Genomic DNA, 57,671 nt, shown 5'->3' on the forward strand with positions numbered 1-57,671 from the left:
TGGCCGCGGCCCCAACAGCGACTCCCTGTTTCCGCCACTGGCGGCGGTCGTCGTTGTTGCTCCTAACGAGGGGAGGCTTTGGCATTTCGTAAAGCTTTCTCTCTTCGCCAGAGGCTCCCCTCGGTAGGGAAGCTGTCGAGCGGAGCGAGACTGAGAGGTTGAGGTTTCGTAAAACTTACCCAAGGAGGACATCCTAATGTCTCAGCATGACCGTTATATCAGCCCTTTTTCCACCCGTTATGCCTCCGATGAGATGCAGTACATCTTCTCGGACGACAACAAGTTCCGCACCTGGCGCCGCCTGTGGGTGGCGCTGGCCCGGGCCGAGATGAAGCAGGGACTGACCAATATCACCCCCGAGATGGTGGCCGAGCTGGAAACTCATGTGGACGACATCAACTATGAAGTCGCCATCGAGCGGGAGAAGCTGGTGCGCCACGACGTCATGAGCCATGTCTACGCCTACGGCCAGCAGTGTCCCAAGGCAGCAGGCATCATCCATCTGGGTGCCACCAGCTGCTATGTCGGCGACAACACCGACATCATCGTGATGCGTCAGGGCCTCGAGCTGGTGCGCAAGAAGCTCATCGGCGTGCTGGCAAAGCTGGCAAAGTTCGCCGAGGAGTATAAGGATATGCCCTGCATGGCCTACACCCACTGCCAGCCCGCCCAGCCCACCACCGTGGGCAAGCGCGCTACCCTGTGGGCCAACGAGCTGGTGATGGACCTCAACGAGATCGACCACCGTCTGGCTACCCTGCAGCTGCGTGGCGTCAAGGGTACCACCGGCACCCAGGCTTCCTTTATGGAGCTGTTCAAGGGCGACGCCGACAAGATCCGCGCCGTGGATGCTTCCATCGCTGAGGAGATGGGCTTCGACAGCGAGGCCGTCATCCCGGTGTCCGGCCAGACCTACAGCCGCAAGGTGGATGCCTTCATCCTCAACGCCCTGGCCGGCATCGGCCAGAGCTGCATGAAGTTCGCCACCGACCTGCGCCTGCTGGCCAACTTCAAGGAGATGGAAGAGCCGTTTGAGAAGAACCAGATCGGTTCCTCCGCCATGCCCTACAAGCGCAACCCCATGCGCTGCGAGCGCATCTGCGCTTTGAGCCGCTACCTGATGGTGGATGTGCTCAACCCCAGCTTCACCACCGGTACGCAGTGGTTCGAGCGCACGCTGGACGACAGCGCCAACAAGCGCGTTGCCATGGCTGAGGGCTTCCTCGCCACCGACGCCATCCTGAACATCATGCTCAACGTCACCGACGGCCTCGTGGTCTACCCGAAGGTCGTGCGCAGCCGCCTGATGGCCGAGCTGCCCTTCATGGCCAGCGAGAACATCATGATGCAGGCCGTGGAGAAGGGAGGCAACCGTCAGGAGCTCCACGAGCGTCTGCGCCAGCACGCCATCGCCGCCGGCAAGCAGGTCAAGGAAGAAGGTCTGCCCAACGACATGGTGGACCGCATCGCCGCCGACCCGGCCTTTGGTCTGACCAAGGAAGAGATCACGGCGGGCCTTGTGCCGGAGAACTTTGTGGGCCGCGCTCCCCAGCAGGTGGAGGAGTTCATTGCTCACATCCTCAAGCCCATCTTTGACGCCAACCCGGATGCTGTGGAACAGCACGCAAACCTGAGCGTCTAAACGTGATTTTACAGGAAAAGAGGCTGTTGCCGCAGGCAACGGCCTCTTTTCTGCACACAGAAGGAGTTTTCATGAGACTCGATAAATATTTAGCCGAGACGGCCCAATGCACCCGGAGCGAGGCGAAGGCACTGCTGGCGAAAGGCCGCGTCACGGTCAACGGCGCGGTCTGCAAGAAAGGGGACACCCAGCTGAAAGAGGCTGACGCCGTGGCGGTGGACGGCAAGGCGCTGGCCTACCGGCAGTTCGTCTACCTTATGCTCAACAAGCCCGAGGGCGTCGTCAGCGCCTCCACCGACAAGCGGGACACGACGGTCGTGGATCTGGTGGGGGATGCCTATCCCCGGCGGGAGCTGTTCCCGGCCGGGCGGCTGGACAAGACCAGCACCGGTTTTGTCCTGCTGACGGACGACGGCGGCTTTGCCCACGACATCCTCGCGCCCAGGCGCCATGTCTCCAAGACCTACACCGTCGTCATCGACACCCCGCTGACAGAAGAGATGAAGGCCGGCTTTGCCTCAGGCGTCACCCTTGCCGACGGCACGGCCCTTTCGCCGGCGGAAGTGTCCGCCCTCACCCCCGACGGGCTGACGGTCCGCGTCCTGCTCAGGCAGGGCGTGTATCATCAAATCAAGCGGATGTTCGGCGTCTACGGTGCGGGCGTCAACGCCCTGCACCGGGACGCCATCGGCGGACTTGCGCTGGACGAGAGCCTTGCCCCGGGCCAGTGGCGGGAGCTGACAGCTGACGAGGTGGCGAAAATTACCACGGGATAAAGGACTGCTTTTCACCCGTTTTTCAAAAAAGTATCACATTTTACCGGTAAAATAGCTCTCAGAACCACGCAGAAAGGCCCTTTTTGGCCCGAAAATGACCCCGAAAGATAATTTCAACAAGAAAGAAGAATTTTTTTTGGTGAAATATGTTGCAAAAGTAAATTCTTTTGTGTAAAATATAAAATGTAATGCGGCGAAATTGTTAAAAATCACAATCCCGCCCACCTGCGGTTTGCACAAGAGAGGAAAAGGGGTATCCATTTATGGCCAATAGAGTATTTCAGAGCGTGATCTACCAGATGAAGGACGCGATCGACCGCGTGGTCGGCGTGGTGGATGAGACCGGCGCTGTCATCTCCTGCTCGGAGCTGAATCTGATCGGCGAGGTGCGCGAGGGCTTTATGGCAGAGCGTCTGACGGCCGGTGACCGCTTCGTGCGGGATGGCTACACCTACCAGCAGTTCTCCAGCGCAAAGCATAACGATTATGCCGTTTTTGTGGAAGGTGCGGACGAGACTGCGGGCCAGTTTGCCGCTGTGCTGTCCATCAGCCTGCAAAGCATCAAGCAGTATCACGACGAGAAGTTCGACAAAGCCAACTTTATCAAGAACGTGGTGCTGGACAACATCCTGCCCGGCGACATCTACGCCAAGGCCCGTGAGCTCCACTTTGCCACCGACGTCTCCCGCGTGGTGTTCATCGTCCGCGTCACCAGCGGCGGCGACATTTCCGCTTACGACGTGGTGAGCAGCCTGTTCCCCGACAAGCAGAAGGACTTCGTCTTCAACATCAGCGAGACGGACACCGTCCTGGTCAAGGAAATCCGCAAGGGCATCGACCGCACCGATATGGAGAAGCTGGCCGCCAGCATCGTGGACACCCTGTCCGGCGAGCATTACATCAAGGCTGTCGTGGGCATCGGCACCCCCATCGCCAACGTGAAGGACCTGGCTACTTCCTTTAAGGAAGCACAGATCGCCATGGAGGTCAGCAAGGTGTTCGACACCGAGAAGCAGATCATCCGCTACGACAATCTGGGCATCGCACGTCTTATTTACCAGCTGCCCACCACGGTCTGCGAGATGTTCCTGCGCGAAGTGTTCAAGCAGGGCAGCATCGAGAGCCTGGACCAGGAGACCCTGTTCACCATCCAGCGCTTCTTCGAGAACAACCTGAACGTCTCCGAGACCAGCCGCGGCCTGTTCGTCCACCGCAACACGCTGGTGTATCGTCTGGAAAAGATCAAAAAGCTGACCGGTCTGGATCTGCGTGAGTTCGACGACGCTATCGTGTTCAAGGTAGCGCTCATGGTCAAGAAGTACCTGTCCAACAACCCGGCCAAATATTGATATTTCGTCTCAGCCGCTCCGGCTGCGGACGCCGAAACCGGCCGCTCGACCCCGATGCTGGCCGGTTTCTTTTGTAATGGTCTGGAACTTCTGTGCCAAATAACTTTTCAGGAGCAAGATACTCATGATAGATTTTGAACATGTCACCAAGATATACAAACGGAGTGATACTCCCGCTCTGGAGGACATCGACTTCCATGTAGACGACGGCGAGTTCGTCTTTCTGGTGGGCCACTCCGGCGCCGGCAAGTCCACTCTGCTCAAGCTCATCCTCCGCGAAGAGCTGCCCACCGAGGGCCGCGTCATGGTGGACGGCAAGGACGTCGCCCGGCTGCGCCGGGGCAAAGTGCCTTTCCTTCGCCGCCAGATGGGCATCATCTTCCAGGATTTCCGCCTCATCCCCACCATGACGGTCTACGAGAATGTGGCGTTTGCCATGCATGTCACCAACATCGGCAAAAAAGACATCAAAGAGCGCGTCAACTACATGCTGGAGCTGGTGCATCTGGAAGATAAGGCAAAGGTCTACCCCGAGTTCCTCTCCGGCGGTGAGCAGCAGCGCGTGGCCGTGGCCCGCGCTCTGGCCCACAGCCCCCGCCTCGTCATTGCGGACGAGCCCACCGGCAACATCGACCCCGAGATGAGCCTTGAGATGATGGAACTGCTGGAACGCGTCAGCGAGATGGGCATCACGGTGCTTGTCGTCACCCACGAGCATGAACTGGTGCGCCGCTTCAACCGCCGCACCATCACCCTGAAGCAGGGCCGCATCATCTCCGATGTTCCGGCCAGCTTCGGCGAGGAGGTACACGCATGAAAATCTCTACGTTTGGGTTCCTCACCCGGCGCGGCGTGCGCAACCTCGGCAAGCACTGGGCCATGACCATCGCCTGCATCGCCTCCCTCAGCGTCTGCATGACCCTGAACATCTTCGCCAGCCTCATTGAAGTCAATGTGGACAGCATGGTGAGTTATCTGGGCAGCCAGAACGAGATGGTGGTCTACGTGGACCCCGAGGCCGATGACGCCACCATCCAGTCTGTGGGCAATGCCCTCAGCGGCACCGCAGGTGTGAGCCGGGTGCAGTATATGTCCAAAGAAGACGTCCTCAACCAGTACAAGGGGTATATGTCCGACTATGCCGCCCTGCTGAACGAGTTCGAGAACGACAACCCTTTCAAGGCTAATTACCGCGTCTCCCTGTCTGATCTGAACCAGATGGAGACTATCAGCAAGCAGTTCGAGAACATCAGCGGCGTCTACAGCGTCACGGCTCCCATCGAGATGACCAAGACCTTCGTGGAGATCCAGCAGGCCGTCACCAAGGTCGGGCGCGGTGTGGTGCTGGTGCTGATGGCTGTCAGCATCATCACGGTGGGTACTACCATCCGGCTGAGCGTCTTTGCCCGCCGCCGTGAAATCGAGATCATGAAGTATGTCGGCGCTACCAACGCCCTCGTCACTCTGCCTTTCGTCATCGAGGGCCTGACCATGGGCCTGCTCTCCGGCATCCTGACGGCAGCTGCCACCATCGGCGGCTATGCCTACATTGTTCAGCTGTCGCCCACGCTGGGCGGCCTGTGGCAGATGCTCATGGGTACGGCTCTGGTGCCGCTGGAAAATGTCTGGCCCACCATCCTGACCTACAGCCTCGCGAGCGGCGCTCTGGTGGGCGGTCTGGGCAGTATGTTCTCCATCCGCAAGCACCTGAACGTGTAAGGAGGGCCTACTGTGTACCACGACAAGCATTCCGCAGGCTTTGTCCTGCACCATCCGCCCCGCCACGCAAAGCCGTCGGGCCATTCGGCCATGATGCGCGCCGCTTGCGCCTTTCTGGCCGCCGCCTGCCTCGTGCTGAGCGTGACGGTCTATCCGGCCAGTGCGGCCACCAGCATGAGCTCGCTGCAGAACAAGCTGGACAAGATCTCTGCGTCCATCAAGCAGCATAAGACGGAGCTGAACGACGCCAAAAAGAAGGAAGCTGCTGCCAAGGCCCTCGAGTCTGAGCTGAAGGAAAAAGTCTCGGTGCTCCAGAGCCAGATCAGCGTCCTCAAGAGCCAGATCTCCGAGGTGCAGAACAACATCGGCGTCAAAGAGCAGGAGATCACCGCCAAGCAGAATGAGATCGCCCGGAAAGAGCAGGAGATCGCCGACCAGTGGGACGATTTCAAGAGCCATATGGCCGCGATGCAGGAGCTGCGGGATGGCGGCAGCGTCGCCATGCTCCGGTCCGTGAACGATCTGTACGAGCTTCTGACCTTCAATGAGGTCATGCAGGACATTTCGGTGAAGGATACCGAGATACTCGACAACATGAAGGCTGCGAAGGAAGCCCTCGTGGCCGACCGCACCCAGCTCGTGGAGGAGCGCACCCAGCTGCAGAACAAAAAGGCTGAGCTGGACGCCCAGAACAAGCAGATGCAGTCCAAGCAGAACGAGCTCAACAACAGCGTCAAGGAGGCCCGTCTGAGCGCCGCTGAGGCCCAGCAGGCCCAGAAGAACGCCCAGGCGGCCATCGAGTCGGACGAGATGAACTACGAGGCCGTCAAGAAGGAGATCCAGAAGCTCATCGCAGCGGCAGCGGCCAGCAAGCCCCAGCTGAGCTTCAGCGGCTTTATCTGCCCGCTCAAGAGCTATACCCGCATCTCCAGCGAGTACGGCTGGCGCAAAAACCCGGTCTCCGGCGTCAACAAACTCCACGCCGGCACCGACTTTGCCGCCCCCGCAGGCACGCCCATCTACGCAGCCGCCAGCGGCTATGTGCAGGTGGCCGGCTGGTCCAGCGGCGGCTACGGCAACTATGTCATCATCTATCACGGCAAAATGACAGACGGCAACGCCTACTCCACCCTCTACGGCCATATGCGCTCGGTGGCAACGTCGGCGGGCAAGTATGTCAACCAGGGCGACCTCATCGGCTATGTGGGCTCCACCGGCAACTCTACCGGCAACCACCTCCATCTCGAGGTGTGGAAGGGCGGCTCCAAGGCCAATGCGGTCAACCCCCGCGGTTATATTCCGATAAGATAACACAACTGTAATTGAAGTCGAGGGGTCAAAGGAGGCCACAAGGCGAAATGAACGAGCAAAAACGCAAGCGTATCCTTCGGGTGGGCTGTCTGATTCTGGCAGGAGTGTTCCTGCTGTCGGTGCTGGGCAGTGTCATCCTGATGTTTTTGGTCTGAACTGGGGAGGACACTGAATGAACCGCAAAATTTCCGTAGGGATGACCGTGACCATCGTCATTCTGGCAATGACGGTCACTTTTTCCATCACGATGCTGATGGCGATGCGGCTGTTTGACCACACCGTCACCAGCGTGAAGGAAAAGGAGAGCATGTACAACAAGGTGGCCGAGGTAGACCGCTACGTGCGCGCCAACGACTACTACGACATCGACGAGACCGTGCTGTACGACCGTCTGACTGCCGGTTATCTGCTGGGTACCGGCGACAAGTACGCCCGCTACTACACCGCCTCGGCCTACACCGACCTGCTCAACGCCCAGAGCGGCAAGCTGATGGGCATCGGCGTGGAGCTGGCCATCGACCAGTCCGGCTACGCCAAGGTCATCAAAGTGTATGACGAGTCTCCTGCCAAGGAGGCCGGCCTCCAGCGGGGCGATTACATCACCACCATCGACGGCGCAGACATCAAAAGTCTGGGCAGCGTGGAGGCTGTCCAGAACAAACTCCGGGGCGAGAGCGGCACGAGCGTCAATGTAGGCTGGCTGGACAGCGAGAACGCCCAGCACACCGCCGATCTGACCCACTCCGGCTTTACGGCCAACAGCGTCGATTCCGCGCTGGTGCAGGGCAATGTGGGCTATATCAAGATCTGGCAGTTCGACAACTCCACCCCCAGTGAGCTGGACTTTGCGCTCCGCAGCCTGACCGCCAGCGGCGCCCAGAGCTTCATCTTCGACCTGCGCGACAACGGCGGCGGCATCCTTGATGACGCCATCAGCTGCATCGAACTCGTCGCGCCGGAAGGCGTGCTGGCCTACGCTGAGGATAAGGCAGGCAACCGTACCCTGCTGGGCAGCAGCACCGGCGACTCGGTCATCAGCCAGCCCACCGTCTGCCTCGTGAACGAGAACACCGCCAGTGCGGCAGAACTCTTTGCGTCCAGCCTGCGCACCCTGTGCGGCACCCGCCTCGTGGGCAGCACCACGATGGGCAAAGGCACCATCCAGAGCAGCCCCCAGCGCCTCTCGGACGGCAGCGCTGTCGTGGTCACGGTGGCAAAGCTCATTTGCGGCGACGGCTCCTGCTTCGACGGCACCGGCCTGACCGTGGACGTGGAGCGCCCGCTGACTGCCGACGAGCAGGCCAGCTACTATGACTACACCCTCGACACGGACCCGCAGATACAGCGCGCCGTCAGCACCGCACAGCAGCTCACCGGCGTCACCACCGTGGGCGGCGTGAACGACGCTGACATCGCCGCCGACTCGGCTGCGGCCTCCGAAGAGGCTGCAGCCGAGAGCACCGCTTCCAGCGAGGCCGCAGGGGAGGCAGAGGCTTCCTCCGAGGCCGGTGCAGAAGGGGAGCAGGAGGCTGCAAGTGCGCAGTAAACACTTCTTGAAAATAACTTTAGTCGTGTAAATAGCTCAACCTCTCAGTCTGCTTCGCAGACAACTCCCCTACCGAGGGGAGCCTCTGGCGAAGAGAGTAAGCTTTGCGGAATGCCAAGGCCTCCCCTCGATAGGAGCAACGGCGACGACCGCTGCCAGTGGCGGAAACAGGGAGTCGCTGTTGGGGCCGCGGCCAGCAGGATGTGAGCGACAGCGAAGCAGACGCTGGGAGCCGCAACCCGGGCAGTGGCACGCTGCAGGCGTGACGGAGAGGTTTTGCTGTTTTAGCAAGAAACAGAAAGGAAAACCACTATGCCGGAGCTGACCGACCTCTCCGTTATCCGCACCCTGTGCGAAAAATACGATTTCGCGCTCTCCAAGGGCTTTGGACAGAACTTCATCATCAATCCCGGCCTGCCGCCCAAGATCGTGGACGCCAGCGGCGTCGATAAGAGCTGGGGCGTGCTGGAGATCGGCCCCGGCATCGGCGTGCTGACCAAAGAGCTGGCCCAGCGCGCCGCCAAGGTGGTGTCCATCGAGGTGGACGAGCGCCTGCCGCCCCTGCTGGCCGAGACCATGGCGGGCGTGGAGAACTTCAAGCTGGTATTGCAGGATGTTCTGAAAGTAGACCTCCGCGCCCTCATCGAGGAGGAGTTCCCCGGGATGCCGGTGGCTGTCTGCGCCAACCTGCCCTACTACATCACCAGCCCCATCGTCATGAAGCTGCTGGGCGACCGCCTGCCCATCCAGAACCTCACCGTCATGGTGCAGAAGGAGGCCGCCGACCGTCTGGCCGCTGCCCCCGGCACCCGGGCGTCCAGCGCCATCAGCTGTGCCGTGAGCTACTACGCCACCTCAAAGCTGATGTTCACCGCCGCGCCGGGCAGCTTCTACCCGGCCCCGAAGGTCACCAGCGCCGTTGTGCGGATGGACATCCGCCCCACTCCCGCCGTACAGGTGGAGGACGAGGACGGCTACTTCGCCCTCATCCGTGCCGCTTTCGGCCAGCGCCGTAAGACCGCCGCCAACGCCATCGCCAGCGGCCTCGGCCTGCCGAAAGATAAGGTCATCGCGGCCATCGAGGCGGCGGGCTTCGACGCCCGCATCCGCCCCGAGGCCCTGACCCTCGAGGACTTCGCTGCCGTACAGCGGGAGCTGAAGTAAGATTTTATCATAATAAAACGCCAAGGCCCTCGCAGTTTGGAACAGAACTGCGGGGGCCTTGGTCGTTATGTGGAAGGAATGGAGGATGGTGATCTGCTTACCTCAGCAGTGCGGTGTGGTCTGCGCCGCCCACGGTGAAGGTGGCGGTGGAGCCGCTGTGGCTGAGGGTGAAAGGTGTGCTGCCCGCACCGAGGGCTGCAACATCGGAGAGGGAGAGGGTAGAAGTGCAGCTTTCAGTGGAGAAGACAACGGTCTCGATGCGCTCAGAGCGGAGGTCGGTCAAATCGGAAAGGTCGCCCTGCAGGGACGCCGTCTCCTGAGCGACATGAATGTAGAGAGTATGGTTGATCTGGCTCAGCTGGACCAGCTGGACGTTCTGGATGATATTGGCCTGAGCCGGGTCGAGGACACGCAGACCGGTGGAGATGCTGCTGTCGCTGTTGTGGGAGACATCGCGGTACTCCACCTCATTGCAGACCTCGCAGATGCGGTACTCGCGGCTGCTGTCGCCTTTGACAGGCGTCCAGTCGCTCCACTGATGGCCGAGGGCGGGCAGCTCCTCCGTCTCAGTGACGACACAGCCGCTGATGGTGCAGCTGCGCTGGCGCTCGCCCTTCTCGGTGCAGGTGGGCTCTTTGGTGATGACCCATTCGCCGAAGGTGTGGGTCTTGCTGACGGGGATGACCTCAGTCTGGGTATCGTCGCCGCGGATGCAATCACGGTGCTTGGAGCCTTCCTCGACACAGGTAGCATCCCGGTCGATGACCCACTCGCCGTACTCGTGGCCGAGGGCCTTGATGGCCTCAGTCCGGGTATCGCCGCAGACGGAACAGGTGAAGGTCCGCACGCCGTCGGCAGTGCAGGTGGGCTCCTTCGTGACGACGCCTGCATCCCACTTGTGGGTGCTCTTATCCACCGGGATGCTCTCGGTCTTGGGAGCGCCGCAGACGACGCAGGTATAGGTCATGATGCCCGGCTCGGCGCAGGTCGCGGCCTTGGTCACGACGCCCGCGCCGTAGCTGTGCTGGCCGGTGGCGTTGAGCGTTTCGGTCTTCGTATCGCCGCAGACCGCGCACTTGTAGGTGACGGTGCCGTCCTGGCCGCAGGTAGCCGCTGTCGTGGAGAGGAGTTTCCACTGATGCTGGCCGGTGGCGGGGATGCTCTCGGTCTGGGTAGCGTCGCTGCGGATGCAATCACGGTGTTTGGAGCCTTCCTTGACACAGGTAGCGTCCCGGTCAATGACCCACTCGCCGTACTCGTGGCCGGGGGCCTCAATGTCCTCAGTCCGGGTATTGTGGCAGACGGTACAGGTGAAGGTGCGCACGCCCAGCTCAGTGCAGGTGGGCTCCTTCGTGACGACACCCTCGTTCCAGGTGTGCTGGCCGGTGGCGGGGAGAGTGTGACGGAACGTGGTGCCGCAGTGGTCCACCATGCAGGTGTATTCGATGTAGCCGTCCTTGCCGCAGTTCGGCTCCTGACGGTCGCTGACTTTCCAGTTGTGGACAGAAGCGATGTCGCCGTACTTGGCCTTTTCTGCCTCACTCATCTCGGGCGTTACGCGGTCGGGGGAGTGAGAAGTGGAATGGCTGTCCGCGTAGACACCGTTGTGGAAGATCCGCGAGATGCTGGTGGTGCCGCTCTTTACGAGCTTCACGAGGCCCGACCTGCCGTTTTCCATGAGGCTGATGACCTTGTCCAGCGTCTTGCCGTCGTTGCTTTGGATGGCATTGGCGGCGTCGGGGGCGGTTGCGGTGATGTCCAGCGGGGCGTCGGCATTGCTGATGGAGACGCTGCCGCCGCCGATGGCAGGGGCTTCGCCGGTGCCGTTGGCGATGATGGTGCCGCCGGTTATCGTGATACTGCTGGAGTTGTTGTTGTCGCTGCCGCCGATGCCGGCACCGGTGCCGTTGCCGGTGGCGTTGACCGTGCCGCTCTTGATAATCACGCTGCTGCGGCTATTATGGCCCGAGCCGATGCCGGCAGCGGAATCGCCGCCCGTTGCTTTGATGGTGCCGCCGTCGATCACGACGTCCACCTTGCCGGAGTCATAGCCTGAGCCGATGCCGGCAGCGAGATTGCCACCCTTGACGTCTTTGAGTTCGGCGTTACCGGAGATGTTGACCGTGGAAGAGCGACCGTAATAGCCCGAACCGATGCCGGCGCCGCCGTCCTTGCCCTCGGCCTTTTCAATGGTGCCGTCGGTGATGTTGATGGTGACAGCGCCCTTCTTGCTGTCGTTTTTGGTGTCACCGCTGCCGCTGCCGATGCCTGCGCCGCCGTATTTGCCGCCCGTGGCGCTGACGATATGGGCGTTGTCCTTGATGTTGATGGTGGTGGTGCCGGCATTCAGGCCTGCGCCGATGCCCGCGCCGCTATACCAGCGCTTAGAGCTGGGCACATACTCGCTGCCGCCCGTGGCCTCGGTGATGGTGCCGCCGGTGATGTTGATGGTGACAGCGCCCTTCTTGCTGTCGTCTTTGCTGCCACTGTAGCTGCCGCTGCCGATGCCTGCGCCGCCGTATTTGCCGCCCGAAGCGCTCTTGATGGTGCTGTCGCCGGAGATATTGATCTCGGTCTCGCCGGAGACGTTGGAGCCGGAGCCGATGCCTGCGCCGCTGAGCCACTTGTCGGAGTGATTGCGAGAGTCAAGGCTGACGCCGCCCGTGGCCGTGATTTCGCCGCCCTTGATGTTGATGGTGGTCTTATTAAGGGCGTTGCCGCCGGAGCCGATGCCGGCACCGGAAGCCTGGCAGGACCCGTTCTCTTTGCCGCCGCCCTCAGCCGTGATAGTGCCGCCCTCGATGTTGATGATGGTGCTGCCGTTGCTGCCGTTGCCGCTGCCGATGCCCGCAGCGGTGGAGCCGCCCTTGGCAGTAACTTTTGTTGCACCCTTGATGAGGATGTCGGTGTTGCCCTTGGCTCTATTGCCGCTGCCGATGCCTGCGCCGCCACCGCCGCCAAGGGAGGAATTACCGCCGCCGGTGGCCTTAACGGTCACGCCGTCGTGGAGAGTGATGTGGGTGTAGCCGGTGGAGTGACTGCCTGAACCGATGCCCGCGCTGCCGTCGTAGCCGTCGCCGCCGCCTGTGGCCTTTTCAATGGTGCCGCCGGAAATATCAATGGTGGTCTCTCCGGAAGAACTGGTACCGGAACCAATGCCTGTGCCGATGTCTGCCGAGGCTGTGACATTGCTGCCGGTGATGTAGATGCCGGTCTTGCCCTTGGCGCTATCGCCGCTGCCGATGGCAGAACCAGAATAACTCGAAGCCTCGATTTTGCCGCCGTTGATGTGGATCTCCGTGGCGTTGGTAGAATAGCTGCCGCTGCCGATGGCTGCACTTTCGCCGCTGGAGGCTGTGACATTGCTGTCGGTGATACGGATAATGGTCTTGAAGGTGTCCGGCGTATCTGTAGGAGGACTGGAGTAGTCTCCTTCACTGCCGCTGCCGATGGCTGCGCCGCTGCCGCCGACGGCATTTACTGTACTGTTGCGTTCTATCGTGATGTCGGCGTTGCTCTGAGAGCCGTAGCCGGTGCCGATGCCTGCGCCCGAGGCATTAGTGTAAGAAGCATTGGAGGACTCCAGAGTGCTCACAGACGCGTTGCTGATGGTGACGTGAGTTTCGCCCTTGGCGCTTTCGCCGCTGCCGATGCCGGCACCGACGTAGGCAAAAGCACTTTTGACACCCTTTCCGGCTGTCGTATCGTGGATGTTGATGGTCGTCTCGCCGGTGGAGGATTTGCCCGAACCGATGGCTGCGCCGCCGCTGCTACCTGCGGACACGAGCGCATCTCCGGAGATGTCGATTTTGGTTTTGCCCTTAGACTGTTTGCCGCTGCCGATGCCGGCACCGCCATTGCCGTAGCCGGTGGAAGCGTTGACCTTGCCGCCAGTGATGTTGACCTTGGTCTCGCCGGAAGAGTTTTTGCCACCGCCGATAGCTGCGCCGCCATTGCCGGAGCCGGTGGAAGCGTGGACCTCGCCGCTGGAGATGTTGACATTGGCCGCGCCGGAAGAGTTTTTGCCGCCGCCGATGCCCGCGCCGCCATCCGTACCCGTGGCATTTTTAATGGTGCCGCCGATGATGTTGATGGTGGTAGCCGTGGAGGAGTTCGAGCCGCTGCCGATGCCTGCGCCGCCGGTGGCCTCGGTGATGGTGCCGCCGGAGATGTTGATCTCGGTAGCGAAGGCGGGTTTTGCGCCCGTGCCGATGCCCGCGCCGCCGCTGTCGCCGCTGCCGCCCTTGGCAGACCCGATGGCGCCGCCCGAAATTTTCACAACTTGATCGCCGCGGATGCCGGTGCCGCCTTTGCCACTGATGCCGGTGCTGTCGCCGCCGGTAGCCTGCTGTATCTCGCCGCCGGAGATGGTGAGAGTACCGTCGCTGTGGATGCCGCTACCGCCGGTGCAGGTGTTCCCGTTGGCATTGCCGCCGATGGCTTTTTGGATGATACCGCCAAGGATCTCCATGGTCTTGCTATAGATGCCGTGGCCGCCGTTGCCGCTGCCGCTGCTCTTGCCTTCGCCGCCCTGTGCGGTTCCGATGGTGCCGCCGGAGATGGTGAGCTTGCCGTGGTTGTAGATGCCGCTGCCGCCGGTAGATTGGCTTTCGCCGCCGGTGGCTTTCTGGATGGAGGCCTGATCGGAGATGTCCAGGGTGCTGTCGCTGCGGATGCCGCTGCCGCCTTCGGTGCCGCCGTCGCCGCCCTTGGCGTTCTGGATGAAGGCCTTGCCGGAGATGTTCAGGGTGCTGTCGCTGTAGATGCCGTGGCCGCCGTAATATTTGCCGTTGCCGCCCTGCGCGTTTTCGATGGTGCCGCCGGAGATGTTCAGGGTGCTGTCGCTGTGGATGCCGTGGCCGGCGTAAAAGTTGCCTTTGCCGCCCTGCGCTTTTTTGATGGTGCCGCCCTGAATCGTGACGGTAATATTACTGCTATTGTTGCCGCCGCCGATGCCGTCGCCGGTGCTGCCACCCACGGCCTCCTCGATGGTGCCGCCAGAGATGGTGATATTGGTATTTCTGCTGTTGTCACCGCCGCCGATGCCGGCACCATAGTCGCCGCCCTGGGCTTTTACGGTGCCGCTGGTGATGTTGACGGTGGTAGTGCCGGAGGAGTTCGCGCCGCTGCCGATGCCGGCGCCGCCCTGCTCGGTCTGCGCCTCGATTTTGGCAGTGCCGCTGATGGTGATATTGGTTTTGCCGGTAGCTTTGCAACCGCTGCCGATGCCGGCACCATCGGAGGCGCCGATGGCGGTGATGTCGCCGCCTGTTATCTCAATGTCGCCGGCGCCACTGTCGCTATAGTTGCCGGTGTTCCAGACGCTGCCGATGCCAGCAGCGCAACCGGCGCCTGTGGCAGTCAGGCTGCCGGTGTTGTTGCCATCGGTATTTCCGGATGTGATGGTCAGTGTGCCGGTGTCCTTGCCACCATCGCTCTTTTCGTTGTGCTCGAGGCCGGCATGGTAGTTGCCGCTGGTGAGAGTATTTCTGCCCACGAGCGTGATTTTCGTGTTGCCCTCGCCCTCGACGCTGAGGGCGGCGTCCTTGTACTCGCGGCTGACATCGATGTTGACATTCTCCAGCGTCACGTTGAGGGTGTTGTCATTGCCTGTGGCTTTGTTGATGATTTTGATGACGTAGTTGGTGACGTTTTCGGCTGTGTTCTTGAAGTTTTCCGCAGCACGCTTCAAGACCGTGGTCGATTCGTCCCGGGTCTCTTCGTCGTCATTGGCGTCGGCGACATTGAGGGATGCGCCGGTGTACGTGAGCTGGCTTCCCAGCACAGGGCTGTCGCCGGTCTGGTTCTCGTTTTCCTCGTTGCCGGTGGTGCCGCTGGGCTGGTTCTCGTTTTCCTCGCCGCCGGTGGTGCCGCTGGGCTGGTTCTCGTTTTCCTCGCCGCCGGTGGTGCCGCCGGTCTGATTCTCGTTTTCCTCGCCGCCGGTGGTGCCGCCGGTTTGGTTCTCGTTTTCCTCGTTGCCGGTGGTGTTGTTGGGCTGGTTCTTGTTTTCCTCGCCGCCGGTGGTGCTGCTGGGCTGGTTCTTGTTTTCCTCGCCGCCGGTGGTGGTGTTGTTGTTGGTCTGGTTCTTGTTTTCCTCGCCGCTGCCCTTGGTGTCGCCGAGGTAGACCATGTCATTGTTTTCGCTGTCTTCTGATGGGGGCGTGGCCGACATGGATTTGGCGGGAGACTTTGCGGGGGTGGTGCCTTCAGAAGAGCCGCCGCCGGGGGCGGGGGTATCCTCTGAGCGCTTGCCGCCCTTGATGACGATCTTGCCGTCGTTGTCCTTTGTAGCAGTATCATTTCCCGAGTGCTTGACATAGGTGCCGCTTTCGTCTTTGGTGATGGTGATGTTACCATCGCCTATGTAATAGACATCCGCATACGCCGGTGCGGCCATGCCGGCCACCATTGCGGCTGTCAGCGCCAGCGCCGTCACCCGGTGGGACGTGGGCCGGGGGGGGGTGTCGGCACCCGCAGCGGATGCCCCAGAACGCGCATTGCGAGCTTGCGATAAGAGATCATAGTAGAAACCTCCTCTGAAAAGTGTGAGTTTTGCACAGAAGCTCCCAACAAAGCGGCAGGAGCTTGTGGAAGAAGCATAAATGTTGAATCTGATTTATTCTACCACATTCCGGCCATAATGTGAACAAATCTGCGTGAATCGCCGTTTTTTGTGCGTGAATCGCCTCGCGGATGTCTTGAAACGCCCTGACGACAGCGCTGCATGGGCCGACAGCGGGGCCGGGGGGCAGACAAAGATATTGACAAGCGGGGAGGTTTCTGGTATTCTACTAAAGTACCCTGTGCAAACGATACTCGCTGGTGTGGCGCAATGGCAGCGCAACTGATTTGTAATCAGTGGGTTGCAGGTTCAACTCCTGTCACCAGCTCCAAAAAGTCCTACGATATACCGCTGAAAAGCGGCGTGTGTCGTGGGGCTTTTGCTTTTTGGGAAAAGGTACGCAGGACTGTTCAATAAAGAAAAAAGTGCTATAATACTTATAAGCCTGAAACTTTACACGAAAGGATGGGTGTGTTATGAGTACAAGAGAATTGGCGAAGAGCTTGATTGACCAAGTGCCGGAAAACAAGCTGCCGTATATTATTGCCTACTTGCAGGGGGCTGCTATTCCGGATGAAAGTGAAACACCGAATGCCGACACGCTGGAAGCCTTTGAAGAACTGGACAACGGCGGTGGTCATACCTACAACGGGCCGGTTGAAAATCTGATTGGCTGCTGATCTATTACCAGACAGATACGGAGTTGTATTTGTACCGTACCGGCACACACGCCGATTTGTTCGGCCTATAAAGGAAACAGGAAAGAGGCCAAGACCTGACAGAATGGGTCTTGGCCTCTTTTTCTGCAAGGTATGCAGAAAAATCATGCCGCCCGGCGGGGTGCGGGTATTGAAATCAGCTCATCACGCGATTATAATTGGTTCAGCTAAGCAAAGAACGTCCAAATGAAAGGGGATACCATGCCCGAATTTTCCACCATGCTGGACCTGCAGGCGCAGATGATGCTTCTGCTGGCCATCGGCGTTTTTCTGGCAAAGAAAAAGCTCATCACCGACCAGGGCCGCGCCTGTCTGACCGACCTGCTGCTCTTCATCATCCTGCCTGCAAACATCATCCAGTCGTTCCGCATCGAGTTCAACGCGGAAATTTTCCGCAGCACCCGGGACATCCTCATCCTGTCGATTTTATTGCAGGTGCTCTACGGCGTCGTCTGCGCGGTGTGCTACAACCGCTACCCCTTCGCGCGGAAGGCCGTCATGCAGTACGGCACGGTCTGCTCCAACGCGGGCTTCCTCGGAAGCCCGCTGGCGGAGGGACTCTTCGGCGGGGTGGGGCTGCTGCTGACGTCGTTCTACCTCATCCCCCAGCGCATCGTGATGTGGTCGGTGGGGGTGTCCTACTTCATGCAGGACGCCGCCCCCGCCACGCCCGAGGAAAAGAAAAAGCACCGCCTCGCAGTGCTCCGCAAGACCATCACCCACCCCTGCATCGCGTCGGTGTTCGTGGGCATGGTCATCATGCTGACCCAGTGGCAGCTGCCCACCTTCCTCGGCAAGGCCGTCCAGTGTACCAGCAGCTGCAACATGACCATGTCGATGTTCCTCATCGGGGCCATCATCGGCAGCCGCGACCTTCACCCGCTGCTGGACAAGGACGCAATCATCTACTGCATCATCCGGCTCTTCCTGATGCCGCTGGTGGTGCTGGTGGGATGCCGTGCGGCCCATGTGGGCCAGCTGGCCACCGGCGTGGCCGTCGTTCTGGCCGGTATGCCGATGGGCGGCACCACCACCATCCTCGCCGAGAAGTACGGAGCAGACTCCACCTTCGCCAGCAAGTGTACGGCCATCTCCACGGTGCTGTCGCTCATCACGACGCCGCTGTGGTGTTTGGTGGTGTAATAAAAAGCAAGCGTCCTCGGAAAAAATCCCGAGGACGCTTTTGTATAATTGGCAGGCTGTCCTTTGTACAACCTCTCAGTCTGCTTCGCAGACAAGGCCGGGTTGCGGCTCCCAGCGTCTGCTGCGCTGCCGCTTGCATCCTGCTGGCCGCGGCCCCAACGGCGACTCCCTGTTTCCGCCGCTGGCGGCGGTCGTCGCCGTTGCCCCTGGTAGGGGAGCCTCTGGCGAAGAGGCGAAGCTTCACGAAATGCCAAGGCCTCCCCTCGGTAGGGGAGGTGGCATCGCGCAGCGATGACGGAGAGGTTTAATCCACTGCTACATACCCCGCCTTCTCGATGCACCTGCGTCCCTCGTCGGTGTCCAGCCAGTCGTAGACCTTCCGCTGGGGGCTGTCGGGGGCGGCGTCCGCGTGGACGACTGCGTAGAACTCGTTGCAGAGCGGGTAGCTCTCATCGGCGATGGTGTCATTGCCGGGGGTCACGCCATCCACGGCCAGCAGGCGGAGGCCAGGCTTCGAGTACATCTGGTCGATGTAGTAGTAGACCGAAAAGCCGATGGCGTTGGCAGAGTTGTTGTACTCGGCGATGCTGTCCACGAGGCCGCCCATGTCGGCGGGGGCAAGCTCGGTGGGCGCGGCCATCAGCTGGCCGTCGCCCTTGTCGATGAGCAGCTTTTTGAAGAGGGTCTGACTGCCCGAGTCCACGCCCCGCTGGAACGCCACGATGGGGGAGTCCGCGCCGCCCACATCCTTCCAGCTGGTGATGCGGCCCGCATAAATATCCCGCAGCTGCTGCTGGGTCAGGCTCTGGACGGGATTCTCTTCGTTGACGATGAACACCAGCGCGTCCCGGCCAATGGCTTTCTGTTCGAGCTTTGCGTCGGCCTCGGCCAGCTCTTCCTTGACGTACTCGGGGGCCTCGTAGACGATGAGCAGCTGTGCGCCGTAGTCCTCGCTGTCGCTGCGGGACCAGAGGCCGAAGGTCTCCCACGCATAGGCCGTGGTGCTGACGGTGATGCTGGTCTGGGCCTCGAGAAGGTCCATGCCGGTGACATCAGCCTTCATCTGGGCCATCAGGGGGATACAGGCCGTGGAGCCGTCGAGGCGGGGGAACTCGTCCTCGGTCAGGAAGGGGACGGGCGTGTCCGGGTCGGGGACGGACGCTGCCGGAGAGTCGGCGGGGGAGTCCGTAGTGCCGGTCTTGCAGGCGGTGAGCATCGCCGCCCCGAAGCCGAGGCCCATCACGTGCAGGAAGCTGCGGCGGGAGATCATCTCTTTCATATCAAAATCCTCCGTGTCAGTACAGGTAGCCCCCGCCAGCGTCGTCGCTGGGGGAGGAGAAGATGCTTTCGCGGTAGAGCCACTGGCCGGTGGAGTCCATCAGGCCGTAGTCGAAGCCCTGCCGCGCGATAAAGCAGTCGTCGGGCAGGTCGTCCGGGCTGTAACAGCTGCCGAGGCGGCGGAGAAGCAGATTGCCCTCCATGTCCAGCACATCGTAGAGGCTGCTGCCGTCACGGTTGTCCCGGCAGGCTGTGAGCAGAGGGCCGCTGGCGGTGCTGGTGAGGTAGGAAGCGTAGGTGTACTGCTGGGCCTCACCGGCGGACGACCAGAGCAGACCCTCTCCGCCGTAGGTCTGGATGGCGATGGTGTTGTAGTTTTCGTCGTCGTACTGCAGCAGGGCGTAGCCGTCGGGCAGGGCCGTCACGCTGATGTACTGTGCTTCTTCTACGGGCGCTGCCTCCACGTCGGTCAGCAGCGCGCCGGTGGTGCCGTCGTAGACCTTGAGGATGTTGTCCGTCGTCAGCACAGCGACGTTGCCGGAGCGGTAGTCCGTGTCTCTTCGCTGGACGCCGATGCTCTCGCCGCTGGCGAGGTCGATGAGGGTGTAGGGGCTGTCCGGGTCATCGCTGCCGGAGAGGACGACGCAGCCGGGGGTGTAAGTGTTTACGGCCCAGTCGAAGCGGCCCAGCTCCACGGCCTCGCTGCCGTTCAGATCGTAGAGGACGGAGCGGCTGTCCTGACGGCTCTGGAGGCAGGCGACGCCCACGCCGCAGGCCGAGACGGCGCTGTCCTCTTCGCCGGTGAGCAGTTCGCCGGTGGTGACGTTGTAGAGGGCTTCGCGGGCGATGCCCCAGTCTGAGCCGCGGAACCAGCTCAAATCGAGCCAGTCGGCAAAGCCGCCGCGATACGATGCGAGGGAGCTGGCTGTGCAGCCGTCCTCCCGCATCAGCACATTGCCCTCCCGGTCGGTGATGAGGACGTACTGGTGGAGCGGCTGGTCGGGGTCGTCGTAGGCGTAAGTAAGGCCCTCGGGCAGGTCGTAGCAGTTGAAGATGAGGCGCTGGCCGCCCTCGTCCACCACAAGACAGTCGAGCGCTGTTTCGGGTACGGGAAGCTGGGCGCCTGTGGCGAGGTCGTACACCCGAGTGCCGCCGGTGGTGCCGTTCTCGAAGGCCCAGACGTCAGCGTCGTCCCGCAGGATGAGCAGCCCGCCCGAGAGGGTGGCGTTCACCGCATAGGGAAAGGTCATGACGGCATTGCCGTCGGCGTCGTAAAGGGTGGAAGTGCGCTCCTCTGTGCCGGGAGTGGAGTGGGCCACGAGATAGTGGCCCGTCTCGCCGGTGAGGGTGTCCTTCAGCAGCTGGATGCTGTCGGAGCTGCTGGCTTTGTAGAGCACCCTGCCGCCCCGGAGGATGGTGCCGCCGCCGTTCCCGACGTAAGAGTAGACGTAGTGGAGCGAGTCGTCGCTGAGCCATGCGTCGCTGTAATACTGCGGAGCCTGCGATGCCGCCGTCCCCTCGTGCCGGGGCGACGCCGCAGGCAGCAGCGAACAGCTCGTCAGCAGCCCGCCCGCCAGCACGAGGCAGGCGGCGCGGCGGCTGAGTCGAAGCAGAGTGGTCTTCATAGAAACACCTCACAGTCTCCCAGAATTTGACGTTCCCATCTATAGTATATACGAAAGACCCGGACATTTCATTGCAAAAATGTGGCCGAGCCTGGTTACAGTTTTATGACAAGCTTATTCTTCGTCTCCCTGTTCCTTCAATTCCTTCAGGAAGGGCAGCAGGAAAGGCACCGAGATGCAGAAGGTGAGGCCATCGGCGATGGGCTGGCACAGCTCAATGCCGCTCAGGCCCCAGATGCGGGGCAGGGTGAGGATGAGCGGGATGAAGCAGACGCCCTGACGGCAGCAGGCGAGGAAGGTGGCCCGGCCCGACTTGCCGATGGACTGGAACATCATATTCGTCACGATGATGACGGGCTGTAAGAACATGGCGACGCACTGATACCGCAGGGCGGGCAGAGCCACGGCGGTGACCTCGGGGTCATCGCGGAAGAGGCGGATGAGGGGCTCGGCGTTGAACCAGCAGAGGGAGTTGAGCACCGCCATAAAGACGAAAGCCGTCGAGATGGTGAAAATGGCCGCTTTCCGCACCCGAGCAAAGCGGCGGGCGCCGTAGTTGAAGGCCGCTACAGGCTGCAGGCCCTGTCCGACGCCGATAGCCACCGACAGCACGAACTGGAAGATGCGGGACACGATGCTCATGCCGGCCACGGCAGCGTCGCCGTAGTTGCGGGCGGCGACGTTCAGCAGCATGCTGCCGATGCTGTTCAGGCCCTGACGGCCGAAGCTGGGCGCACCGTTGAAGAAGATCTGCCCGAAGTCCCGGGCGCTGCGGGTGACCTGGGTGATGCGGAATCGGCTGACGGTCTTGCCTCGCAGGAACATGGAAAGCAGGATGCAGAAGCTGATGCTCTGGCTCAGGGCGGTGGCCGTGCCTGCGCCGCCGGTCCCCATGCCGAGGCCGAAGATGAAGACGGGGTCCAGCACGATGTTGAGCACACCGCCGGTGACGAGGCCGATCATGGCGAAGCTGGCCTTGCCCTCGTAGCGGAGGATGTTGTTCATCACGAGGCTCGACATCATGAGCGGGGCCGCGATGAGGATGGGCCGCGCGTAGGCGCAGGCGTGGGGCAGGATGGTGTCGGTGCTGCCCAGCAGCATTATGAAGTCGGGCAGGGCAGCGAGACCGAGAACGGTCAGCACTGCGCCGAAGGTCAGCGCCGTGAAGAAGCTGGTGGAGGCGAACTTTGTGGCCGCATGGGTGTCCTGACTGCCGAGGCTGCGGCTGATGATGCCGCCCGCGCCGTGGCCCAGCATGAAGCCGAGGGCCTGAATGATGGCCATCAGGCTCGACACGACGCCCACCGCGCCCGACGCGCTGGTGGACAGCTGGCCCACAAAGAAGGTGTCGGCCAGATTGTAGATGCTGGTGATGAGCATACTCAGGATGGTGGGGGCCGCGAGGCCGAGAATGAGCTTCGGCACGGGGGTCTGGGTCATTTTCTCGAACTGGAGCCTGCTGCGCTCCAGCTCGGCGGCGTCGGATGCGGTGCGGGGGGAAGACGGCATGAAGTGATACCTCACTTTCGGAAATCAAAGAAAATACCGCTCTTTGTGCAAAGAACGGGTAAAATGCAGATATATAATAAGTATAGCGCAGATCGGGGGAAATGTCGAGATGGTGGCACTGCACCAGCGGCGGTCGGCTCCGTTGCAAAAAGTTAGGGTATTGAGTGCAAAAGCAGGAGAAAATGGAATGCCTTTTGGCAAATTTGCCAAAGAAAGGTCGAATTGCTTGTAAAAAATCACGTCGAGTGGTATAATTTATGGAAAGAAACAAAAGCGCGAAGACAAAAAACAGCGCAGAGAAGAGTTCCGGGGAGATCCTGCCCCGGGATACGGAGGGAAATCTTATGAAATCTGTGGCACAGACTATCATTGAAGCAGACCGCTTCTACACCATCGCCGCCAAGACCGGCAGCGTCATTCAGGCTGTGGAGAGCGTCAAGGACGGCGGCAACATCCGTCTGGGCAAGTACGAGCGCAAGCCCGAGCAGGAGTGGGCTTTCGTCCGCGAGGGCGACGGCGTTTACCGTATCCGCAACCGCGCTTCCGGCAAGCTCATCGACCTGATGATGACCGGCACCGCAAACGGCACCTGGCTCCACCTGTGGGAGGACGTGGGCGGCACTTCCCAGATGTGGAAGATGGAGCCCACCCCGGCCGGCACCGTCCGCCTGCGCTCCATGTGGGCTGCCGGCAAGTGCATCGACACCGTGGGCATGGGTACTGCGGACGGCGCTGTGCTCCAGATCTGGCAGGAGACTGCCGGCGAGGACCAGCTGTGGACCATCTCCGAGGTGAAGGACCGCGCAAAGCACGCCCCCAAGGCGGAGGAAAAGCCCGCTGAGGTCAAGGCCGAGGCCGCTGCTCCCGCCGAGGAAAAGCCGGCTGAGGAAAAGGCTGCACCTGCTGTGAAGAAGACCACCAGAAAGCCTGCGGCAAAGAAGACCGCCGCCAAGACTGCTGCGAAGTCCGCTGCGGCAAAGGCTGAAGCCGCACCCGCCAAAGCCGAGGAAAAGCCCGCCGAGGCCGCTCCTGCTGCAAAGCCTGCCCGCAAGACCGCCACTCGTAAGAAGACCACGAAGGCCAGCAAGTAAGCACGGCTACATAGCATCATAGCAAAAAGAGCACCCGCTCTCCACGGTGATGTGGAAAGCGGGTGCTTTTGAGTTTAGGGTCAGGTTTGCCTTCGTACAACCTCTCAGTGCCCCATCTTGCCCTTCTTGAACTTCAGCGCCGCTGCGATGAAGCCCTTGAACAGGGGATGTGCGCGGTTGGGACGGCTCTTGAACTCGGGGTGGAACTGTGCGCCGAGGTGGAAGTCACGGCCCGGCAGCTCCACGGTCTCCACAAGGCGGCCATCGGGGCTGGTGCCGGAGATGACCAGACCGGCGTCCTGCATCTCCTGACGGTAGTCGTTGTTGAACTCGTAGCGGTGGCGGTGGCGCTCCCAAATCTCGCTCTGGCCGTAGCACTCGGCCATCTTGGTGCCGGGCAGGACGGTGCAGGGATACTTGCCCAGACGCATGGTGCCGCCCTTGGGGATGTTGCCCTGCTGGTCGTCCATCAGGTCGATGACGTTGTGATGACCCTCGGGGGTGAACTCGCTGGAGTTGGCGTCGGCGTAGCCCAGGACGTGGCGGGCGAACTCCATGACCATGATCTGCATACCGAGGCAGATGCCGAAGTAGGGAACATCGTTCTCGCGGGCGTACTGTGCGGCCTGTATCATGCCTTCGATGCCGCGGTCGCCGAAGCCGCCGGGGACGATGATGCCGTCCACGTCCGCAAAGGCTTCCTTGCAGGCTGCCTGGTCGGGCAGGTCCTCGCTCTCGACCCACTTGATCTCCACCTGACTGTCGTTCTCGAATCCGGCGTGGTAGAGGCTTTCCATGACGGACAGATAGGCGTCATGCAGCTTGACGTACTTGCCCACGAGGGCGATGGTGCAGGTCTTGCTGCGGGTGGCGATCCGGGCCAGCATCTCTTTCCACTCGGTGAGGTCGGCGGGGGGAACATCCAGATGCAGCTGCTTGACCACCACGTCGTCGAGGCCGCCGGTGTGGAGCATCAGCGGACACTGGTAGAGGCTGGGCATGGTCAGGTTCTCGATGACGCACTCCGGCTTGACGTTGCAGAAGGTGCTGATCTTCCGGCGGATGTCGCTGCCCACGCTGCCGTCGGCGCGCAGGATGATGATGTCGGGGCTGACGCCCATGCCCTGCAGCTCCTTGACGGAGTGCTGTGCGGGCTTGGACTTGTACTCATCGGAGCCGGAGATGTAAGGCACCAGCACCACATGGATGAAGCAGCAGTTCTCCTTGCCCTGCTCGAGGCCCACCTGACGGATGGCCTCGAGGAAAGGCTGGCTCTCGATGTCGCCGGTGGTGCCGCCGATCTCGGTAATGACCACATCGGCCTCGGTGGAAGAGGCCAGATTGTAGATATAGCTCTTGATCTCGTTGGTGATGTGGGGGATGATCTGGACGGTCTGGCCGAGGTAAGCGCCCTGACGCTCCTTGTTCAGCACGTTCCAGTAGACCTTGCCGGTGGTGAGGTTCGAATACTTGTTCAGATTCTCGTCGATGAAGCGCTCGTAATGGCCCAGGTCCAGGTCGGTCTCGGTGCCGTCGTCGGTGACGAAGACCTCGCCGTGCTGCAGGGGGCTCATGGTACCCGGGTCCACGTTCACGTAGGGGTCCAGCTTCTGGCTGGCCACCTTGAGGCCGCGGCACTTCAGCAGTCGGCCCAGAGAGGCGGCGGTGATGCCTTTGCCCAGACCGGAGACGACGCCGCCGGTCACGAAAATAAACTTTGCCATAATGGTTCTCCTCTAATTTACAGATATTCTTTTCCGTGAATATCACGATAAGCAAATACTTCCCCTCAGTGGGGGCGCAATACGCATTATTGCGCGGGGTCGTAGGAGTCCAGTATCTCCTGCGCGACCTCGGCGCGGTCGCGCCGGGTGTCCATCGCTTTTTTCTCGATGTAGCGGTGCGCCTCGGCCTCGGTCATATGGCCCAGCTCGATGAGGCAGCACTTGGCGCGGCTCACCAGCCGCACCTGCGCCAGCTTTTCCTGCATCCGCTGATTCTCCTGCCGCAAAAGCAGGAGGCGGTGGTTGCTGGCGGCGGCCATGTGGATGGCCTGCAAAAAGAAGGTGTTGGAGAAGGGCTTTGTGACCAGCAGAACACCTTCTTCGCTCAGCGGGGTCAGAAGCTGCTCGGCGGCTGCGGCCTTGGCCAGAAATATCACACCGGCATCCGTTTTCTCCACGGCGTCGGCGCACAGCTCGTGGCCGAACTCATCCGGCAGCGGCGAGTTGACCACGATGAGCTCAAAGTCGGATTCCAGCATCCTCCGCCGCGCCTCCGCCGCACTTGGTACGATGATAGGCCGCGCATAGCCCAGCTCCGTCAGGCGTGCGGAGATATATTCGTTGGAGCTTGCGCCCGCGCTTACGATCAGGGCACGTCCCATTCGGCTCACTCCTTTCCTATGTCATTCTGCATTAGATGGCATTGAAGTAGTGGACGCGCTCATATTCGGCGGGGTCGGAGGCGTTCTTGAGCGCCTCGCAGCGGCGCAGAGCCTCGGCATAGTAGCGGCGGCTCAGCTCGTCGGGCAGGAATTTGTGAAGGAACTCGCTGTTCCTGGCCACCTCGACGGCCTCTTCCAGCGAGGCGGGCAGGGTCTCGAGACCGAGACCGGCGGCTTCGCCCGGGATGAAGAGGTTGCGGTTGACAGGGGCAGACAGCTCCATCCGGTGCTCGATGCCGTCGAGGCCTGCTGCCAGCACGAGGCCGATGGCAAGGTAGGGGTTGCAGGCGGGGTCGGGGCTGCGCAGCTCCATGCGGCAGTTGTCGCCCTTCACCTGCGGGATGCGAACCAGCTGGCTGCGGTTCTGGCGGCTCCAGCTCACGTAGCGGGGAGCCTCGTCGCAGCCGAAGCGGAGGTAGCTGTTGGGCAGGGGATTCGTGAAGGCCGTCAGCTCCCGGCTGTGGTGGAGGATGCCCGCCATGAAGCTGCCGGGGATGCTGTCGGGGGCGATGTCGCCCTCAAAGAGGTTCTTGCCGTCCATGGTCAGCGAGAGGTTGATGTGGAGGCCGCTGCCGGCCTGGTCGGGCAGCGGCTTCGGCAGGAAGCTGGAGTGGAAGCCGTTGCTGGCCGCCACGGCCCGGACGATCTGCTTGAACAGAAAGATGTTGTCGGCGGTCTTGAGGGGGCCGGCGTAGTGGAAGTCAATTTCATTCTGGCCGTGGCCGTTCTCGTGGTGGCTGTGCTGGGGGGCGAGGCCCATCTGCTCCATGGTCAGGCAGATGTCCCGGCGGATGTTCTCGCCGGCGTCCAGCGGCGCTACGTCGAAATAGCCGCCTGCGTCGATGGGGATGCGGGTAGGACGGCCCCGGTCGTCGTTCTCGAAGAGATAGAACTCGCACTCGGTGCCGACGTTGCAGCGCAGGCCCAGCTGCTTGAACCGGCGGTTGATGTCCCGCAGGAAGCCGCGGCAGTTGCCGCCGAAGGGGGTGTTGTCCGGCTTTTCCACGTCGCAGAAGAACTGCATCACCCGGCCCTCAGCCGTGCGCCAGGGCAGGATGGTCATGGTGGACAGGTCGGGCCGGAGCACCAGGTCGCTCTCCTCCACGTGCATGAAGCCCGCGATGGCGCTGCCGTCGAAGCAGACGCCATCTTCCAGCGCCTTGGGAAGGTCGCTTGCCAGCACGGCGATGTTCTTCTGGAAGCCGAAGATGTCACAGAACGCGAAGCGGACAAATTTTACATTGTTGTCCTCGACGAAATCGAGGATGTCCTGCTGTGTCGTATAACTCATAGGTGTGTGTCCTCTGAAAAGTATGTCTTCTTAAAAAACGCCCAAAGGCCTGCCTCTGTACAGAGGCAGGTCTTCAGGCTGGTGTAAGAAATAGGAAAAGGAGAATGGCTCAGATAAGCGCCTCAGCCTGTGGTGCTTTATTCTACGCTGGTATGTGAAGATCAGACGTAGTAGAGCATCTTGCTGTAGCTGGGCAGAGGCCAGTAGTCCTCGCCGCAGATGGTCTCGGCGTCGTCGGCGGCGGCGCGGAGGGCGTCCATCTTGGGCAGAACGTCGTCGTGGAAGGCGACGGCCTTTGCGCTCTCGTCGGAGAGGGCCTTTGCGGCATCGACGGCGGCCTGCAGCTCGTCCACAGCGTCGCTCATGGCGTCGGCGTCAGCGGACAGGCGGGTCAGTGCCTTCGTCTCGCTGCGGACGCTCAGGTTCTCGCTGACGGCCAGCTTGGAGGCGGCGGTGTTGGCGACCTCACTCATGTAGGCGTTGACGGCGGGCAGCAGCTGCTTGCGGGCCATCTCCAGCATGGTCAGGGCCTCGATGTTGATGATCTTGGAGTAGTGCTCCATCTCAACTTCGTAGCGGCTCTCCATCTCGACCTTGGTCAGGACGCCGAAGTCCTCCATCAGGGCGATGTTCTTCGGCTCGATGAGGGCGGGCAGAGCGGCGGGGGTGTTCTTCTTGTTGGGCAGACCGCGCTTTGCAGCTTCCTCTTCCCACTCGGCAGTGTAGCCGTTGCCGTTGAAGATGACGCGGCGGTGGTCGCGGATGGTGCGCTTGACGAGGGCGATGGCGGCGCTGGTGAAGTCGTCGGCCTTCTCCAGCTCGTCAGCGTAGCCCTTCAGCTCCTTGGCGACGGCGGTGTTCAGGATGGTGTTGCAATCGCTCAGGTTCTCGGCGGAGCCGGGCATACGGAACTCAAACTTGTTGCCGGTGAAGGCAAAGGGAGAAGTACGGTTGCGGTCGGTGGTGTCCTTGCTGAACTTGGGCAGGACATCGACGCCGAGGTCCATCTTCATCTTGACGGGGCCGGCGTAGGGAGAATCGGAAGCGATGGCGTCGATGACGGCTTCCAGCTCTTCGCCCACGAAGATGGAGATGATGGCCGGAGGTGCCTCGTTGGCGCCCAGACGGTGGTCGTTGCCGGGGGTGGCGACGGAGGTACGGAGCAGGTCGGCGTACTCATCGACAGCCTTGATGACGGCGGCCAGGAAGACCAGGAACTGCAGGTTCTCCATGGGGGTGTCGCCCGGGTCCAGCAGGTTCTCGTGGGTGGTGGACATGGACCAGTTGTTGTGCTTGCCGCTGCCGTTGACGCCCTCGAAAGGCTTCTCGTGCTGCAGGCAGACCAGACCGTACTTGGGGGCCAGCTTCTTCATCATCTCCATCGTCAGCAGGTTGTGGTCGATGGCGACATTGGTGGTGTCGAAGATGGGGGCCAGCTCATGCTGGCAGGGAGCCACCTCGTTGTGCTTGGTCTTAGCGGGGACGCCCAGCTTCCACAGCTCTTCGTCCAGCTCCTTCATGAAAGCGGAGACCTCGGGGCGGATGACGCCGAAGTAGTGCTCTTCCAGCTCCTGACCCTTGGCAGACGGTGCGCCGAAGAGGGTGCGGCCGGTGAGGATGAGGTCCTGACGGGCCTCGTAGTCTTCCTTCTTAATAAGGAAGTACTCCTGCTCGGGGCCGACGGTGGTGGAGACGTAATCCACGTCCTTGCCGAAGAGCTTCAGGACGCGGATGGCCTGATTGGACAGCGCGTTCATGGAGCGCAGCAGGGGAGTCTTCTTGTCCAGCGCCTCGCCGGTGTAGCTGACGAATGCAGTGGGGATGCAGAGGACGTCGTCCTTCACAAAAGCGAAGCTGGTGGGGTCCCATGCGGTGTAGCCGCGGGCCTCACAGGTGGCACGCAGGCCGCCGGAGGGGAAGGAAGAGGCGTCGGGCTCGCCGCGCACCAGCTCCTTGCCGTTGAACTCCATGATGGCGGTGCCGTCGCCCACGGGGGAGACGAAGCCGTCATGCTTCTCGCTGGTAATGCCGGTCAGCGGCTGGAACCAGTGGGTGTAGTGGGTGGCACCCAGCTCCATGGCCCAGCGCTTCATGACGCTGGCCACGACGTTTGCCACCTCGATGTCCAGAGGTGCGCCCTTGTGCAGGGTCTTCTCGAGGCTCTTGTAGGTAGCGCTGGGAAGGCGCTCCTTCATGACGTGCTCGTTGAACACCTTGCTGCCGTAGATCTCCATAACATTTGCTGCCATAAATCCTACTCCTTACTTGAATTGAAATACTTCAGCTGGTCGCGGATTTTCACGCGGAAAGAGGCGGGCTCTCCCGCGAAATATCGGGTTAAACGAAACGACGCTGCGAGTCAGGAGGTGACTCACAGCGTCGTTGCTGTCTATGCGATGATTATAGCCGAACGGGGCGAAAAACGCAATAGACAGATTTGACGATTCTGCACAAACTGACTCCCGATTTTTTGGAGTATTGCGCGGATGGTATGACTATTGCCCTCTCAGGCATCACTGCGTGGTCAGGCTATCCTTCGTACAACCTCTCAGTCTGCTTCGCAGACAGCTCCCCTAGTAGGGGAGCCTCTGGCGAAGAGACAAAGCTTTACGGAATGCCAAGGCCTCCCCTCGTTAGGGGAGGTGGCACGCCGTAGGCGTGACGGAGAGGTTAAATCACCTGAAACAGGAAAAACTTCAGATAGTTCGTCTCCGGCACGCCCCAGAGGATGGGGTGGTCGGGGGCCTGCTGGCGCACTTCGATTTGGCGCAGCTGGCGGTGAGCGTCCTTTGCGGCGGAGCGCAGCATCTTGATGAACAGCTCCTCGGTGGCAAAATGAGAGCAGCTTGCCGTGGCGAGGTAGCCGCCCCGGGGCAGGAGCTTCATGGCCCGGTAGTTGATCTCCTTGTAGCCCCGCATGGCGTTTTCCACCGTGCGGCGGGCTTTGGTGAAGGCCGGCGGGTCGAGGATGATGAAATCGTAGGGATGGCCTTCTTTTTCGAGGCGGGGCAGAAGCTCGAAGGTATCCTCGCAGAGGAAGTCCATGTTGGTCAGGCCGTTGCGCTCCGCGTTCCGCTGGGCCATGGCGATGGCGTCGGCGCTGATGTCCGCTGCCGTGACCCGGGCTGCGCCGCCGCTGGCTGCGTTGAGGGCAAAGCTGCCGGTGTGGGTGAAGCAGTCCAGCACGGTGTGGCCGGCGGCGAGGCGGGCGACCGCCCGGCGGTTGTACTTCTGGTCGAGGAAGAAGCCGGTCTTCTGGCCGTTCTCGAAATCGACGTGGTAGTAGACGCCGTTCTCGCAGATCTCGGTCTGGGTGGAGACGGGGTGGCTTTCACCCGGCAGCTCGAACCAGCCCTTGCTCTGCTCGAGGCCCTCTTTGGCCCGCAGAGCCTCGTCGTTCCGCTCGTAGATGCCGTCGATGGTCTGGCCGTCGGCCCGCAGCACTTCGGCGAGGAGGGGGAAGAGGACAGGCTTCAGCTTTTCCATGCCGACGCTGAGGGTCTGGGTGACGAGGATGTTGTTGAAGCGGTCCACGGTCAGGCCGGGGAACTGGTCGGCCTCGCCGAAGATGACCCGGCAGGCCGAGAGGTCGGCAGGCTCGAGGACGGTCTTGCGGTAGGCCCAGGCGTACTCGACGCGGCGGCGCCAGAAGCTGGCGTCGAAGGTGTCGTTGGCGTTGCGGGAGATGAGGCGGACGCGGATCTTGCTCTTGAGAGAGACGAAGCCGGTGCCGAGGTAAGCGCCCTTCGGGCTCACCACGTCGGCGAGGGTTCCGTTCTCAGGCTCTGTCTCCGGGAACTCGAGGATGTCGTTCTCGTACACCCACGGATGTCCGCCCACGAGGCTGGCCTCGGCTTTTTTGTTTACTTTATAAATAGGATAGCTGCGTTCTGATTTCATGGTTGCTCCTTAATAATTGAGGATGAACCTCTCCGTCACGGCTGCTGCACGAGGGAAGGCTTCGCCTTTGTACAACCTCTCAGTCTGCTTCGCAGACAGCTCCCCTAGTAGGGGAGCCTCTGGCGAAGAGGCGAGGCTTTACGGAATGCCAAGGCCTCCCCTCGATAGGAGCAACAACGACGACCGCCGCCAGTGGCGGAAACAGGGAGTCGCTGTTGGGGCAGCGGCCAGCAAGACGCAAGCAAAGCGCTACGGATGCTGGGTGCCGCAACCCGGGCAGTGGCACGGCGTTAGCCGTGACGGAGAGGTTATCTTTTGGCTAACTCACCATTTATAATACCATAAAAATATGTTAGAATAAATACAAAAACCGCCGAAAGGAAGGAAAACATCATGGAGATCGAGCGCAAGTGGATGGTAAGCGGCTGGCCGGAGGGGCTGCCGCTGAAAGAGGAGTTTGCCATGCGGCAGGGCTACATCAGCGTGCGGCCCACCGTCCGCATCCGGGAAGAGGCCCTGACGGGCGGCAAGACCCACTACGTCCTCTGCTTCAAGTCGGGCAGCGGGCTGGCGAGGGAAGAGATCGAGCGGGACATCGACCCTGCGCTTTTCAATGACCTCGAGACGAAGATCATCGGCAGGCCCCTCATCCCGAAGCTCCGCCGCAGCTACCTGCTGCCGGACGGTGCGGTGCTGGAAGTGAATCATGTGGACGAGGGCCAGCCGACGGAGTTCTGGTACGCCGAGGTGGAGTACCCCACAGTAGAGGCAGCCCGCAGCTGGCAGCCTGCCGCCGTGGGCCTCGCGGACTACCTGAACGACGAAGTCACCGACCAGCCCGGCCAGAGCATGGGGGCCTATTGGGAGCAGACCCGGGGTTGAACCGACGAAAGTTGTGGAAAAACCTTGAAGATTATGATATGATGGTCGTATCACTCATACTGCGGCCCCGGACGGGCCGGGAAAGAAGGAAACAACTACGAAACGACCCAAATTCACGCTGTCTGTGCAGTACAATTCGCCGGTCATCCTGACATTTTTCCTCCTCTCACTGGGGGTGCTGTTCCTGGGCCAGTACACCGGCGGCTGGACGACCACCCATCTGTTCAGCGTCTACCGTTCCTCGCTGAAAGACCCGCTGTTTTACATCCGGCTCTTCGGCCATGTGCTGGGCCACGGCAGCTGGGACCATTTCCTGAACAATATGCTGCTTCTCCTCGTCGTCGGCCCGCCGATGGAAGAAAAGTACGGCAGCCTGCCCCTGCTCAAAGGCATCCTGCTCACGGCCCTCATCTCGGGCATTCTGCAGTGTGCGTTGTTCCCCCGCACGGCGCTGCTGGGCGCGTCGGGCATCGTCTTCATGCTCATCATGCTGGCATCCCTGTCCGGCTTCTCGGGCGGCATCCCCGTCACCATGCTGCTGGTGGCGGCGCTCTATCTGGGCCAGCAGGTCTATGACATCATCTTTGTGCGGGACAACGTGGCCAACTTCATGCACATCGTCGGCGGCGTCTGCGGCACAGTGTTCGGCTACGTCAATGCGGGGCCGCGGCGAAAGAAAAGAAAATAAACCTCTCAGTCTCGCTATCGCTCGACAGCTCCCCTAGCGAGGGGAGCCTCTGGCGAAGAGGGAAAGTTTACCGAAATGCCAAAGCCTCCCCTCGTTAGGGGAGGTGGCACGGCGTCAGCCGTGACGGAGAGGTTAAAAGGCAAGCTGCGCCTTGGCTAAGAACAAGCAAATTTTATCATTCGCGCGGTTTTGCCGCTTGCTTTTTGATGGGCAGCGCTCTATTATATCATTTGTACAAATATTTCCCTTTGATTTTTCACAAAATCACCAAATGTAGTTTATCGGACGGAGGTTGTTTATGAGACGACTGCGCAGCCCATCCCCGGGGATGAAACTGCAAAAAAATCACGACAAAGGAGGACGGACGCTTTGAACGAACACGAAAAACCGCAGATAGACTTCATGCACAAGCTTGCGCGCCAGATCGTGGAACGCCGCAACCTTGTGTTCCTGTTTGTCATTCTGGCTGCCATCTTCACGGTGTTCTCGGTGCGGTGGGTCAAGGTCGAGACCGACATGACCACCTACCTGCCCAAGACCTCGGAGACCCGCATGGGCCTTGACATCATGGACGAGCAGTTCACGACCTACGGCTCTGCCGACGTCATGGTGGCCAACATCACGCCCGCTGAGGCCGATGAGCTTTCCGACCGGCTCACCGAGCTCAAGGGCGTCCAGATGCTGGACTACGACGACACGACCGACCATTATAATAAGGACGCAGTGTCGGCCCTTTACTCCATCACCTTCGACTACCCCGAGGACGATGACCAGTGCCTCGAGGCCCTTGACCGGGTGAAGGAATACCTCGCCGACTACGACATCTATGTCTCCACCTCGCTGGGCAACACCCAGCAGGAGACCATTGATGCCGAGGTACGGGTCATCATGGTGTACGTTGCCGTCATCATCGTCATCGTCCTGCTCCTGACGTCCCAGACCTACGCCGAGGTGCCTGTCCTCATCCTCACCTTCGTGGTGGGCATGATCCTGAACATGGGTACAAACTTCATGCTCGGCACCATCTCCTTCGTGTCCAACTCGGTCACGAACATCCTGCAGCTGGCGCTGTCGCTGGACTACGCCATCATCTTCTGCAACCACTTCAAGGAAGAACACCAGACCATGCCTCTGAAGGAGGCCGTCATCGAGTCCCTGAGCAAGAGCATCCCCGAGATCAGCTCCAGCTCCCTGACCACCGTCGGCGGCCTTGTGGCTATGCTGTTCATGCAGTTCCGCATCGGCTCCGATATGGCCATCTGCCTCATCAAGTCCATCCTCTTTGCGATGCTCTCGGTGTTCGTGGTCATGCCCGGCCTGCTGATGCTCTTCGGACCCTACATGGATAAAACCAAGCACAGGAACTTCGTTCCGGAGATCCCCTTCGTGGGCCGCTTTGCATGGCACACCCGCAAGGTCATCCCTGTCATCTTCCTGGTGGTCATCCTCATCGGTTACCACTTCTCGAACCTTTGTCCCTACGCCTACGGCTACGATGTCATCAAGGTGCCGAAGATGAACGAATCCCTCATCGCGGACCAGATGATCGAAGAAAACTTCACCAAGTCGAACCTCGTGGCACTCGTCTACCCCAAGAACGACGATTACAGCATCGAGAAAAAGATGCTGGAGGAGCTGGAAAGCTGCGATGAGATAGACTCCACCAAGGGTCTGTCCAACATCGAGGCCCAGGACGGCTATATGCTGGAAGACGAGCTCACCGCCCGCCAGTTCTCCGAGATGGCCGATCTGGACTATGAGGCCGCCCAGATGATCTACACCGCCTACGCCATCGAGAACGAGGAGTACGGCCAGGTCATCGGCAACTTCGCATCCTATAAAGTGCCGCTCGTGGATATGTTCCTCTACGTCTGCGACGAGGCCGACACCGGCATCGTCTCCCTCTCTCAGGAAGACCTGGACGACCTCCACGACGCCCGCGACCAGATGGAGAGCGCACTGGCCCAGCTGCAGGGCGACGACTACAACCGCGTCCTCATCTACCTGAGCCCCTCTCTGGAACCCGGCCAGACTACTTATGAGTTCACCGACACCATCCGCTCCATCGCCCGGAAGTATTACCCGGACGGCGAGCTCTACATGGCCGGTGACGCCACCAACGAGTACGATTTCCAGAAGTCCTTCGCCATCGATAATGTCGTCGTCAACGTCGTGTCCATCTTTATCGTCCTGCTGGTGCTGCTGTTCACCTTCCAGTCCGTCGGTATGCCCATCCTGCTCATCGTGGTCATCCAGGGCGCTATCTGGATAAACTTCTCGTTCCCGTATTTCATGGGGACCAACCTCTACTTCATGGGCTACCTCATCGTCAGCTCCATCCAGATGGGCGCGAACATCGACTACGCGATCGTCATCGCCACCCGTTTCAACGAGCTGAAGGATAAGATGGAGCACAAGCAGGCCATGATAGAGACCATCAACTTCGCGTTCCCGACCATCCTGACTTCCGGCACCATCATGACCGTGTCCGGCATCCTCATCGGCCAGATGACTTCCGACGCCTGCATCGTGGGCATCGGCCAGTGTCTGGGCCGAGGCACCATCATCTCCATCATCCTCGTCCTCTTCGTCCTGCCTCAGATTCTGCTCATCGGCACCCGCATCGTGGACCGTACCTCCTTTGCTGTGCCGAAGCTGGTGGCCCGCAGCAGCGGCAATGGCCGTATGCGCGTCAATGGCATCGTGCAGGGCGAGATCCACGGCTCTGTGGCCGGTACGATGAACGCCATCGTGGACGGCGACGTCCAGCTGACCGTCATCTCGGGCAACGTCTCTCAGGAACTGGACGACAATAAACAACAGGAGGTGCAGAATGAAGACCAGTAACCATCTGCTGCGCCGCCTGACGGCTGCGCTTCTGGCCGCTGTGCTGGCGCTGAGCATCGCACTGCCGGTGTTCGCGTCTGACGACGGCGATACCATTTACATCAACAGCGTCTCGGACCTGCTTTCGCTGGCCAAGAGCTGTGCCTACGACCAGTGGTCGGTGGGCAAGACGGTTATTCTACAGAAAGACCTCTCCCTCGAGGGGATGCTGTGGGAGCCCATTCCGTCCTTCAGCGGACAGTTCAAGGGCAATGGCCACACCATCTCGGACCTGACCATTACGGGCCAGTATTCCCCGGCGGGCCTCTTCGACATCGTGGAGGAACAGGGCTCCGTCGAGTCCCTGAGCGTGCGGGGCATCGTGTCTGTCTCTGACTCTGCCGACACCACCACCGGCGGCATCGTAGGCATCAACCACGGTACCCTCATCAACTGCCAGTTCACCGGCGTCGTCACCGGCGACAGCGAGGTGGGCGGCATCGTGGGCCGCAACGAGTCCGAAGGCACCATCGACCACAGCACTGCCCGCGCCATCGTCACCGGCAAATCTTCCACCGGCGGCATCGCAGGCTACAACCTTGGCGCCATCACCGGCTGCACCAATGTGGGCAGCATCAACACCGAATATCAGGAAGCATCTCTCGACACCGACGGCTTCACGGCCAAGATGGTGGACTATATCAACAACAAGATGGCCGCCGCCGATGACGACGCCACCAATTCCGTCACCAACGTCGCTACCGACACCGGCGGCATCGCAGGCCGCTCCTCCGGCATGATCTTGACCAGCGTCAACACCGGAACTGTCGGCTACGAGCATATCGGCTACAACGTGGGCGGCATCGTGGGCCGCACCGACGGCCTCGTATCCGGCTGTGTCAATCAGGGCCATGTTCTGGGCCGCAAGGACGTGGGCGGCATCGCCGGTCAGGCGGAACCCTATCGCGAACTCGACCTCTCCAAGGACACCATCAAGCGTCTCCGTTCGGAGCTGGATGTTCTGCGCGGCCTTGTCGATGACACCACCGGCGTCGTCGAGAACTCCACCACCAGCATCTCCAATTCCTTCAGCGCCATGACCAGCCAGATGGACACCGCCATTGCAGCGGCACGCCAGCTGGACGATCAGGCCAGCGACTACGGCGACGAGGTGGCCGACGAGATCGACCGCGCCTCCACTCTGCTGGCCGATACCCTCACCAAACTCGAACCCGTCATGGACACCGGCGAAGATGCCATGACCAAGCTGACCGATGCCACCGGAAACCTCAAGTGGGCCATGCGCGAGATGGCCGCTGAGATGCTGATGGCATCCAGCGCCCTCAGCAAGACCAGCGACGGTCTGGGCAAGGTGAGCGACGCGGCCGAGGATGGCCGTGACGGTATGTCGGCTATCTCTGAGGGTATCAAACAGCTGTTGGAGTCTGTTGATACCGGCGATGACAGCGCTGCCTCGCAGGCCATCTCCGGCATCCTCTCCGCATACGACTCCCTGTCCTCGGACAAGAAGTCCGACAAGAACCTCAAGACCGGCATTGAGCTGCTGAAGGTGGCCAACTCCGTGGCCAGCGTCTTCACGCTGGGCAGCGGCATGGCCCCGGCAATGAAGGCCGTCACCGCAGGCATGGGCCTGCTGCGCACGGCGTCCCTCCTGTCCAACGACAGTGACATTGCCCGTGCTACTTCCCAAATCGCAAGTGCCATCGGCACCATCTCTACCATTGCCACCCAGATGGGCGGCATCGTGGGCAGCGCTGCCAAGTCCGTCTCGGCCTCCGACCACCCCGAGCTGGCTACGGCTCTGACCAAAGCCTCTGACGCGCTGGACGGCATGGGCAGCATCACCGACGGCATCATGGACAACATCAAGGACTGGGTCGGCAATAACGGCGGCGGCAGCATCAAGGATGGTCTCGATCAGCTGAGCGATGCTTCCGACAAGCTGAGAGACGCCATGGATGACCTGAGCGACTCCCTCGACCTGCTCAAGACCGACGCCGCCCTCACCAGTGCAACGCTGGCGCATACCTCCGTGGCCATGGGCCAGATGCAGGACGGCCTCGGCGGCCTGACCGATATGATGGGCCAGACCCGCGACATCCTCCACTGGCTCAACCAGCAGGACCCTATCAAGGTGCCTCGTCCCTCGGCAGAACTGACCAACACCAAGGACTCCCTCTTTGATGCTGTCAGCGCCATCAACGACAAGATGGACGACATCAACAGCACCATGCGCACCGCCAGCAACCAGCTGACCGACAAGATGCGCGCCGTGACCGCACAGGTCAGCGTCGTGTCCAACCTGATGCTGGATGCTGTGGAAGAGATCAGCGACCCGGGCAGCAAGACCATCTACGAGGATGAGTCGGAAGACCTCATCGCTTCCCAGTCCGACGGCAAAATTGAGAACAGCATCAACCGCGGCACCATCGACGCCGACATGAACGTGGGCGGCATCGCCGGTACCATGGGCGTCGAGAACCTGCTGGACCCCGAGGAGGACAACAAGGACGAGGGTACCTCGCTGCTGCGCACCTCCTATACCGTCAGCGCCGTCCTCATCGGCAACATCAACGAGGGCAGCATCACCGCCAAGAAGGACATGGTCGGCGGCATCGTCGGTCAGGAGGAGCTGGGCCTTGTGACGGCCTGCGAGTCCTACGGCGACGTCACCGGCGTCAATCAGGTGGGCGGCATTGCTGGTGCGGCCAGCGCCAAGCTCCGCAGCAACTGGGCAAAATGCGCCCTCAGCGGTGAAAAGTACATCGGCGGCATCGTCGGTCAGGGTACCGACAGCGATCTCACGGATGGCAGCCTCATCGCCATCAACAACCGCGCCATCGTCTCTGTGCTGGAAGGCCAGCAGTACGTGGGTGCTGTCTCCGGCGGACAGGACGGCGGCTTCTATGGCAACCTCTTCGTCTCCGACGATCTGCAGGGCATCGACCGCCTGAGCCGCGTCGGTCAGGCAGAGCCGGTCACCTATGAGACCCTGCTGGCTCAGGAGAATGTGCCGGACTCCTTCCGCAAGCTGAACCTGACCTTCAAGGCCGACGGCCACATCATCAAGAAGATCAGCTTTGACTACGGTGCGTCCTTCACGCTGGACGACTACCCCGAGATCCCCCAGAAGAATGGATACTACGCCGAGTGGAGCACACCCGTCCTCGACCAGCTCCACACCGACACCGTGGTCAATGTGGAGTACACGCCCTACATCCCGTCTCTGAGCAGCAGCGTCACCCGCGAGAACGGACGTCCCGTTTTCTTCGTGGACGGCTTCTTCGGCGGTTCCAACGCCGTGCAGGTCACCCAGCAGGACATCACAGCCGATGTCCACGGTGTGACAGAGCAGTGGCTGCTGGAGTTCACCGATGACGGCAATGAGACCCACCAGATCCGTTATCTGACCCCCGGCAAGGCCAAGGGTAAGGTCTACGTCAAGCAGGCCGACGGCAGCTGGCATAAGGTGGAGACGGGCAGCTTCGGCAGCTACACCACCTTCACCACTACCGGCACCGAGGTCGAAGTGGCTTTCGTCCCTGCAAAGCTCCCCATCTGGGCCTTCTGCGCCGGCGGCGCAGCCCTGCTGGTGCTGCTCCTTCTGCTGGCAAAGCGCATCAAGTCGAAGCACGGCCCCAAGGGCGAAAAGCCCCTCAAGGAGAAGAAGGGCAAACAGCCTGAGACGGCGGACACCCCCGCCGATGAGCTGGATACCCCCATCTCTGAGACGGATATGCAGTAAGTTATAAGAAAAGCAGGAGCTCCATCCGAATGGATGGGGCTCCTGCTTTGTTTGTAGGTTAGGCTCGTCTTCGTACAACCTCTCAGTCTCGCTGCCGCTCGACAGCTCCCCTAGTAGGGGAGCCTCTGGCGAAGAGGAGAAGCTTTACGGAATGCCAAAGCCTCCCCTCGTTAGGAGCAACAACGACGACCGCCGCCAGTGGCACGGCGTCAGCCGTGATGGAGAGGTTATTCCTCCGTCTCCTTCACATCGTTCAGGAACGCCTCTATCTTATCGATCTGGTTCTCCGCCACGGCGCGGCCCGTCTCGTAGACCCGGCGCAGCTGGGCGGGGTCGCGCTCCATAGCGCCGATCTCCAGCGGGATGGGCGGGCGGATGACATAGTCCTTGCCCGATGCCTCCTGCATGGCGATGTAGGAGAGGGTCTCGTTGTACCGCTCGTGACGGTCGGCCACCGCTGCCACGAAGGCCGGATAGCGCAGATACCGCGCACGGATGGCGGGCAGCAGGGGGTTTTTCTTTTTCACGAAGCCCTTGGGCTGGGTCAGGATGATGAGGTTCCGCTTGTAACCCAGGCTCTCGAAGAAGCGGACGGGGATGGAGTCGGCCACGCCGCCGTCCAGCAGGGAGTAGTGGCCGATCCTGACGGCCTTCGCCGCCAGCGGCATGGACGCCGAGGCCTCCATCCAGCGCACGTCTTCGGCGTCGCCGCTGCGGCACTTGTGGTAGATCGGGTCGCCGGTATGCAGGTCGGTGCAGACGACAAAGAAGTCCATGGGCGAAGCGCGGAAGGCCTCTTCATCAAAGGGGTCCAGCTTTTCCGGCACCTCGTGGTAGCAGAAATCCTCGCTGTAGAGGTTGCCGGTGCGCAGCAGATTGCGGAAGCTGGCGTAGCGCTTGTCGTTGCAATATTCGGTGTTGTAGCGGATGACACGGCCGATCTGGTGCGACTTGAAGTTGCAGCCGAACACCGCGCCCGCCGACACGCCGATGGTGCCATCGGTGGTGAGGCCGTGCTCCATCAGGACATCCAGAACGCCTGCGGTGAACATCCCCCGCATGGCACCGCCCTCTAATACTAACCCTGTCTTCATATACTGACTCCTTTTCCCGGTGCGGCCCTCGTCGGCCGCAGCAAGCCGTTTCCGGTTGCTACCAGTATACTCGATTTTGCGCAGAAAACAAGAGACAACTGCACAAATCGCCCGCCCTGAGACACAGACCGTACCACAAAAGTCGTACTTATAATCGAAAGGGCTGAAAAAACCGGAGAGAACGAGTCAAATTTGGGCAGAAAAAGCCTTGCCAACCGGGAAAGTATCCGGTATACTGATATGAAATATTGACCGTTTTGTGACAGGAAAATTGGGAGGAAGAGACGAACTATGAAAATGCTGGAAGATCGCATCCGCAAAGACGGCATCGTCCGTGAGGGCAACGTGCTCAAGGTGGACAGCTTCATCAACCATCAGATGGACATTCCGCTGTTCCGCGAGATGGCAAAGGAGTGGAAGCGCCTGTTCGATGGCAAGCCCATCAACAAGGTGCTCACCATCGAGGCCAGCGGCATCGGCATCGCGGCTGTGGTGGCCAGCGAGTTCAACGTGCCGGTGGTGTTCGCCAAAAAGTCCATGAGCATCAACCTGGACTACGACAACTACGAGACGAAGATCCAGTCCTTCACCCACAAGAAAATTTATAATGTCATCGTCTCCAAGAAGTTCCTCACCCCCGAGGACCACGTTCTCATCATCGACGACTTCCTGGCCAACGGCTGCGCCCTGCTGGGTCTGCTGGAGCTGACCGAGAAGGCTGGTGCCACCGTCGAGGGCATCGGCATCGCCGTCGAGAAGGGCTTCCAGCAGGGCGGCGACCTCATCCGCAGCAAGGGCATCCAGCTGGAGAGCCTCGCTATCGTCGAGTCCATGGACAGCGCCACCGGCGAGATCGTGTTCCGCGACCAGCCGCAGCAGAGCTGAAAAATATCGACCTTCCAAGACCGCCGTCCAGCGGTCTTTTCTTTTGCCCATTTTTACGCCCCGTCGAAGCTGTCACCGTCCTCGGGAAGGTCGGCGGAAGTCTCAGCGTCGGAAGCAGGCGTATCCGGGACAGCGGCGCGGGGGATACCCTTGTACACCAGCGTCTGCTCGAGGACCTCGGCGCAGACCGGGGCCGAGAGGCTGCCGCCCGCTGTCGTCCAGCTGTGGGGCTCGTCGAGGCAGACGAGACACAAAAACTGGGGGTCGTCGATGGGAGCCACGGCCACAAAGCTGGCGATGCGGGCCTTCTCGTCGGCGCTGTCCAGCTTCTGGCTGGTGCCGCTCTTGCCGCCTACCCGGTAGCCCGCGATCTGGGCGTTCCGGCCGCCGCCGTAGAGGACGACGGCTTCCATCATCTCCCGCATGGTGCGGGAGGTCTCCTCTTTCAGCACCTGCCGCTTGCAGACGGGGGAGAGGTGGTCGATGACTTCGCCCTCCGGGCCGAGGATGTCCGAGACGACGTAGGGCTGCATCAGCCGCCCGCCGTTGACCACGGCGCAGACCGCCGACGCCATCTCGAGGTAGGAAATCTTGCTGCTCTGCCCGAAGGCGCAGGACGCCAGCTCCACCGGCCCCATCCGGTCGGCGGTGTAGTAGAGGCTCTTTTTCGGTTCGGCGGGCAGGTCGATGCCGGTGGGCGCGCGGAGGCCGAAGGCCGCAAAGTAGTCGCAGAACGCCTCCTTGCCCAGCCTTGCGCCGATTTGGATGAAGCTCTGGTTGCAGGAGTTCTCAAGGGCCTGAGTGACGGTCTGCGCGCCGTGGCGCTTGTGGTTGGCGCAGTGGAAGCGGGTGCCGGCCACCGAGATGCTCTCGCCGCAGTAGAAGCTGGAATTTTTGCTCACAGCCCCGGTGTCCAGCGCCGCCGCGCAGGTGATGAGCTTGAAGACGCTGCCCGGCTCGTAGAGGTCGCTGACGGCCTTGTTCCGCCACTGGGTCTGCTGGGCCAGCTGCAATGCCGCCGCCCGCTCGTCGCCGGAAAGCCCCTCTACGGCCTCCCGGGCGGCCTTGTCGGCCAGCACACGGGGCTGGTTGGGGTCGTAGGCGGGGGTGGTGGACATGGCCAGCACGGCCCCGGTGTTCACGTCCATGACGATGCCCACGGCACGGGCTGCGACGTGGTGTTCCTTTACCGCGTAGCCCAGCGCGTTCTCGAGGTAGTGCTGGATGTTGGCGTCGATGGTGAGCCGCAGGCCGTCCCCCTCGGTGGGGAAACGCTCGGTCTCATAGCTCTGCTCGAGGGTGTAGCCCCAGGCGTTCACCGCCGTGAGGACGACGCCGTTTTCGCCGGTGAGCAGGTCGTCATACTTCAGTTCGAGGCCCGAGACGCCCGCGTTGTCCACATTGGTGAACCCCAGCACCGAGGCCAGAAACTCCCCCTGCGGGTACCAGCGCTTCGAGTCCTGATCGATACGGATGCCGGTGATGCCGTTTGCCTCGCAGAAGTCCCGCACGGCGTCGGCCATGGCCCGGTCTACCCGGTAGCGCAGGAGGCAGTCGTTGGAGTGGCGGTCGCTGAATTTCTCGAGAAGCTTCCCTTCGTCCAGCTCCAGGATCTCCGCCAGCCCCTTGGCCGCGAGGGCGAGTTTATCTTCCGGCATCTCCCGGGGCGAGGCCCGGAGGGTCCAGCAGCTGCTGTTGGCCGCCAGAAGGACGCCGTCGGCGCTATAAATACGGCCCCGGTCGGCGGGGACGACGGTGTCCCGCAGCTGCTGGCCCAGAGCGCGGTCGGTGTACCAGCCGCCGCCCAGCACCTGCAAAAATAAAAGCCGCACCGCCAGCCCGCAGCAGACCAGACAGAACACCCCCGCCACCAGCCTTGCCCGGGCGCGGAACGCCCGTTCCGGCAGGGTGCGCAGGGCGTCGGCGGGTTTTGGCGATTCGGACATGAGACAGCACCTCCCTTCCTGCAATCATATGCGCGAGACCCCGTGACTAGCCGTCCGCCCCGGTGCGTACACTAAAGGGAAGGGGGGAGAGGATGAAGAAGAGGATCCTGCGTCCGCTGCCCGGCATGGACCTGCCGTTTCTGATACTTGTGCTCACGCTGGTGGGCTTCGGGCTGGTGATGCTGGCCAGCGCGTCCAGCGCCGTGGCGCTCTACCGGCGGGGCGACGCCTGGGCCTATCTGCGGCCTCAGCTGCTCTACGCGGCGCTGGGGCTCTGCGGGATGTGGCTGGCCAGCCGGGTAGATTACCATATCTTCCATAAGCTGGCGTGGCCGCTGCTTGGGCTGTCACTGATATTGCTGGCGGCGGTGCTCTTCATGCCCGAGTACAACGGCTGCAAGCGGTGGCTGGTCATCCCGGGGTTCGGCACCCTGCAGCCCAGCGAGATCGCAAAGTTTGCGGTGGTGCTGGTGTTTTCCCACATCATTGCACTGAATCACGACCGAATGAAGGATTTCAGCGTGGGTGTCCTGCCCTTTGCGCTGGTGCTGGGGGTGGTGGCGGCCCTGATGCTGCTGGAGCCGCACCTGTCCGGCACCGTCCTCATCCTCGGCATCGGCGCGGTGCTGATGTTCGTGGGTGGTACGGGGCTGCGGTGGTTTTTGCTGGCGGGCGCGGGAGGCGTCGGGGCCATTGGTGCGGCGGTGGCCGTCATGCCCGACCTCGTCCCCTACGCCGCCGACCGGCTCCGCTCCTGGCTCGATCCCTTCGCCGACCCACTGGGCGATGGCCACCAGACCATCCAGAGCCTCTATGCCATCGGCTCCGGCGGGGCCACCGGCCTCGGTCTGGGGGAAAGCCGCCAGAAGCATCTTTTCGTCCCCGAGCCTCAGAACGACTTCATTTTCTCCATCGTCTGCGAGGAACTGGGCTTCGTGGGGGCCTGCGCAGTGGTGGGGCTGTTCGTGCTGCTGCTCTGCCGGGGCATCACCATCGCAGCCCATGCGCCCGACCGGTTCGGGGCACTGCTGGTGGTGGGATTCGTGGTGCAGGTGGCCCTGCAGGCGGTGCTGAACGTGGCTGTCGTTACCAACACCATCCCCAACACCGGCATCTCGCTGCCCTTTTTCTCCTCCGGCGGCACCAGCCTCATGATGCTGCTGGGGGAGATGGGGGTGGTGCTGGGGGTATCACGTGGGGAGATGTAGAGGAAAGGCGCTGCTCTGTACAACCTCTCAGTCTCACTTCGTTCGACAGCTCCCCTAGTAGGGGAGCCTCTGGCGAAGAGGCAAAGCGCTACGGAATGCCAAAGCCTCCCCTAGTAGGGGAGCCTCTGGCGAAGAGGCAAAGCGCTACGGAATGCCAAAGCCTCCCCTACTAGGGGAGGTGGCACGGCGAAGCCGTGACAGAGAGGCTGTACGAAGGAAGGTCTGACCGTAAGCAAAAAGCCTCTCCCTTTGGGAGAGGTGTCTGCGCAGCAGACGGAGAGGGCAAGGTTGCTGCCGGGCAGCACGCCCAGATAGACTCACAAACACATTCACAAACTCAAATCGTGACATCCGCCCCTGCTTTTGCATATCGTGGGGTATCTTTTGCGGAATGGGGGCAGCGGATATGACACAGCAGAGCGGGCGGATTTGGGTGATGGGCGGACGGCCGCTGAACGGCACAGCGGCAATACCTGCGGCGAAAAACAGCGTACTTCCGCTCCTTGCGGCGGCGCTTCTCTGCCGGGGACCGGTGCGGCTGCGGGCCGTGCCGAGGCTGTCGGACGTGGAATGCAGCCTCGGGCTGCTGCGGGGCGCGGGGTGCGCCGCCCACTGGCAGGGGGCAGACATTGTGGTGGCCGGGATGCCCTCAAACAGCACCCTTCCGGGAGAAACCGCAGCACAAATGCGGGCCTCCATCCTCTTCTGTGCGCCGCTGCTGGCGCGGCTGGGCCGGGCTGAGACTTCGCTGCCCGGCGGGTGCAATATCGGCGCCCGGCCCATCGACTTACATCTGGAAGGACTGGCCCGGATGGGGGCAAAGGAGCTGGACGCCGGGGCGGGAAAGCTGGTGCTGGCCGCGCCGGGGGGACTCCACGGGACAGACTTCACCCTCCGCTTCCCCAGCGTGGGGGCAACGGAGACATTGCTGCTGGCCGCTGCCTGCGCCCGAGGCACCACCGTCCTGCGGGGCGCGGCGCGGGAGCCGGAGATCTCTGACCTTGCCGACTTCCTGAACCGCTGCGGCGGGCGTATCGAGGGCGCGGGGACTTCGACGATTCACATCGAGGGGCGGCGGGCGCTTTCCGGCTGCGATTTTTCGCCCCTGCCGGACCGCATCTTCGCCTCCACACTGGCCTGCGCCGCCGCTGCTGCCGGAGGGCGGGTGGAGCTCACCGGATGCCCGCCCGCGCTCTATGCGCCGGTGCTGGAAATTCTGGAACAAATGGGCTGCACCGTGGAGCGGGGCGCAGACCGGGCCGAGGTGGCACGTTTCGGGCGGCTGTACGGGGCCGGTCGGGTCTTCACCGGGGTGTACCCGGGGCTCGCCACCGACGCTGCGCCCCTGCTGGCCGCTGCCATGCTCTGTGCCGAGGGGGAGAGCAGCATCGAGGACGTCGTCTTCGAACGGCGGTTCGGCTGCGCGGAGGGCTTCGAGCGGCTGGGCGGGCGGGTAAATCGGTCAGGCCGGGTGCTCTCTGTCGGTCCGCTGCCGGAAAGCGGCCTCCACGGCGCCACCCTCACTGCGCCTGACCTGCGGGGCGGCGCGGCACTGGTGGTGGCGGCTTTGTCGGCACGGGGGAAGAGCCTCGTGGAAGAGACTCGTCATATCGACCGGGGCTATGCCGGCCTGTGCGAAGTTCTGGCCTCTTTAGGGGGACGAATTGGCAGAGAAATGCCGGCCCTTGACGCCGCTGTGAAAAAAATACCATCGAAAAAGCAAATTTATCTTGCATTCGGGGCCAAAAGATGATACGATACTGTTATATAGTAGCAGTAATGTTGAGTTCTATCCTGCGCCAAGGCGCGGTCTACGATAAAATCCGATGGAGGACAATGATATGGCACTCATGCTCGACGAAGAAATGGACGAAAACGTAACGACGATAAAGGTCATCGGCGTGGGCGGCGGCGGCGGCAACGCCGTCAACCGCATGGTCAGCGACGGCCTGCAGGGCGTCGAATTTATCGCAATGAATACCGACCAGCAGGCACTGGCGAAGAACCATGCCGCCACCAAGGTGCAGCTGGGTTCCAAGCTCACCAAGGGCCGCGGCGCAGGTGCTGACCCCGAGATCGGCCAGCGCGCTGCCGAGGAGAGCAAGGACGAGATTGCAAACGCTCTGAAGGGCTCCCAGATGGTCTTTATCACCGCCGGTATGGGCGGCGGCACCGGCACCGGTGCTGCTCCTGTGGTGGCCGAGGTGGCACACGATCTGGGCATCCTGACCGTGGGCATCGTCACCAAGCCCTTCTCTTTTGAGGGCAAGCGGAAGATGGGTCTGGCTGAGCAGGGCATCGCAAATCTGCTGATGCACGTGGACAGCCTCATCGTCATCCCCAACGAGCGCCTGAAGATGATCAGTCAGGAGAAGATCACCCTGATGAACGCCTTCCAGGCCGCTGATAACGTGCTGCGTCAGGGCGTTGAGTCCATCTCCGCCCTGATCAATGTGCCGGCCTTCATCAATCTGGACTTCGCCGATGTGCGCTCCATCATGAAGGACGCCGGCTACGCTCACATGGGCGTCGGCAGCGCCAAGGGCGCCGGCAAGGCTGAGAACGCCGCCAAGGCCGCTATCTCCTCTCCGCTGCTGGAGACCAGCATCGCCGGCGCACACGGCGTCATCATCAACATCACTTCCAGCCCCGACATCGGTCTGGAGGATGTCGAGACTGCCGCCGGCCTCATCACCCAGAGCGCTCATCCCGATGCGAACATCATCTGGGGTACTGCCTTCGACGAGAACCTCTCCGATGAGATGCGCGTTACCGTCGTGGCTACCGGCTTCGACAACAAGGCCGCTGACGGCCTGCGCAGCACGCTGGGTACTGCTGCCGCCGGTACTGCTCCCGGCGTGACGGCTTCTGCTCCGTCCGCTGTCTTCAGTGCCGAGGTCAACACTCCCTCCGTCGCTTCCGGCAATGCTTCTGCCGCCAAGCCCGTGGAAGAGGAGAACAGCGACACCAGCTACTACGACGACCTGCTGGCGATCCTGAACAAGCGTAGATAAGCGCAAGAATAGAGAACCCCTTGCGCAGAAAAAGCGGAAGGAGGCCGTACCGTGGAGCAGCAACAGACGAAGCTGCCGCTGGAGTGGCTGAGCAGCCGCCGGACGCCGGAGCTGCATCGGCTGGAACAGCTCTGCCGGGAGACTGCCCGGGAGCACCGCTGCGCCCAGCGCAGACTGCAGGAGGTGGAAGAGGCGATGGCATCCGAACGGGAGAAGTCATGCCCTGAGGCTCTGCCGGCTGCGTCCGGGCCGACTCAGCTCGAGCAGCTGAGCCGGAAGCTCAACGCGGCCAACGCCGAGCTTCGCCGCTATGAGACACGGATGTTCGCCTATGAGCGCACTATGCTGGCCCTGCGGAAGGAAAACGCCGAGCTGACCGCTCGGTGTGAGGAGCTGCGGAGCGAGCTGGACAAAATATCCACCGCCCCGCTGCGGCTGGATGTTCCGTCCGCACTGCCCACTGTCCCGTTCCCGGAGACGGCAGCACAGACACCGCCTGCTGCGGACCGTCAGTCGAAAACAAAGCTGGAACACCTCGGCGACGAGGTCCTGGCCGAGCTTTCGAAGCTGATGCCGCAGGAAAAGTAAGAGTTAAAAAGACCACCTGTCGAAAGACAGATGGTCTTTTTTGTATCATTCGCCCCGTTGTTCCAGCAGATAGGTCGCCTCGAGGTCGGCGATGTGGAGCTTGACGGCGAGAGGGTACTTCTCGAAGGCCCCCGACAGGGCAAAGCTGCCACCCCGGACGGCGTCGTCGAAGCCGCCCATGTGCCAGCGGATGGCCACGGCCTCTTCCACCTTCAGCTTCATGAACCGCTCGATGAGGAAGACGCTCTTCTCGCCATGGCCGTAAGGAAACATGTCCTCCACGCTGTAGCTGGGGACTTTCTCCCACTGGCCCGTCGCCTCGTTCTTCACGTTGCGGGTGCCTTTTTTGTAGAAGTTGGCCTTGCACAGGTCGTGGAGCAGTGCGCAGATGGCGAAGGTCTCTTCGCTGTCCTCGTCCGGCGTGAAGAAGGTGCCGTGGAGCACGCGGTAGACGTTCAGGCTGTGCGCACACAGTCCGCCATCGCAGGCCCCATGGAAGCGGGTGGACGCCGGCGCGGAGAAGAAGTCCGTCTTGCTGTCCATCCAGTCCAGCAGCTTCTCGCTGCCGGGCCGGGTGACGTGGGTGCGGAATATCTCCAGAAATTCCTCGCGGTCCGTCATCTTACAGCTCCATATCCTCGAGGATGCCCTTCAGGATGGCCAGCTCGTCGTGGCTCAGGGAGATGCCTTTGCCCATGCGGGTGCCGTCCGGGGACCAGTCGCGGATGTCGTACTTGGGTTCGCCTTCGTTCCAGCTGATGAGGTTGAGCTGGCGCTCCCAGCCGCGGGGACGCTCTCCGAGGACTGCGATGCGCTCAACGATCTCGTATTTGATTTCTGCCATAGTGAATTACCTGCCTTTGCTTTGTTTGCTACCATAATAAAAGAAGCGCGCGAAGATTTCAACAGGTAATTGGAAAATAATTTCTGAATTTTACATCTCTTTCAACCGTAAGGCGCTTCTTCGCGCCACTCTACCAGCTGTAAAACGCCGCTCTTGTCTTCGTCGGGCGCAGGTTCGCGGCTGTGAAGATGCTGCTCGGCCCCGAAAAGCCCGCCGCCGTACTGCGTCATTACCCCCGGCGACCGCCCGGCCAGATACTCGGCGGCATTCTTCTGCCGACAGGCCGCAGGGGTGCCGTCGGTCATGGGGATGCCGCAGTCCGGACGGGGCTGCGGGACTTCCGGCGGCGGGAGCTGCACATCCGGGCCGTCCGGCTGCGACGGCGGCTGCTGGGAGCCGCGACCCGGTTTTGGCGGTTCCGTGACGGGCGGCTGACCAGGTCCCACGCCCAAAGGCGGACTGACCATGCTGCTCGTCTCCTCCGGCGGGCCGCTCGGCCCGGGAGCATCCTCAAGCTCATGGCGGATGAAGGGCGTCAGAGATTCCATAAAAAACACCTCCGCACCTAGGGTGTGCGGAGGCGGGGGAGAATATGCGGGGAAAAATTCATGCAATCTTTTCTACGCCTTTTCGACTGTTTTATCAAAAAGGTTGACTTTTTGACCCAAACAAACTGCATTGAGTTGTAGATACCGAAGAAAAATACAAAACAGGAAAGAAAGGAAAGCAGTCACACAATGACCTCCACCGTGCTCCCCCCGCTGCGGGCCTTTTTTACGACCACCTGTTTGTCGATGCGCTCCTTGAGCGCGGCAACGTGGGAGATGATGCCCACGAGGCGGTCGCCCTCGGTGAGGCCGGCGAGAACCCGGATGGCCTGCTCAAGGCTCTCGTCGTCCAGCGAGCCGAAGCCTTCATCGAGGAAGAGGGTGTCCAGCCGGATGCCGCCCGCCGCGCTCTGGACCTCGTCCGAGAGGCCCAGAGCCAGCGCCAGTGAGGCTTTGAAGCTCTCACCGCCCGAGAGGGTCTTGACGCTGCGGCGGGTGCCGTTGTAGTGGTCGATGACGCCGAGGTCGAGGCCGGACTGGCTGCGCTGGTTCTCGGCACCCACCCGCTCCAGCTCGTACTGCCCGGCGGTCATCTGCATAAGGCGGGTGTTGGCGTGGACGAGGATGGCGTCGAGGTAGTTCATCTGGATGTAAGCCTCGAGGCGAATCTTCTGTTTGCTGCTGAGGGTGCCGCCCGCCGTGGAGGCGAGGGCGTTCACCCACTGCCAGCGGCGTTCCAGCTCCGCCCGGGCGGCGGCGTGCTGACGGTAGAGGTCAGCAGCCTTCCGGTTGGGCAGGAGGCGGGCCGTCAGGGCCTTTTCCTGAGCCGCGAGAGCGGTGCGCCGGGCCGTCAGGGCGTCCCGCTGGGATTCGAGGGCGGGCAGGTCGGCGGCTTCGTCCGCCTCCGTCTGCTGGGCCGTCAGGGCCGTGACTGCGGCCTCGGCAGCGGCGTAGTCCTGCCGGGCCCTGGCCAGAGCCGACGCGGCGGCATCCATCCCGGCCCGGAGGGCGCAGCGCTCGTTTTCCAGCCCAGCCAGCGCCCGGCGGGCTTCTTCCCGGTCGGCGGCGGGCAGAGCGGCCCGGGCCTCGGCACACTGGGCCTCCAGAGCCTTGGCGGAGGCAGACTGCCGGGCGGCTTCCTCAGCGGAAGCCCGTGCCTCGGCCTCGAGGGCAGAGCGCTGGGCGGTCTTTTTCTGCCGCTCGTCCTCCTGCCGGGCCTTGGCGGCGAGGGCGGCGGCATTCTGCTTCTGAGCCTTGTCGAGGGCTTCCTGTGCGGCGTGCAGGGCTTCGCTTTCTTCGGCCAGAGCCGTCTTCAGAAGCGAGACAGTCAGCTTCACCGGCCCCTCCGGTGAGGTGAACCGCTCCGGCAGCAGGGCCTCGGCGTCCCGGCGGAGGGTGGCTTTGGCCTCCCGGTCTGCGGCCACGGCCTTGGCGGCGGCCGCACTGGCTTCCTGTGCGGCGCGGTCGGCCTCGTCGGCGGACTGTCTGGCCGCGTCTACCCGGGCCTGAGTGGGGGCTTCGGCGGGCAGAACGGCCCGCTTCGGGTGATGGGTGCTGCCGCAGACGGGGCAGGGGGTGCCGTCCGTCAGCCCTTCGGCCAGCAGGCCCGCCTGCGCGTTGAGAAAGGCCCGCTCGAGGTGGTCGCGGAGGGCGTGGGCGCGCTCCTTTGCGCCGTCGGCGAGAAGATAACGCTCTTGCGCCTGCCGTGAGGCCTGCCCCCGGCGCTGCCCCTCGGCGAGGCTCTGGGCCAGCTGCGCGAGGGCCGTTTCCCGCCGGGTCAGCTGTTCGGCCCGGGCCTCAAGGCTCACGTTCTCGGCCTCCGCGCCCCCAAGGGCGGCGAGGCTCTGCTCCAAAGCGGTCAGTTCTCCGTCCAGCTGCCCGAGGGCGGCGCGGCGCTTTTCAGCTCTGGCGTTCTCGAGGGCGGCGGCGTCCCGGGCGGCAGAAAGCTTCTTTTCGAGGCTGTCCAGCCCGTCGAAGGCCGCGAGGTTGGATTTTGCCCGCTCGAGCTTTCCGGCCAGAGCGTCCAGCGCGGCGGAATCCCCGGCGTGGCGGGCCGCTTCGGCCTCGGCGGCGTCCAGAACGGGCCGCAGAGCGTCCTGCCGGGCCTGCGCGGCGGTCAGCTCGAGGCGGAGCTTCTCGGCCTGTTCGGCCCGGCCCAGCGTCTGCTGGAGCTTGTCCAGCTTTGCCTCGGCCTCAGTCCGGGCGGCGGTGGCGGCGCTCAGCGCCTGCTCCTGCCCGGCCAGCAGGGCGTCCAGAAGGGGCAGCACCGCTTCCGGCGACGCCTGCCCGCCCGCCTCGCAGAGGGGGGCCAGCTCGTCCAGAACGGCTTCGTCGGCGTCCCCTTCGGCCCAGCTCAGGCCGGAGAGCAGCTGCCCGATGCGGACGCTCTGCTCTTCCCGCTGGCGGGTGAGGGCGGCGTTCTCGGCCTGCAGCCGCTCCTGGAGACGCTGGTAGGGCTGGGTGCGGAACAGCTTGCGGAAGATCTTGCTCCGCTCCTCGGTGGAAGCGTTGAGCAGCCGGGTGAACTGCCCCTGAGCGATCATGGCGATTTGGGAGAACTGGTTGTAATCCAGCCCGATGATGTCCACCACGGCGGCGGTGACGTCCTTAGCCCGGGTGACGGGCGGGCGGCCGTCGGCGTAGGTGAGGCAGGCGTCGGCCTTTTCGGTAGTGAAGCCCTCGCCCCGGGCTTTCGGGCGGAGGTATTCGGGATTGCGGCGGACGGTGCAGCGCTGCCCCCGCACCTCAAATTCCAGCTCCACGAAGGTGGGGGTGCCGGGCTCGGCGTACTTGCTGCGGAGCATGGCCCCTTCCCGGACGCCGCCGCTGGAATGGTCGTAGAGGGCGTAGGTGATGGCGTCGAAGAGGGTGGTCTTGCCCGCGCCGGTGTCGCCGGTGACGAGGTAGAGCCCGCCTCTGCCCAGCTGGGCGAGGTCCAGAACGGTCTCGGCGGCATAAGGCCCGAAGGCCGACAGGGTCAGTTTCAGGGGCCTCATGCTTCGTCCTCCTTCCAGATGTCCTCGATGAGCGATTGGCAGAACGCCGCCTGTTCGTCGGAGAGGGGCTGGCCGTTCTGGGCCTCGTAAAAGGCCGCAAAATGCTCGAGGGGCGTCTTGCTCTCGGCCCGGGCAGCGGCGTCGGGCGTCTCAGCGGCCCGGGTGCGGCGGTTGTCGTAGTCCAGCCGCATGAGGTTCGGGTAGATGACCCGCAGCCGGGCCAGCGCGTCGGGAACGTCCTGCTCGTCGGTGAGGGTGATGTGAAGGTAGTCGTCCGTCGGCGTGCCGTCGTAGGCCCGGCGGTCGGTGAGCTCCATGTAACTGCCCCGCAGCTCCCGCAGGTCGTGCCGGGGGGTGAGAGGCGCGGCCTCGAAGCGGACGCTGCCCTTTTCGCCCAGGGTGACGAAGAGAGCGGCTTTGTGCTGAAGGGCCTCGGAGAAGGAATATTTGAGGGGACTGCCTGCGTAGCGGACGGTGTCCCGTCCCACCTTCTGGGGACTGTGGAGGTGGCCCAGAGCCACATAGTCGAAGCCCTCGAAGAGGGAGACGTCGATGCTGTCCACCCCGCCCACGCTGGGCTCTTCGCTCTCGCAGACCGCAGCCCCGGCCACGAACTGGTGGGCCACCAGCACGTTCCGGCGGGCGGGGTCGGGTGCGCAGGCGTTCAGCACGCAGCCGATGGCGTCGTTGTAGCTTTCGATCTTCTCGTTCGGGAAGACGTGCCGCACGGCGGCGGGCTTCAAAAAGGGCAGGAGCCAGATGTCCACCGGGCCGTATTCGTCCGTCAGGGTGATGGGCGCGGGCGGTGCGGCAAAGACCGGGCTGACGTACACCCGGCTCCCCGCCAGAAGCTGTGCGCCGAAGGCGATGCGGTCTGCCGAGTCGTGGTTGCCGCTGACGGCAAAAACGGGCAGTCCCCGCGCCGCAAGCTCGGTGAGGAACCAGTCCAGCAGCCGCACCGCCTCGGCGGGCGGCACGGGCTTGTCGTAGAGGTCGCCTGCCAGCAGAACGCCGTCTACGGGCCGGGCGTCCAGCAGGGAGAGGACCTGCTCTAAAATGTATCGCTGGTCGTCCAGCATGGAGAATTCGCAGACCCGCTTGCCCAGATGCAGGTCGGAGAGGTGAAGGAAACGCATGGGGACACCGCCTTTCGTTGGGATGATTTTATTATAGGAGAGTTGGGGGCGTTTGTCGAGGGGGCAACGGCGACGACCGCCGCCAGTGGCGGAAACAGGGAGGAGCTGTTGGGGCCGCGGCCAGCAGGATGCGAGGCCCGCACCATGGGCCGAAGCAGACGCTGGGAGCCGCAACCCGGGCTCCTTATTATTTTTTTTTTGACAAAAAGATACATCAAATCGAAAAGAGCCTCCCCTTTCGGGAGGCTCTTCCGTCTTCACGTCACGCGGCAGGGAACATCTTTTCCCAGGTGTCCTTGCCCACGGAGCCGTCGGAGGTCAGGCTGTGGCGGGTCTGGTAGCGCTTGACGGCGGCGACGGTGCTGGCACCGAACTTGCCGTCGGTGGTGAGCCGCTCGCCCTCGGCGTTGAGCTTCTGTTGCACCAGCCGGACGCAGCCGCCCACGCTGCCGCTCCGCAGCACGATGCCGGGGTAGGGGACGATGAGGCCGTGCTTGGCCGTGTAGCGGGCGTAGAGCACGTTCCAGGTGTTCGCGCCCACTTTGCCGTCCTCTTTGAGGCCGTACCGGAGCTGGAACTCCCGGACAGCCTTCTCGACGTTTGCGCCGAACTTTCCGTCCACGGTGAGGGCGGCGTGCCAGGTGCAGCTGTCCCGGATGCCGTTGAGCCAGGTCTGCACGAGGGCCACGTCCGGGCCGGAGCTGCCGCGCTGGATGAGCGAGTAGTAAGCAGGAATTGCCATAGTGTTGTCACACTCCTTCCGCGCTCATCCTATGCGGCGTGCCGATGGCCTGTTCACCCGGCCAGCACCACGTCCTCCCGGGGCGCGGTGAGGCCGCCCCACCACTCCACGAACCGGAACCGAACGATATACTCCCCGCAGACAAGGTCATTTTCGGCAGGCGTGTCGTACCCGCCGCAGGCTGACCGGCAGAGACTCGGGTAGAGCACACACCACCAGTTCCGGCCTGCCCGCCGCGTCCCGATGTCCAGCCGCACCGCGTCGTACCGCCCGGCGGGCAGAGCCCCGCCGTCATAGCGCCGGGTGGGAAAGTACATATTCACGAGGCAGGCTTTCACCGGTGCGCGGATGCCGAGAGCGGCCAGTGTCTGGCGGGCCGTCAGCTCGAAGAGGACGAGGTTTTCCGCCGCCCACGCCCGGGCATCGGCCCGGCTGTCCGCCGGGCAGGCTTCGCCGGTGAGGACCAGCACGGCGTCCCGGACAGCCAGCTTCGCGCTCTGGTCGCGCACGGAGTCGGTGTCGGCCCGGATGTGGAGCCGCAGGGTGTCGGCGGCAAGCTGATCGGCGGTGGTGAGCTGGCTCTGCGCCCAGCCTGCCCCCAGCGACAGTAGAAGACAGAACAGCAGCGAGGCGCACAGCGCCCCCATTTCGCGGCGGGATAACATAAAAAACAGGCCCCCTCATGGAAAGTTTATCCAGAGGATGGGCCTGTTTTTAGAAAATTATTCTTTAATTCTTCAGCGACTGCATCGGGGCGGGGAGTCTGCCGCCGCGGTTGATGAAGACGGAGGGGTCACGCTGGTTGACCGGCATGATGGGGCCGTAGCCCAGCAGGCCGCCGAAGTCCAGCACTTCGCCCGCCTTGCGGCCGATGGCCGGGATGACGCGGACGGCGGTGGTCTTGCTGTTGACCATGCCGATGGCGGCTTCGTCGGCGATGAGGGCGCTGATGACGGCAGGGGTGGTGTCGCCGGGGATGATGACCATGTCGATGCCCACAGAGCAGACAGCCGTCATGGCCTCCAGCTTTTCAATGGTGAGACAGCCGCACTCGGCGGCGTGGATCATGCCGTCGTCCTCGCTGACGGGGATGAAAGCGCCCGACAGGCCGCCAACGTGGTTGGAGGCCATGACGCCGCCCTTCTTGACAGCGTCGTTGAGCAGGGCAAGGCAGGCAGTGGTGCCGCAGCAACCACAGGTCTCAAGGCCCATTTCCTCGAGGATGTTGGCCACGCTGTCGCCCACAGCGGGGGTGGGGGCCAGCGACAGGTCGATGATGCCGGCGGGTACGCCCAGCTCCTTGGAGGCGAGGTTTGCCACCAGCTGACCTACGCGGGTGATCTTGAAGGCGGTGCGCTTCACCAGCTCGGCCACCTGGTCGATGGGGGCATCCTTGGGCAGCCGGGCCAGCGCGGCGCGGACCGCGCCGGGGCCGGAGACACCGACGTGGATCTCGCAGTCGGGCTCACCGGGGCCGTGGAAGGCACCCGCCATAAAGGGATTGTCCTCGGGCGCGTTGCAGAAGACCACAAGCTTTGCTGCGCCGATGCACTGACGGTCGGCGGTGAGCTCGCTGGCCTTCTTGACGGCCTCGCCCATCAGCTTGATGGCGTCCATGTTCAGGCCCGCCTTGGTGGCACCGATGTTCACCGAGCTGCAGACGATGTCCGTCTCGGCCAGTGCGCGGGGGATGGACTCGATGAGGCGCAGGTCGCCCGCCGAGAAGCCCTTGTGGACGAGGGCGGTGTAGCCGCCCACGAAGTTGACGCCCACCTTCTTGCCGGCGGCGTCCAGCGTCTTGGCAAAGTCCACCGGGTCGGCGTCCGGGCAGGCACCCAGCAGCATGGCGATGGGGGTGACGCTGATGCGCTTGTTGATGATGGGGATGCCGTACTCGGCGCTGATGTGCTCCACAGCCGGAACGAGCCGGGCGGCGCGGGTGGTGATCTTGTTATAGATTTTTTCGCAGGCTTTCCTGGGGTCCGGGTCGATGCAGTCCAGCAGGCTGATGCCCATGGTGACGGTGCGCACGTCCAGATTGTCCTGCGTGAACATCTCGATGGTTTCGAGGATGTCGCCGGTGTTCATCATGCTCATAGTAGTTTGCTCCTTAAATCGTGTGCATCGCGTCGAAAACTTCCTGGCGGGTGAGGTTGATCTGCATCCCCATCTCAGCGGCCAGAGCGTTCATCTTCTGGTGCAGCTCCTCGTGGGAGACGCTGCACTTGGAGATGTCCACCAGCATGATCATGGCGAACATGCCCTGCAGGATGCTCTGGGTGACGTCCTCGATGTTGATGTTCAGCTCACAGCAAAGGCCCGAGACACGGGCGACGACGCCCACGGTGTCGTGGCCGATGACGGTAATGAATGCTTTCATAATTCCTACCCCTTCTATATAAATGTTGACAGAACGAAAGGCTCTCCCCTTGGGAGAGGCTTACTCACCTCAAGTATAGCAGATTTCACGAAAAATGAATACTCTTTTTGGAAAAAAGAGCAGGGGAAAAGGGAAAAAGAATGTCTATCTCCGGCAGAACTTGCAAAAACCAGATGCAAACTGCCGGGCAGTGTGCTATACTTATCTACAAATATCGCCACAGGCTGAACAAAGGAGAGACAACGATGGAACAGCTTCTGAAGATCCTTGAAGACAATGCCCGGATGTCGGTGGAGGACATCGCGGCCATGCTGAATAAATCCCCCGCCGAGGTGGCGGCTATGATAGATCTGGCCCGGGCGCAGGGCATCATCAAGGGCTACAAGACCCTCGTGGACTGGGAGAAGGCCGGCGTGAACCGGGTGGAAGCCGTCATCGAGCTGAACGTCAGCCCCAAGAAGAGCCGCGGCTTTGACGAAATTGCCGCCACCATCGCCTCCTTCGACGAAGTGGAGAGCGTGCTGCTGATGAGCGGCGGCTACGACCTGCAGCTGGTCATCAAGGGCCAGACCTTCCAGGAGATCGCCCTCTTTGTGGCAAAGCGGCTGTCGCCGCTGGACGATGTGCTGTCCACGGCCACCCATTTCGTGCTCCGCACCTACAAAAAAGAGGGTCGTCTGTATCAGGACGAAGAAATCGATGAAAGAGAGTGCACCGTGCTGTGATGGATTACGATAAACTGATCGCGCCTGCCGCTGCGGCCATGCGCCCCTCCGGCATCCGCAAATTCTTCGACCTCGCCGCCGAGATGCCCGAGTGCATCAGCCTCGGCGTCGGCGAGCCCGACTTCAAGACCCCCTGGGCCGTCCGTGAGGCGGGCATCGAAAGCCTCGAGCATGGCCGCACCCGTTATACTTCCAACGCGGGCCTGAAAGAGCTGCGGGCCGAGATCGCCCGCTACCTCGACCGCCGGATGGGCCTGAAATACGACCCGGCAAAGGAAGTTCTCGTCACCGTCGGCGGCAGTGAGGCCATCGACATGTGCATCCGCGCTCTG

43 protein-coding genes and 1 tRNA gene (1 of these 44 running past the window's edge) are annotated in these 57,671 nt (G+C 62.2%); 24 read left to right on the top strand and 20 right to left on the bottom strand.

Going from position 1 to position 57,671, the window contains the following annotated elements; translation table 11 throughout:
- The first annotated feature begins 196 nt into the window (after positions 1-196).
- From purB to rsmA, 8 genes are all read left to right on the top strand, one after another.
- Entirely contained in the window at positions 197-1,642 is a 1,446-nt protein-coding gene (gene purB, locus AAAU26_RS04480) for an adenylosuccinate lyase (RefSeq protein WP_227619016.1), read from the top strand.
- 71 nt (positions 1,643-1,713) lie between these two features.
- Positions 1,714-2,418 (top strand): pseudouridine synthase, encoded by a 705-nt coding sequence (locus AAAU26_RS04485; protein WP_227619017.1) that lies wholly within the window; start codon positions 1,714-1,716, stop codon positions 2,416-2,418.
- A gap of 263 nt (positions 2,419-2,681) precedes the next feature.
- On the top strand, positions 2,682-3,767 hold the full coding sequence (locus AAAU26_RS04490; protein ID WP_149794082.1) for a PucR family transcriptional regulator: 1,086 nt from the start codon (positions 2,682-2,684) through the stop codon (positions 3,765-3,767).
- A 124-nt stretch (positions 3,768-3,891) separates the two neighbouring features.
- Positions 3,892-4,584 carry a cell division ATP-binding protein FtsE gene (gene ftsE / locus AAAU26_RS04495; RefSeq protein WP_149794081.1) on the top strand — a complete coding sequence of 231 codons (693 nt, stop codon included), beginning with the start codon at positions 3,892-3,894 and terminating at the stop codon, positions 4,582-4,584.
- Positions 4,581-5,486 carry a permease-like cell division protein FtsX gene (locus AAAU26_RS04500; protein WP_227619018.1) on the top strand — a complete coding sequence of 302 codons (906 nt, stop codon included), beginning with the start codon at positions 4,581-4,583 and terminating at the stop codon, positions 5,484-5,486. The genes ftsE and AAAU26_RS04500 overlap by 4 nt, the downstream gene beginning before the upstream one ends.
- 12 nt (positions 5,487-5,498) lie before the next feature.
- Positions 5,499-6,797, top strand: a complete 1,299-nt coding sequence (locus AAAU26_RS04505) for a murein hydrolase activator EnvC family protein (protein ID WP_227619019.1) — start codon at positions 5,499-5,501, stop codon at positions 6,795-6,797.
- A 172-nt stretch (positions 6,798-6,969) separates the two neighbouring features.
- Positions 6,970-8,343, top strand: coding sequence for a S41 family peptidase (locus AAAU26_RS04510; RefSeq protein WP_227619020.1), 1,374 nt, complete (start codon positions 6,970-6,972; stop codon positions 8,341-8,343).
- 312 nt (positions 8,344-8,655) lie between these two features.
- The gene (rsmA, locus tag AAAU26_RS04515; protein WP_149794078.1) at positions 8,656-9,507 is read left to right on the top strand and encodes a 16S rRNA (adenine(1518)-N(6)/adenine(1519)-N(6))-dimethyltransferase RsmA; all 852 of its coding nucleotides are present in this window, start codon (positions 8,656-8,658) and stop codon (positions 9,505-9,507) included.
- Between the two features lie 97 nt (positions 9,508-9,604).
- Here rsmA and AAAU26_RS04520 read toward each other — a convergent pair whose 3' ends face one another.
- Complete coding sequence (locus AAAU26_RS04520; protein ID WP_227619021.1) at positions 9,605-15,904, bottom strand: beta strand repeat-containing protein; 6,300 nt, start codon at positions 15,902-15,904, stop codon at positions 9,605-9,607.
- Positions 15,905-16,325: 421 nt separating this feature from the next.
- On the opposite strand from AAAU26_RS04520, the gene AAAU26_RS04525 reads away from it, so the two are divergent.
- The 4 genes from AAAU26_RS04525 to AAAU26_RS04540 all read left to right on the top strand — a co-directional run bounded on the left by AAAU26_RS04525 (position 16,326) and on the right by AAAU26_RS04540 (position 17,931).
- Positions 16,326-16,400: transfer RNA gene (locus AAAU26_RS04525), tRNA-Thr, on the top strand.
- 145 nt (positions 16,401-16,545) lie between these two features.
- Positions 16,546-16,749: a hypothetical protein gene (locus AAAU26_RS04530; RefSeq protein ID WP_227619022.1), complete on the top strand. Its 204-nt coding sequence runs from the start codon at positions 16,546-16,548 to the stop codon at positions 16,747-16,749.
- Positions 16,749-16,820 (top strand): type II toxin-antitoxin system RelE/ParE family toxin, encoded by a 72-nt coding sequence (locus AAAU26_RS04535; RefSeq protein ID WP_320443577.1) that lies wholly within the window; start codon positions 16,749-16,751, stop codon positions 16,818-16,820. The genes AAAU26_RS04530 and AAAU26_RS04535 overlap by 1 nt, the downstream gene beginning before the upstream one ends.
- Before the next feature lie 169 nt (positions 16,821-16,989).
- On the top strand, positions 16,990-17,931 hold the full coding sequence (locus tag AAAU26_RS04540; protein ID WP_227619023.1) for an AEC family transporter: 942 nt from the start codon (positions 16,990-16,992) through the stop codon (positions 17,929-17,931).
- Between the two features lie 304 nt (positions 17,932-18,235).
- Here AAAU26_RS04540 and AAAU26_RS04545 read toward each other — a convergent pair whose 3' ends face one another.
- From AAAU26_RS04545 to AAAU26_RS04555, 3 genes are all read right to left on the bottom strand, one after another.
- The gene (locus tag AAAU26_RS04545) at positions 18,236-19,210 is read right to left on the bottom strand and encodes a PstS family phosphate ABC transporter substrate-binding protein (RefSeq protein WP_227619024.1); all 975 of its coding nucleotides are present in this window, start codon (positions 19,208-19,210) and stop codon (positions 18,236-18,238) included.
- Between the two features lie 16 nt (positions 19,211-19,226).
- Entirely contained in the window at positions 19,227-20,834 is a 1,608-nt protein-coding gene (locus AAAU26_RS04550) for a DUF5046 domain-containing protein (RefSeq protein WP_227619025.1), read from the bottom strand.
- Between the two features lie 114 nt (positions 20,835-20,948).
- A complete protein-coding gene (locus tag AAAU26_RS04555; protein WP_227619026.1) occupies positions 20,949-22,343 on the bottom strand; it encodes an MATE family efflux transporter in 1,395 nt (464 codons plus the stop codon).
- Positions 22,344-22,687: 344 nt separating this feature from the next.
- On the opposite strand from AAAU26_RS04555, the gene AAAU26_RS04560 reads away from it, so the two are divergent.
- Positions 22,688-23,434 carry an RICIN domain-containing protein gene (locus AAAU26_RS04560; RefSeq protein WP_227619027.1) on the top strand — a complete coding sequence of 249 codons (747 nt, stop codon included), beginning with the start codon at positions 22,688-22,690 and terminating at the stop codon, positions 23,432-23,434.
- Positions 23,435-23,538: 104 nt separating this feature from the next.
- Here the strand turns inward: AAAU26_RS04560 and pyrG are convergent, their stop codons facing one another.
- From pyrG to AAAU26_RS04585, 5 genes are all read right to left on the bottom strand, one after another.
- Positions 23,539-25,158, bottom strand: coding sequence for a CTP synthase (pyrG, locus tag AAAU26_RS04565; protein WP_227619028.1), 1,620 nt, complete (start codon positions 25,156-25,158; stop codon positions 23,539-23,541).
- An 86-nt stretch (positions 25,159-25,244) separates the two neighbouring features.
- Positions 25,245-25,820: an ANTAR domain-containing response regulator gene (locus AAAU26_RS04570; protein WP_217211562.1), complete on the bottom strand. Its 576-nt coding sequence runs from the start codon at positions 25,818-25,820 to the stop codon at positions 25,245-25,247.
- A gap of 31 nt (positions 25,821-25,851) precedes the next feature.
- Positions 25,852-27,171: a glutamine synthetase family protein gene (locus tag AAAU26_RS04575; protein WP_227619029.1), complete on the bottom strand. Its 1,320-nt coding sequence runs from the start codon at positions 27,169-27,171 to the stop codon at positions 25,852-25,854.
- A gap of 161 nt (positions 27,172-27,332) precedes the next feature.
- Positions 27,333-29,420, bottom strand: coding sequence for a glutamine synthetase III family protein (locus tag AAAU26_RS04580; RefSeq protein WP_158405116.1), 2,088 nt, complete (start codon positions 29,418-29,420; stop codon positions 27,333-27,335).
- Positions 29,421-29,841: 421 nt separating this feature from the next.
- Complete coding sequence (locus AAAU26_RS04585) at positions 29,842-31,071, bottom strand: class I SAM-dependent rRNA methyltransferase (RefSeq protein ID WP_227619030.1); 1,230 nt, start codon at positions 31,069-31,071, stop codon at positions 29,842-29,844.
- Positions 31,072-31,464: 393 nt separating this feature from the next.
- Between AAAU26_RS04585 and AAAU26_RS04590 the strand changes: the two genes are divergently transcribed.
- The 4 genes from AAAU26_RS04590 (at position 31,465) to AAAU26_RS04605 (ending at position 39,233) form a co-directional block, all read left to right on the top strand.
- Positions 31,465-31,953 (top strand): CYTH domain-containing protein, encoded by a 489-nt coding sequence (locus AAAU26_RS04590; protein ID WP_227619031.1) that lies wholly within the window; start codon positions 31,465-31,467, stop codon positions 31,951-31,953.
- A gap of 118 nt (positions 31,954-32,071) precedes the next feature.
- On the top strand, positions 32,072-32,641 hold the full coding sequence (locus AAAU26_RS04595; protein WP_227619054.1) for a rhomboid family intramembrane serine protease: 570 nt from the start codon (positions 32,072-32,074) through the stop codon (positions 32,639-32,641).
- 369 nt (positions 32,642-33,010) lie between these two features.
- Complete coding sequence (locus AAAU26_RS04600; protein ID WP_217211557.1) at positions 33,011-35,488, top strand: efflux RND transporter permease subunit; 2,478 nt, start codon at positions 33,011-33,013, stop codon at positions 35,486-35,488.
- Positions 35,475-39,233: an autotransporter outer membrane beta-barrel domain-containing protein gene (locus AAAU26_RS04605; RefSeq protein ID WP_227619032.1), complete on the top strand. Its 3,759-nt coding sequence runs from the start codon at positions 35,475-35,477 to the stop codon at positions 39,231-39,233. The genes AAAU26_RS04600 and AAAU26_RS04605 overlap by 14 nt, the downstream gene beginning before the upstream one ends.
- Before the next feature lie 227 nt (positions 39,234-39,460).
- On the opposite strand, the gene AAAU26_RS04610 is transcribed toward AAAU26_RS04605, so the two are convergent.
- Positions 39,461-40,327 carry a patatin-like phospholipase family protein gene (locus tag AAAU26_RS04610; RefSeq protein ID WP_227619033.1) on the bottom strand — a complete coding sequence of 289 codons (867 nt, stop codon included), beginning with the start codon at positions 40,325-40,327 and terminating at the stop codon, positions 39,461-39,463.
- Between the two features lie 291 nt (positions 40,328-40,618).
- Between AAAU26_RS04610 and AAAU26_RS04615 the strand changes: the two genes are divergently transcribed.
- The gene (locus tag AAAU26_RS04615) at positions 40,619-41,212 is read left to right on the top strand and encodes a xanthine phosphoribosyltransferase (protein ID WP_015563641.1); all 594 of its coding nucleotides are present in this window, start codon (positions 40,619-40,621) and stop codon (positions 41,210-41,212) included.
- Positions 41,213-41,265: 53 nt separating this feature from the next.
- Here the strand turns inward: AAAU26_RS04615 and AAAU26_RS04620 are convergent, their stop codons facing one another.
- The gene (locus tag AAAU26_RS04620) at positions 41,266-43,158 is read right to left on the bottom strand and encodes a peptidoglycan D,D-transpeptidase FtsI family protein (protein ID WP_227619034.1); all 1,893 of its coding nucleotides are present in this window, start codon (positions 43,156-43,158) and stop codon (positions 41,266-41,268) included.
- A 92-nt stretch (positions 43,159-43,250) separates the two neighbouring features.
- Between AAAU26_RS04620 and AAAU26_RS04625 the strand changes: the two genes are divergently transcribed.
- The 4 genes from AAAU26_RS04625 (at position 43,251) to AAAU26_RS04640 (ending at position 47,968) form a co-directional block, all read left to right on the top strand.
- Positions 43,251-44,366: an FtsW/RodA/SpoVE family cell cycle protein gene (locus AAAU26_RS04625; RefSeq protein ID WP_227619035.1), complete on the top strand. Its 1,116-nt coding sequence runs from the start codon at positions 43,251-43,253 to the stop codon at positions 44,364-44,366.
- Between the two features lie 406 nt (positions 44,367-44,772).
- The gene (locus AAAU26_RS04630) at positions 44,773-46,119 is read left to right on the top strand and encodes a UDP-N-acetylglucosamine 1-carboxyvinyltransferase (RefSeq protein ID WP_227619036.1); all 1,347 of its coding nucleotides are present in this window, start codon (positions 44,773-44,775) and stop codon (positions 46,117-46,119) included.
- Between the two features lie 88 nt (positions 46,120-46,207).
- A complete protein-coding gene (ftsZ, locus tag AAAU26_RS04635) occupies positions 46,208-47,380 on the top strand; it encodes a cell division protein FtsZ (protein ID WP_158396686.1) in 1,173 nt (390 codons plus the stop codon).
- 51 nt (positions 47,381-47,431) lie between these two features.
- Positions 47,432-47,968: a hypothetical protein gene (locus AAAU26_RS04640; protein ID WP_227619037.1), complete on the top strand. Its 537-nt coding sequence runs from the start codon at positions 47,432-47,434 to the stop codon at positions 47,966-47,968.
- Positions 47,969-48,013: 45 nt separating this feature from the next.
- Here AAAU26_RS04640 and AAAU26_RS04645 read toward each other — a convergent pair whose 3' ends face one another.
- The 9 genes from AAAU26_RS04645 to AAAU26_RS04685 form a co-directional block, all read right to left on the bottom strand.
- Positions 48,014-48,589, bottom strand: a complete 576-nt coding sequence (locus AAAU26_RS04645; RefSeq protein ID WP_158402346.1) for an HD domain-containing protein — start codon at positions 48,587-48,589, stop codon at positions 48,014-48,016.
- Between the two features lies 1 nt (position 48,590).
- On the bottom strand, positions 48,591-48,812 hold the full coding sequence (locus AAAU26_RS04650; RefSeq protein WP_015563648.1) for a YdbC family protein: 222 nt from the start codon (positions 48,810-48,812) through the stop codon (positions 48,591-48,593).
- A 101-nt stretch (positions 48,813-48,913) separates the two neighbouring features.
- Positions 48,914-49,360, bottom strand: coding sequence for a hypothetical protein (locus tag AAAU26_RS04655; protein WP_227619038.1), 447 nt, complete (start codon positions 49,358-49,360; stop codon positions 48,914-48,916).
- Between the two features lie 182 nt (positions 49,361-49,542).
- Positions 49,543-52,356, bottom strand: coding sequence for an AAA family ATPase (locus tag AAAU26_RS04660; protein ID WP_227619039.1), 2,814 nt, complete (start codon positions 52,354-52,356; stop codon positions 49,543-49,545).
- Positions 52,353-53,492 (bottom strand): exonuclease SbcCD subunit D, encoded by a 1,140-nt coding sequence (locus tag AAAU26_RS04665; RefSeq protein WP_227619040.1) that lies wholly within the window; start codon positions 53,490-53,492, stop codon positions 52,353-52,355. Before AAAU26_RS04665 ends, AAAU26_RS04660 begins: the two co-directional genes overlap by 4 nt.
- Before the next feature lie 262 nt (positions 53,493-53,754).
- Positions 53,755-54,234: a peptidoglycan-binding domain-containing protein gene (locus tag AAAU26_RS04670; protein WP_227619041.1), complete on the bottom strand. Its 480-nt coding sequence runs from the start codon at positions 54,232-54,234 to the stop codon at positions 53,755-53,757.
- 53 nt (positions 54,235-54,287) lie between these two features.
- Positions 54,288-54,899 (bottom strand): stage II sporulation protein R, encoded by a 612-nt coding sequence (locus AAAU26_RS04675; protein WP_227619042.1) that lies wholly within the window; start codon positions 54,897-54,899, stop codon positions 54,288-54,290.
- A gap of 64 nt (positions 54,900-54,963) precedes the next feature.
- The gene (locus AAAU26_RS04680; protein WP_158396702.1) at positions 54,964-56,331 is read right to left on the bottom strand and encodes a PFL family protein; all 1,368 of its coding nucleotides are present in this window, start codon (positions 56,329-56,331) and stop codon (positions 54,964-54,966) included.
- 13 nt (positions 56,332-56,344) lie between these two features.
- Positions 56,345-56,614: an ACT domain-containing protein gene (locus AAAU26_RS04685; RefSeq protein WP_227619043.1), complete on the bottom strand. Its 270-nt coding sequence runs from the start codon at positions 56,612-56,614 to the stop codon at positions 56,345-56,347.
- 245 nt (positions 56,615-56,859) lie between these two features.
- Here AAAU26_RS04685 and AAAU26_RS04690 point away from each other — a divergent pair, with 245 nt between their 5' ends.
- Both AAAU26_RS04690 and AAAU26_RS04695 read left to right on the top strand, forming a co-directional pair.
- Complete coding sequence (locus AAAU26_RS04690; protein ID WP_015563659.1) at positions 56,860-57,339, top strand: Lrp/AsnC family transcriptional regulator; 480 nt, start codon at positions 56,860-56,862, stop codon at positions 57,337-57,339.
- On the top strand, positions 57,339-57,671 hold the 5' portion of the coding sequence (locus tag AAAU26_RS04695) for an aminotransferase class I/II-fold pyridoxal phosphate-dependent enzyme (protein WP_227619044.1). 840 nt of this gene lie beyond the right edge of the window; the window shows 333 of its 1,173 coding nt (coding positions 1-333); the start codon lies at positions 57,339-57,341; the stop codon falls past the right edge of the window. Before AAAU26_RS04690 ends, AAAU26_RS04695 begins: the two co-directional genes overlap by 1 nt.

Source organism: Faecalibacterium longum, from assembly GCF_040094125.1.
GTDB classification, from domain to species: domain Bacteria; phylum Bacillota; class Clostridia; order Oscillospirales; family Ruminococcaceae; genus Faecalibacterium; species Faecalibacterium longum.

Coding starts and splice junctions, on each gene's coding strand:
- AAAU26_RS04630 (WP_227619036.1), top strand. CDS start 44,773: ATGACACAGCAGAGCGGGCGGATTTGGGTGATGGGCGGACGGCCGCTG.
- rsmA (WP_149794078.1), top strand. CDS start 8,656: ATGCCGGAGCTGACCGACCTCTCCGTTATCCGCACCCTGTGCGAAAAA.
- pyrG (WP_227619028.1), bottom strand. CDS start 25,158: ATGGCAAAGTTTATTTTCGTGACCGGCGGCGTCGTCTCCGGTCTGGGC.
- AAAU26_RS04590 (WP_227619031.1), top strand. CDS start 31,465: ATGGAGATCGAGCGCAAGTGGATGGTAAGCGGCTGGCCGGAGGGGCTG.
- AAAU26_RS04645 (WP_158402346.1), bottom strand. CDS start 48,589: ATGACGGACCGCGAGGAATTTCTGGAGATATTCCGCACCCACGTCACC.
- AAAU26_RS04655 (WP_227619038.1), bottom strand. CDS start 49,360: ATGGAATCTCTGACGCCCTTCATCCGCCATGAGCTTGAGGATGCTCCC.
- AAAU26_RS04575 (WP_227619029.1), bottom strand. CDS start 27,171: ATGAGTTATACGACACAGCAGGACATCCTCGATTTCGTCGAGGACAAC.
- AAAU26_RS04520 (WP_227619021.1), bottom strand. CDS start 15,904: ATGGCCGCACCGGCGTATGCGGATGTCTATTACATAGGCGATGGTAAC.
- AAAU26_RS04570 (WP_217211562.1), bottom strand. CDS start 25,820: ATGGGACGTGCCCTGATCGTAAGCGCGGGCGCAAGCTCCAACGAATAT.
- AAAU26_RS04665 (WP_227619040.1), bottom strand. CDS start 53,492: ATGCGTTTCCTTCACCTCTCCGACCTGCATCTGGGCAAGCGGGTCTGC.
- AAAU26_RS04510 (WP_227619020.1), top strand. CDS start 6,970: ATGAACCGCAAAATTTCCGTAGGGATGACCGTGACCATCGTCATTCTG.
- AAAU26_RS04585 (WP_227619030.1), bottom strand. CDS start 31,071: ATGAAATCAGAACGCAGCTATCCTATTTATAAAGTAAACAAAAAAGCC.
- AAAU26_RS04620 (WP_227619034.1), bottom strand. CDS start 43,158: ATGTCCGAATCGCCAAAACCCGCCGACGCCCTGCGCACCCTGCCGGAA.
- AAAU26_RS04610 (WP_227619033.1), bottom strand. CDS start 40,327: ATGAAGACAGGGTTAGTATTAGAGGGCGGTGCCATGCGGGGGATGTTC.
- AAAU26_RS04555 (WP_227619026.1), bottom strand. CDS start 22,343: ATGCCGTCTTCCCCCCGCACCGCATCCGACGCCGCCGAGCTGGAGCGC.
- AAAU26_RS04580 (WP_158405116.1), bottom strand. CDS start 29,420: ATGGCAGCAAATGTTATGGAGATCTACGGCAGCAAGGTGTTCAACGAG.
- AAAU26_RS04545 (WP_227619024.1), bottom strand. CDS start 19,210: ATGAAAGAGATGATCTCCCGCCGCAGCTTCCTGCACGTGATGGGCCTC.
- AAAU26_RS04530 (WP_227619022.1), top strand. CDS start 16,546: ATGAGTACAAGAGAATTGGCGAAGAGCTTGATTGACCAAGTGCCGGAA.
- ftsE (WP_149794081.1), top strand. CDS start 3,892: ATGATAGATTTTGAACATGTCACCAAGATATACAAACGGAGTGATACT.
- AAAU26_RS04680 (WP_158396702.1), bottom strand. CDS start 56,331: ATGAGCATGATGAACACCGGCGACATCCTCGAAACCATCGAGATGTTC.
- AAAU26_RS04670 (WP_227619041.1), bottom strand. CDS start 54,234: ATGGCAATTCCTGCTTACTACTCGCTCATCCAGCGCGGCAGCTCCGGC.
- AAAU26_RS04500 (WP_227619018.1), top strand. CDS start 4,581: ATGAAAATCTCTACGTTTGGGTTCCTCACCCGGCGCGGCGTGCGCAAC.
- AAAU26_RS04490 (WP_149794082.1), top strand. CDS start 2,682: ATGGCCAATAGAGTATTTCAGAGCGTGATCTACCAGATGAAGGACGCG.
- purB (WP_227619016.1), top strand. CDS start 197: ATGTCTCAGCATGACCGTTATATCAGCCCTTTTTCCACCCGTTATGCC.
- AAAU26_RS04560 (WP_227619027.1), top strand. CDS start 22,688: ATGAAATCTGTGGCACAGACTATCATTGAAGCAGACCGCTTCTACACC.
- AAAU26_RS04660 (WP_227619039.1), bottom strand. CDS start 52,356: ATGAGGCCCCTGAAACTGACCCTGTCGGCCTTCGGGCCTTATGCCGCC.
- AAAU26_RS04485 (WP_227619017.1), top strand. CDS start 1,714: ATGAGACTCGATAAATATTTAGCCGAGACGGCCCAATGCACCCGGAGC.
- AAAU26_RS04615 (WP_015563641.1), top strand. CDS start 40,619: ATGAAAATGCTGGAAGATCGCATCCGCAAAGACGGCATCGTCCGTGAG.
- AAAU26_RS04690 (WP_015563659.1), top strand. CDS start 56,860: ATGGAACAGCTTCTGAAGATCCTTGAAGACAATGCCCGGATGTCGGTG.
- AAAU26_RS04540 (WP_227619023.1), top strand. CDS start 16,990: ATGCCCGAATTTTCCACCATGCTGGACCTGCAGGCGCAGATGATGCTT.
- AAAU26_RS04550 (WP_227619025.1), bottom strand. CDS start 20,834: ATGAAGACCACTCTGCTTCGACTCAGCCGCCGCGCCGCCTGCCTCGTG.
- AAAU26_RS04605 (WP_227619032.1), top strand. CDS start 35,475: ATGAAGACCAGTAACCATCTGCTGCGCCGCCTGACGGCTGCGCTTCTG.
- AAAU26_RS04650 (WP_015563648.1), bottom strand. CDS start 48,812: ATGGCAGAAATCAAATACGAGATCGTTGAGCGCATCGCAGTCCTCGGA.
- AAAU26_RS04625 (WP_227619035.1), top strand. CDS start 43,251: ATGAAGAAGAGGATCCTGCGTCCGCTGCCCGGCATGGACCTGCCGTTT.
- AAAU26_RS04685 (WP_227619043.1), bottom strand. CDS start 56,614: ATGAAAGCATTCATTACCGTCATCGGCCACGACACCGTGGGCGTCGTC.
- AAAU26_RS04675 (WP_227619042.1), bottom strand. CDS start 54,899: ATGTTATCCCGCCGCGAAATGGGGGCGCTGTGCGCCTCGCTGCTGTTC.
- ftsZ (WP_158396686.1), top strand. CDS start 46,208: ATGGCACTCATGCTCGACGAAGAAATGGACGAAAACGTAACGACGATA.